Source organism: Pseudomonas sp. B3(2017) (genome assembly GCF_002113595.1).
Classification (GTDB): Bacteria; Pseudomonadota; Gammaproteobacteria; order Pseudomonadales; family Pseudomonadaceae; genus Aquipseudomonas; species Aquipseudomonas ekonensis.
This window is the reverse complement of sequence record NZ_NEIU01000009.1, coordinates 115,343-172,777: the sequence shown is the minus strand read 5'-3', so window position 1 is coordinate 172,777 and position 57,435 is coordinate 115,343. Positions and strand designations below refer to the sequence as shown.

General features: G+C 66.9%; 49 protein-coding genes (2 of these 49 only partly in view). 28 read left to right on the top strand and 21 right to left on the bottom strand.

The window, feature by feature from the left end; genetic code table 11:
* From CAG33_RS15480 to CAG33_RS15470, 3 genes are all read left to right on the top strand, one after another.
* On the top strand, window positions 1–330 hold the final stretch of the coding sequence (locus CAG33_RS15480; protein ID WP_085585702.1) for an aldehyde dehydrogenase family protein. The gene continues 1,128 nt to the left of window position 1, outside the view; 330 of the gene's 1,458 nt are visible here — the last part of the coding sequence; its start codon lies off the left edge, out of view; it ends in the stop codon at window positions 328–330.
* 110 nt (window positions 331–440) lie between these two features.
* On the top strand, window positions 441–1,370 hold the full coding sequence (locus CAG33_RS15475; protein WP_256575736.1) for a catalase family peroxidase: 930 nt from the start codon (window positions 441–443) through the stop codon (window positions 1,368–1,370).
* The gene (locus CAG33_RS15470; protein WP_085632970.1) at window positions 1,367–1,594 is read left to right on the top strand and encodes a hypothetical protein; all 228 of its coding nucleotides are present in this window, start codon (window positions 1,367–1,369) and stop codon (window positions 1,592–1,594) included. Before CAG33_RS15475 ends, CAG33_RS15470 begins: the two co-directional genes overlap by 4 nt.
* A gap of 45 nt (window positions 1,595–1,639) precedes the next feature.
* Here the strand turns inward: CAG33_RS15470 and CAG33_RS15465 are convergent, their stop codons facing one another.
* From CAG33_RS15465 to CAG33_RS15440, 6 genes are all read right to left on the bottom strand, one after another.
* Window positions 1,640–3,307: an MFS transporter gene (locus CAG33_RS15465; RefSeq protein WP_085639174.1), complete on the bottom strand. Its 1,668-nt coding sequence runs from the start codon at window positions 3,305–3,307 to the stop codon at window positions 1,640–1,642.
* 203 nt (window positions 3,308–3,510) lie between these two features.
* Window positions 3,511–4,278 carry a phosphonate ABC transporter, permease protein PhnE gene (gene phnE, locus CAG33_RS15460; RefSeq protein ID WP_085639171.1) on the bottom strand — a complete coding sequence of 256 codons (768 nt, stop codon included), beginning with the start codon at window positions 4,276–4,278 and terminating at the stop codon, window positions 3,511–3,513.
* Window positions 4,275–5,102, bottom strand: a complete 828-nt coding sequence (locus tag CAG33_RS15455) for an ABC transporter permease (RefSeq protein ID WP_085585712.1) — start codon at window positions 5,100–5,102, stop codon at window positions 4,275–4,277. Before CAG33_RS15455 ends, phnE begins: the two co-directional genes overlap by 4 nt.
* On the bottom strand, window positions 5,096–5,893 hold the full coding sequence (locus CAG33_RS15450; RefSeq protein ID WP_085632978.1) for a phosphonate ABC transporter ATP-binding protein: 798 nt from the start codon (window positions 5,891–5,893) through the stop codon (window positions 5,096–5,098). The genes CAG33_RS15455 and CAG33_RS15450 overlap by 7 nt, the downstream gene beginning before the upstream one ends.
* Window positions 5,890–6,750, bottom strand: a complete 861-nt coding sequence (locus tag CAG33_RS15445; protein ID WP_085585716.1) for a putative selenate ABC transporter substrate-binding protein — start codon at window positions 6,748–6,750, stop codon at window positions 5,890–5,892. Before CAG33_RS15445 ends, CAG33_RS15450 begins: the two co-directional genes overlap by 4 nt.
* A 198-nt stretch (window positions 6,751–6,948) precedes the next feature.
* On the bottom strand, window positions 6,949–7,896 hold the full coding sequence (locus tag CAG33_RS15440; RefSeq protein ID WP_085585718.1) for a transporter: 948 nt from the start codon (window positions 7,894–7,896) through the stop codon (window positions 6,949–6,951).
* A 210-nt stretch (window positions 7,897–8,106) separates the two neighbouring features.
* On the opposite strand from CAG33_RS15440, the gene CAG33_RS15435 reads away from it, so the two are divergent.
* The 8 genes from CAG33_RS15435 to CAG33_RS15400 all read left to right on the top strand — a co-directional run bounded on the left by CAG33_RS15435 (window position 8,107) and on the right by CAG33_RS15400 (window position 15,565).
* Complete coding sequence (locus CAG33_RS15435; RefSeq protein ID WP_085585720.1) at window positions 8,107–9,147, top strand: AraC family transcriptional regulator; 1,041 nt, start codon at window positions 8,107–8,109, stop codon at window positions 9,145–9,147.
* 69 nt (window positions 9,148–9,216) lie between these two features.
* On the top strand, window positions 9,217–10,104 hold the full coding sequence (locus tag CAG33_RS15430) for a Dyp-type peroxidase (RefSeq protein ID WP_085585722.1): 888 nt from the start codon (window positions 9,217–9,219) through the stop codon (window positions 10,102–10,104).
* Between the two features lie 9 nt (window positions 10,105–10,113).
* Entirely contained in the window at window positions 10,114–11,082 is a 969-nt protein-coding gene (locus CAG33_RS15425; protein ID WP_085639168.1) for a Gfo/Idh/MocA family protein, read from the top strand.
* Between the two features lie 257 nt (window positions 11,083–11,339).
* Window positions 11,340–12,092, top strand: a complete 753-nt coding sequence (locus CAG33_RS15420; protein ID WP_085639165.1) for a GntR family transcriptional regulator — start codon at window positions 11,340–11,342, stop codon at window positions 12,090–12,092.
* A complete protein-coding gene (locus CAG33_RS15415; RefSeq protein ID WP_085639162.1) occupies window positions 12,089–13,828 on the top strand; it encodes a fumarate reductase/succinate dehydrogenase flavoprotein subunit in 1,740 nt (579 codons plus the stop codon). Before CAG33_RS15420 ends, CAG33_RS15415 begins: the two co-directional genes overlap by 4 nt.
* Before the next feature lie 25 nt (window positions 13,829–13,853).
* On the top strand, window positions 13,854–14,099 hold the full coding sequence (locus tag CAG33_RS15410) for a ferredoxin family protein (RefSeq protein ID WP_085639159.1): 246 nt from the start codon (window positions 13,854–13,856) through the stop codon (window positions 14,097–14,099).
* A 228-nt stretch (window positions 14,100–14,327) separates the two neighbouring features.
* Entirely contained in the window at window positions 14,328–15,290 is a 963-nt protein-coding gene (locus CAG33_RS15405) for a HEAT repeat domain-containing protein (protein ID WP_085585732.1), read from the top strand.
* Window positions 15,287–15,565, top strand: a complete 279-nt coding sequence (locus tag CAG33_RS15400; RefSeq protein ID WP_085585734.1) for a DUF971 domain-containing protein — start codon at window positions 15,287–15,289, stop codon at window positions 15,563–15,565. Before CAG33_RS15405 ends, CAG33_RS15400 begins: the two co-directional genes overlap by 4 nt.
* Window positions 15,566–15,719: 154 nt before the next feature.
* Here the strand turns inward: CAG33_RS15400 and CAG33_RS15395 are convergent, their stop codons facing one another.
* Window positions 15,720–17,378, bottom strand: a complete 1,659-nt coding sequence (locus CAG33_RS15395; protein ID WP_085585736.1) for a phosphoethanolamine transferase — start codon at window positions 17,376–17,378, stop codon at window positions 15,720–15,722.
* Between the two features lie 769 nt (window positions 17,379–18,147).
* Here CAG33_RS15395 and lexA point away from each other — a divergent pair.
* The 4 genes from lexA to CAG33_RS15375 are packed head-to-tail and all read left to right on the top strand — an operon-like array spanning window position 18,148 to window position 23,879.
* Window positions 18,148–18,765 (top strand): transcriptional repressor LexA, encoded by a 618-nt coding sequence (gene lexA / locus CAG33_RS15390; RefSeq protein ID WP_085639156.1) that lies wholly within the window; start codon window positions 18,148–18,150, stop codon window positions 18,763–18,765.
* A complete protein-coding gene (gene imuA / locus CAG33_RS15385; RefSeq protein WP_085639153.1) occupies window positions 18,765–19,382 on the top strand; it encodes a translesion DNA synthesis-associated protein ImuA in 618 nt (205 codons plus the stop codon). Before lexA ends, imuA begins: the two co-directional genes overlap by 1 nt.
* 7 nt (window positions 19,383–19,389) lie before the next feature.
* The gene (locus CAG33_RS15380; RefSeq protein WP_085585742.1) at window positions 19,390–20,805 is read left to right on the top strand and encodes a DNA polymerase Y family protein; all 1,416 of its coding nucleotides are present in this window, start codon (window positions 19,390–19,392) and stop codon (window positions 20,803–20,805) included.
* Window positions 20,802–23,879 (top strand): error-prone DNA polymerase, encoded by a 3,078-nt coding sequence (locus CAG33_RS15375; RefSeq protein ID WP_085639150.1) that lies wholly within the window; start codon window positions 20,802–20,804, stop codon window positions 23,877–23,879. Before CAG33_RS15380 ends, CAG33_RS15375 begins: the two co-directional genes overlap by 4 nt.
* A gap of 619 nt (window positions 23,880–24,498) precedes the next feature.
* On the opposite strand, the gene CAG33_RS15370 is transcribed toward CAG33_RS15375, so the two are convergent.
* The 7 genes from CAG33_RS15370 to CAG33_RS15340 form a co-directional block, all read right to left on the bottom strand.
* The gene (locus CAG33_RS15370; protein WP_085632997.1) at window positions 24,499–25,161 is read right to left on the bottom strand and encodes a flavin reductase family protein; all 663 of its coding nucleotides are present in this window, start codon (window positions 25,159–25,161) and stop codon (window positions 24,499–24,501) included.
* Between the two features lie 11 nt (window positions 25,162–25,172).
* Window positions 25,173–26,660, bottom strand: a complete 1,488-nt coding sequence (locus CAG33_RS15365; RefSeq protein ID WP_085639147.1) for an amidohydrolase family protein — start codon at window positions 26,658–26,660, stop codon at window positions 25,173–25,175.
* Window positions 26,657–27,853: an amidohydrolase family protein gene (locus tag CAG33_RS15360; RefSeq protein WP_085639144.1), complete on the bottom strand. Its 1,197-nt coding sequence runs from the start codon at window positions 27,851–27,853 to the stop codon at window positions 26,657–26,659. Before CAG33_RS15360 ends, CAG33_RS15365 begins: the two co-directional genes overlap by 4 nt.
* Before the next feature lie 188 nt (window positions 27,854–28,041).
* Window positions 28,042–29,094, bottom strand: a complete 1,053-nt coding sequence (locus CAG33_RS15355) for an extracellular solute-binding protein (RefSeq protein WP_085585752.1) — start codon at window positions 29,092–29,094, stop codon at window positions 28,042–28,044.
* Window positions 29,095–29,114: 20 nt separating this feature from the next.
* Window positions 29,115–29,903, bottom strand: coding sequence for an ABC transporter permease (locus tag CAG33_RS15350; protein ID WP_085585754.1), 789 nt, complete (start codon window positions 29,901–29,903; stop codon window positions 29,115–29,117).
* Entirely contained in the window at window positions 29,900–30,817 is a 918-nt protein-coding gene (locus tag CAG33_RS15345) for an ABC transporter permease (RefSeq protein ID WP_085585756.1), read from the bottom strand. The genes CAG33_RS15350 and CAG33_RS15345 overlap by 4 nt, the downstream gene beginning before the upstream one ends.
* A 1-nt stretch (window position 30,818) precedes the next feature.
* Complete coding sequence (locus tag CAG33_RS15340) at window positions 30,819–31,904, bottom strand: ABC transporter ATP-binding protein (protein WP_085585758.1); 1,086 nt, start codon at window positions 31,902–31,904, stop codon at window positions 30,819–30,821.
* Between the two features lie 151 nt (window positions 31,905–32,055).
* Here CAG33_RS15340 and CAG33_RS15335 point away from each other — a divergent pair, with 151 nt between their 5' ends.
* A complete protein-coding gene (locus tag CAG33_RS15335) occupies window positions 32,056–32,745 on the top strand; it encodes a GntR family transcriptional regulator (RefSeq protein ID WP_085585760.1) in 690 nt (229 codons plus the stop codon).
* A gap of 131 nt (window positions 32,746–32,876) precedes the next feature.
* Window positions 32,877–34,988, top strand: a complete 2,112-nt coding sequence (locus tag CAG33_RS15330) for a PAS domain-containing sensor histidine kinase (protein WP_085639141.1) — start codon at window positions 32,877–32,879, stop codon at window positions 34,986–34,988.
* A 15-nt stretch (window positions 34,989–35,003) separates the two neighbouring features.
* Here the strand turns inward: CAG33_RS15330 and CAG33_RS15325 are convergent, their stop codons facing one another.
* Window positions 35,004–35,525, bottom strand: coding sequence for a DUF4142 domain-containing protein (locus CAG33_RS15325; RefSeq protein WP_085639138.1), 522 nt, complete (start codon window positions 35,523–35,525; stop codon window positions 35,004–35,006).
* Between the two features lie 202 nt (window positions 35,526–35,727).
* On the opposite strand from CAG33_RS15325, the gene CAG33_RS15320 reads away from it, so the two are divergent.
* Entirely contained in the window at window positions 35,728–35,970 is a 243-nt protein-coding gene (locus CAG33_RS15320) for a DUF465 domain-containing protein (RefSeq protein ID WP_085639135.1), read from the top strand.
* A 108-nt stretch (window positions 35,971–36,078) separates the two neighbouring features.
* Window positions 36,079–36,252 carry a hypothetical protein gene (locus CAG33_RS28515; protein ID WP_170930010.1) on the top strand — a complete coding sequence of 58 codons (174 nt, stop codon included), beginning with the start codon at window positions 36,079–36,081 and terminating at the stop codon, window positions 36,250–36,252.
* A gap of 219 nt (window positions 36,253–36,471) precedes the next feature.
* On the opposite strand, the gene CAG33_RS15310 is transcribed toward CAG33_RS28515, so the two are convergent.
* The 4 genes from CAG33_RS15310 to CAG33_RS15295 all read right to left on the bottom strand — a co-directional run bounded on the left by CAG33_RS15310 (window position 36,472) and on the right by CAG33_RS15295 (window position 41,736).
* Complete coding sequence (locus CAG33_RS15310; RefSeq protein ID WP_085633009.1) at window positions 36,472–37,548, bottom strand: SMP-30/gluconolactonase/LRE family protein; 1,077 nt, start codon at window positions 37,546–37,548, stop codon at window positions 36,472–36,474.
* Window positions 37,545–38,690: an SRPBCC family protein gene (locus CAG33_RS15305; RefSeq protein WP_085639132.1), complete on the bottom strand. Its 1,146-nt coding sequence runs from the start codon at window positions 38,688–38,690 to the stop codon at window positions 37,545–37,547. The genes CAG33_RS15310 and CAG33_RS15305 overlap by 4 nt, the downstream gene beginning before the upstream one ends.
* Before the next feature lie 115 nt (window positions 38,691–38,805).
* Entirely contained in the window at window positions 38,806–39,669 is an 864-nt protein-coding gene (locus CAG33_RS15300; protein ID WP_085585775.1) for a LysR family transcriptional regulator, read from the bottom strand.
* 348 nt (window positions 39,670–40,017) lie between these two features.
* Entirely contained in the window at window positions 40,018–41,736 is a 1,719-nt protein-coding gene (locus tag CAG33_RS15295) for a hydrogenase maturation protein (RefSeq protein ID WP_085639129.1), read from the bottom strand.
* A gap of 298 nt (window positions 41,737–42,034) precedes the next feature.
* Between CAG33_RS15295 and CAG33_RS15290 the strand changes: the two genes are divergently transcribed.
* The 8 genes from CAG33_RS15290 to CAG33_RS15255 all read left to right on the top strand — a co-directional run bounded on the left by CAG33_RS15290 (window position 42,035) and on the right by CAG33_RS15255 (window position 55,347).
* Entirely contained in the window at window positions 42,035–42,544 is a 510-nt protein-coding gene (locus tag CAG33_RS15290; RefSeq protein ID WP_085639126.1) for a sigma-70 family RNA polymerase sigma factor, read from the top strand.
* Window positions 42,541–43,488, top strand: a complete 948-nt coding sequence (locus CAG33_RS15285) for a FecR domain-containing protein (RefSeq protein WP_085639123.1) — start codon at window positions 42,541–42,543, stop codon at window positions 43,486–43,488. Before CAG33_RS15290 ends, CAG33_RS15285 begins: the two co-directional genes overlap by 4 nt.
* Before the next feature lie 90 nt (window positions 43,489–43,578).
* Entirely contained in the window at window positions 43,579–46,500 is a 2,922-nt protein-coding gene (locus tag CAG33_RS15280) for a TonB-dependent receptor (RefSeq protein WP_085639120.1), read from the top strand.
* 438 nt (window positions 46,501–46,938) lie between these two features.
* Window positions 46,939–49,593: a TonB-dependent receptor gene (locus tag CAG33_RS15275; protein ID WP_085639117.1), complete on the top strand. Its 2,655-nt coding sequence runs from the start codon at window positions 46,939–46,941 to the stop codon at window positions 49,591–49,593.
* Between the two features lie 244 nt (window positions 49,594–49,837).
* Window positions 49,838–51,688, top strand: a complete 1,851-nt coding sequence (locus CAG33_RS15270) for an extracellular solute-binding protein (protein WP_085639114.1) — start codon at window positions 49,838–49,840, stop codon at window positions 51,686–51,688.
* Window positions 51,675–52,739: a microcin C ABC transporter permease YejB gene (locus tag CAG33_RS15265; RefSeq protein ID WP_085586188.1), complete on the top strand. Its 1,065-nt coding sequence runs from the start codon at window positions 51,675–51,677 to the stop codon at window positions 52,737–52,739. The genes CAG33_RS15270 and CAG33_RS15265 overlap by 14 nt, the downstream gene beginning before the upstream one ends.
* Window positions 52,739–53,761 (top strand): ABC transporter permease, encoded by a 1,023-nt coding sequence (locus tag CAG33_RS15260; RefSeq protein WP_085633110.1) that lies wholly within the window; start codon window positions 52,739–52,741, stop codon window positions 53,759–53,761. Before CAG33_RS15265 ends, CAG33_RS15260 begins: the two co-directional genes overlap by 1 nt.
* Window positions 53,762–53,775: 14 nt before the next feature.
* Window positions 53,776–55,347, top strand: a complete 1,572-nt coding sequence (locus tag CAG33_RS15255) for an ABC transporter ATP-binding protein (protein WP_085633112.1) — start codon at window positions 53,776–53,778, stop codon at window positions 55,345–55,347.
* Between the two features lie 78 nt (window positions 55,348–55,425).
* On the opposite strand, the gene CAG33_RS15250 is transcribed toward CAG33_RS15255, so the two are convergent.
* A complete protein-coding gene (locus tag CAG33_RS15250; protein ID WP_045198572.1) occupies window positions 55,426–55,743 on the bottom strand; it encodes an SCP2 sterol-binding domain-containing protein in 318 nt (105 codons plus the stop codon).
* A gap of 57 nt (window positions 55,744–55,800) precedes the next feature.
* Complete coding sequence (locus CAG33_RS15245) at window positions 55,801–56,511, bottom strand: histidine phosphatase family protein (protein WP_085639111.1); 711 nt, start codon at window positions 56,509–56,511, stop codon at window positions 55,801–55,803.
* Window positions 56,512–56,720: 209 nt separating this feature from the next.
* Here CAG33_RS15245 and sohB point away from each other — a divergent pair, with 209 nt between their 5' ends.
* On the top strand, window positions 56,721–57,435 hold the 5' portion of the coding sequence (sohB, locus tag CAG33_RS15240) for a protease SohB (RefSeq protein ID WP_085586180.1). 308 nt of this gene lie beyond the right edge of the window; 715 of the gene's 1,023 nt are visible here — the first part of the coding sequence; it begins with the start codon at window positions 56,721–56,723; the stop codon falls past the right edge of the window.

Below are 57,435 nucleotides of genomic sequence, written 5' to 3'. Positions count from 1 at the left end.
GACCTGGCCATCGTCCGGCAGGAGACCTTCGGCCCGGTGCTGACCTTGCAGGTGTTCGACAGCGAGGCCGAGGCCGTCGAACTGGCCAACCGTAGCGAGTTCGGCCTGGCGGCCAGTGTCTGGACGCGGGATGGCGACCGCTCCCTGCGGGTGGCCCGTGAACTGGAGGCCGGCACCGTGTGGGTCAACGACTGGGCGGTGGTCTACGACGAGTTCGAGGAGGGCGGCTTCAAGCAGTCGGGGCAGGGGCGGCTGAACGGTGTGGCGGCGCTGGACGATTTCGTCGAGTACAAGCACATCGCCCTCAACCCTGGCCGGCGTGAGGCGTGAGCCCGATGCGAGCGACCCGACCCGTTGTTGTCGCGCTGCTGGCGGGGGCGCTGGCCGCGTCCCCGACCTTCGCCGCCGACCTGTCCCCGTCCCCCACAAGGAGCGCTTCCGTGCCTGAGGACACACTCTATGACGCCTTGCTCGATGCGCTGCAGGCGACCTTCGGCCACCATCCCGGCTTTCGCGCGACCCACGCCAAAGGTGTGCTGGTGACCGGCACTTTCGTTGCCTCGGCGGCTGCGGCGGGCCTGAGCCGCGCTGAACATTGGCAGGGCCAGGCGGTGCCGGTGGTGCTGCGGTTCTCCAACTTCAGCGGCGTGCCGGCGACGGCGGACGGCGATCCGCTGGCCAGCCCGCGCGGGTTGGCGGTGCGCTTCAGCCTTTCAGACGGGACGTTCACGGACATCGTGACCCACTCGTTCGACGGCTTCCCGGTGGCCACGCCCGAAGACTTCCTGGGGTTCTTGCAGGGCATCGCCGCCAACGTCGCCGCCCCGGCGGATCCGGCACCGCTGCAAGCCTTTCTGGCGGGCCGCCCGAGGGCCCGGCAGTTTCTGGAGGCGCCTAAGCCTGCACCGTCCAGTTTCGTAGGCATCGACTACTTCGGCGTCAACGCGCTGGTGTTCAGCGACCGTCAGGGCAAGGAGCAGGCCGTTCGTTACCGCATCGAACCGCTGGCGCCGGAACCGACCTTGAGCGAGGCCGAAGCCGCCGCAAGACCGGCGGACTACTTGCAGGAGGAACTGGCGGCGCGGCTGGCCAAGGGGCCGGTGACGCTGCGCCTGATCGCGCAATTGGCGGCGCCGGGGGATGCCGTGGCCGACGGTTCGCTGCCCTGGCCCAGGAACCGCCGTGAGGTCGAGCTGGGCCGTTTCACCCTCGATGCGCTGCTGCCCGCCGGCGAGCAGCAAGCGGCCCAGCAGCGTCTGGACTTCAGCCCCGGGCGCTTGACGGACGGCATTGCGGCCAGCGCCGATCCGATGATCGTGGCGCGCGACCGGATCTACCGGCGCGCCGTGCTGCGCCGGCAGCAGCCATGAGCGTGGAGGCGGCGCGCTGGAAGCAATGGCTGCTGTCGTGGCTGATCGTGTGGCCGCTGTCGGTGTCCATGCCCTGGGCGCTGGCGGCGGTCTTGGAGATGGGGGATCTGCGGGTGCCGGAGTGGCTGTTCAAGGCCCTCGTCGCCGGGCTGATTTCCTTCAACATGGTCTATTGGCTGGTGCCCCGCAGCCACCGGTTGATGGCCCGCTGGCTACTGCGCTAGGCGCGGCGCCTGCCCGTTCCCGGCGGGAGCGGGCAGGCGTCGGGCTCAGCTGTGATGGATCTCGCGGTCCTTGGTTTCCGGCATGAAGAAGATGCCGAGGACGGCGGTCATCACCGCGATCACGATCGGGTACCACAGGCCGTAGTAGATGTCGCCCGTGGCCGCGACCATGGCGAACGCCACCGTCGGCAGGAAACCGCCGAACCAGCCGTTGCCGATGTGGTAGGGCAGCGACATCGAGGTGTAGCGGATCCGCGCCGGGAACAGCTCCACCAGCCACGCGGCGATGGGGCCGTAGACCATGGTCACGTAGATCACCAGGACCGTCAGCAGGAGCAGCACCATCGGGTAGTGGGTCTTGGCCGGGTCGGCTTTCTCCGGGTAGCCGGCGTCCTTGAGCGCGGCGCCGAGGCTGGCGGTGAAGGCGTCGTTCTGGGTCTTGAAGTCGGCGGCGGGCAGGTTGCCGCCTTCGAAGCTCTGGATGACCTTGTCGCCGATCTTCACCTGGGCCACGGTGCCCGGTTCGGCCTTCTCGTTGTTGTACGGAATCGCCCGTTTGGCCAGCACGGTCTTGGCCAGGTCGCAGGAGCTGGTGAAGCGCGCCTTGCCCACCGGGTCGAACTGGAACGAGCACTGGCCGGGGGCGGCGACCACCGTCACCGGGTTCTTCGCCTGGGCGGCGAAGACGTCCGGGTTACCGTACTGGGTCAGCGCGTGGAAGATCGGGAAATAGGTCAGCGCCGCCAGGATGCAGCCGGCCATGATGATGCCCTTGCGGCCGATGCGGTCGGACAGGCTGCCGAAGATCACGAAGAACGGCGTGCCGATCAGCAGCGAACCGGCGATCAGCAGGTTGGCGGTCTGCGGGTCGATCTTGAGCGTCTGCAACAGGAAGAACAGCGCGTAGAACTGCCCGGTGTACCAGACCACCGCTTGCCCGGCGGTGCCGCCGAGCAGGGACATGATCACCACCTTGAGGTTTTCCCAGCGGGCGAAGGATTCGGTCAGCGGCGCCTTCGACGCCTTGCCTTCGGCCTTCATCTTCTGGAACACCGGCGACTCGCTCAGTTGCAGGCGGATGTACACCGAGATGATCAGCAGCAGGATCGACAGCAGGAACGGGATCCGCCAGCCCCACGCCTCGAAGGCTTCGGTGCCCAAGGCGGTGCGGCAGGCGAGGATCACCAGCAGCGAGAGGAACAGGCCCAGGGTCGCGGTGGTCTGGATCCACGAGGTGAAGAAGCCGCGCTTGCCTTTCGGCGCATGTTCGGCCACGTAGGTGGCCGCGCCGCCGTACTCGCCGCCCAGCGCCAGGCCTTGCAGCAGGCGCAGGCTGATCAGGATGACCGGCGCCGCCACGCCGATGGAGGCGTAGCCCGGCAGCAGGCCCACCACGGCCGTGGAGACGCCCATGATCACGATGGTGATCAGGAACGTGTGCTTGCGGCCGATCATGTCGCCCAACCGGCCGAACACGATGGCGCCGAAGGGGCGCACGGCGAAGCCGGCGGCGAACGCGAGGAGGGCAAAGATGAACGCGGTGGTCTCGTTGACGCCGGCGAAGAAGTGCTTGGCGATGATCGCGGCCAATGAGCCGTAGAGGTAAAAGTCGTACCACTCGAACACCGTGCCCAGGGACGAGGCGAAGATGACCTTGCGCTCCTCCTTGGTGATGCCCTGCCGCGTTGTGCTGCTGTCGTCGATTGCCGCCATGGGTCTTCTCCGTCGTGCTTTTTGTTGTCAGGCCGGAGCACCTCTTCAACGTTTTCGTACCCGGGCCCTGGGGCTTGAATCGGATAAGCGCTTGCATGCTGCGTGGACAGGTGGAAAGCCTCGCGTCGCGGCGAGGTTTCCTTGAGCATAATCAGCTTCGCGCAGATATCCACTCGCCATCACGGGAAGGCGTGGCCCGGGCGCTACGCCTTGACCCAGCGCTGGCGGCTCCAGGCGCTCAGCGAGTCCACGGCGAACACCAGCGCCAGCATCGCCAGGATCACCGTGCTGGCCTGGACTTCCTGGAACAGGCTGAGGCTCACGTACAGCATCTGCCCCAGGCCGCCGGCGCCGACGAAGCCCAGCACGCTGGCCATGCGGATGTTGTTTTCCCAGCGGTACAGGCAGTAGGCGATCAGCTGCGGCGCCAGGTTCGGCAAGGTGCCGTAGCAGAAGGCGAGCACCGGGTTGGCGCCTTGCCGGCGCAGGGCTTCGGCCGGTTCCGGCGGGGTGTTCTCCAGCGCTTCGGCGAACAGCCGGCCGAGCACGCCGGTGGTGTGCAGGGCGAGGGCGAGGGTGCCGGCGTTGGGGCCGAGGCCGGCGGCCAGCACCATCAGCGCCGCCCAGACCAGCTCGGGAATCGCCCGCAGGGCATTGAGCAGCAGGCGCGCGGCGCTTTGCCCCGGCCAGCCGAAACGTCCGGCGGCGGGCAGCGCCAGCACCAGCCCCAGGCCGGTGGCGAGCAGGGTGCCCAGGGCCGACATGGCCAGGGTCTCCAGCGCGCCGTGGAAAATCGCGGACAGGTAACCGGCGCTCAGGTCGGGGCTGAGGAAACGCTGCACATAGGCGCCCATCTGCTTCAGGCTGGCGGCGCTGCCCAGTTCCGCCAGGTCCAGTTCCAGATAGGCGAACGAGGCGACCACCGCCCAGCCGATGGCAAGGATCAGCAATGCGTTGACCAGGCGCCTCATGCCAGCCTCCCGCGCAGCAGGCGGCTCAGCTGGTCGGCGCCCAGCACCAGCAGCAGGAAGGTCAGCAGCATGCTGGCGACTTCGCCGCCGGCGAACATGCGGATCGACAGGTCGATCTGCTGGCCGAGCCCGCCGGCGCCGACGAAGCCCATCACCACCGAGGCGCGGATCGCGCATTCCCAGCGGTAGACCGTGTACGACAGCAGCTCCGACGCCACGTTGGGCAGGATGCCGTAGGCGAACGCGCCCAGGCGACCGCTGCCGGCCTGCATGAGGGCGTGGGCCGGGCGCTGGTCGGTGGACTCGAAGATTTCCGCGTAGACCTTGCCGAGCATCCCGGCGTAGGTGATCGCGATGGCCAGTACGCCCGCCGCCGGCCCGAGCCCGACGGCCCGGACGAACAGCAGGGCCCAGACGATCTCCGGCACGCTGCGCAGGAAGATCAGCAGGCCGCGCACCGGCCAGCGCAACAGGCGCCCGCAACGCCCGGGGCGCCCGCCGCGCGAAGCGGCGGACAGCGACAGGGCGCGGCTGGCCAGCAGGCTGGCGGGCGCCGCCAACAGCAGCGCGAGCGTCATGCCGGCGGTGGCGATGGCCAGGGTCTGCAGGGTGGCCTTGAGCAGCAGTTGCATGAACGCGTCGTCGTGGGCCGGCGGCCAGAAGCCGGCCACGAAACGGCCCATCTCGCTTTGGCTGTCGGCGCGCAGCAGCACACCGGGATCCAGTTCGCTGAGCTGCACGCCCGGCCACAGCAGGGCGACGGCCAGCAGCGTCAGCAGCAGGCGCGGCCAGGCGGCGGGGTCGCGGGAATCGGCGCTCAGCATCGGGGGATCTGCACGGTCAGGGGCGGCACGACCGTCGGCGGGGATTGCAGCTGTTCATTGGCGTAGAGCGCGTCGAGCCGCTCGCGGTCCACCTCGGCGGCGGGGCAGTCGAACAGGATCCGGCCTTCGCGCAGGCCGATGATCCGCGGGAAGTGCGCCAGCGCCAGCTCCACCGCGTGCAGGCTCGCCACCAGCGTGACCCGGTGCTCGCGGGCATGGCGCGAGAGCACCGACAGGGTATGCCCGGCCAGCACCGGATCCATCGCCGACACCGGCTCGTCGGCCAGCAGCACTTCCGGCGCCTGGTACAGCACCCGGGCGATGCCGACCCGTTGCAGTTGGCCGCCGGACAGTTGCTGGCACTGGCTGAACAGTTTGTCGCTCAGATCCAGTTTCGCCAGCGCCGCCCGGGCGCCGGCCACGTCCAGCGGATGCAGCAGGCTGACCAGGCTGCGTAACAGGCTCCACTGGCCGAGCTTGCCGGCCAGCACCGCCGTCACCACCCGTTGCCGGGGCGGCAGGGGCGGCGCCTGGTGCACCAGGCCGATGCGGGCGCGCAGGCGCTGGCGCTGACCGGCGGACAGCTGCCAGGCGCGCTGGCCGAGCACGTCGAGTTCGCCGCCGCTGGGCTGCACGGCGGTGGCCAGCACGTTGAGCAGGCTCGACTTGCCGGCCCCGGACGGGCCGATGATCGCCACCTGCTCGCCGGCGCCGATGTTCAGGTCCACGCCTTGCAGGGCGTGGACGCCGTTGTCGTGGTGCAGGCGTCCCTGGGTCAGGCGCAGGGTCATTTCAGCAGTTCGGCGGCGCGGGCGGCTTCCTCGATGCCTTTGTAGTTGTCCGGGCTGGTCTCGATGAAACGGCTGGCGGCCTGCAGGTCGAGGATCTTCTTCTGCTCGGGGTTGGCCGGGTCGAGGGCGAGGAAGGCCTTCTTGATCTTCGCCGCCAGGGCCGGGTCGAGGGTGCCGCGCACGGTCCAGTTGTAGTCGAAGTAGGCCGGGGTGGTGGCGAAGACCTTCACTTTGGCGGTGTCGACCTTGCCGGCGTCCACCAGCTTCTGCCAGACGCTGGCGTTCAGCACGCCGGCATCGACCTTGCCGGCCTGCACCCAGGCGACGGTGGCGTCATGGGCGCCGGAGTAGCCGACGCGACTGAAGTAGGTTTCAGGCTTGATGCCGTCCTTGAGCATGAAATAGCGCGGCATCAGGCTGCCGGAGGTGGACGACACCGAACCGAAGGCGAAGGTCTTGCCCTTGAGGTCGGTCAGGCTCTTGACGTTGGGGTCGGCGGTGATGAACTTGCTGGTGAACTGCGCATCCTGCTCGCGCTGCACCAGCGGGATCACCGGGGTGGTGGCGTCGGTCTTCAGGCGGGCCTGGACGAAGGTGAAACCGCCGAGCCAGGCCATGTCGAGGCGGTCGGTGGCCAGTGCCTCGACCACCGCCGGGTAGTCCGCCACGGGGACGAACTTCACTTTCATGCCCAATTGCTGTTCCAGGTACTTGCCCAGCGGCTCGAACTTGCGCAGCAGTTCGGTGGGGGCTTCATCGGGGATCGCGCTGACTCGCAGCACCTCGGCGGCGTTCGCCAGCAGCGAGGAAAAGGTCAGGGCCAGGCCAGCGGTCAGTGCCAGGGTACGTTTGAGCATGGAATTCTCCGTTTCATGAGCGTCGCAATCGAAGCGCCCGCGAAGAAGCCGGGCGCAACGTCAGGTTAGACGAAACGGGCGGTGTTATACGCACTCATGCCGGCGTTGGCGAGTCTGCCGAAGGTGTCGGTGGCCGGCATGTGTGGCGATTTGTTGCGCCTGCTGCCGACACCTTGTCCGTAAGCCGGGCCGCGTGCCTCAGAACGCGTAGGGAATGCTGATCTTGGCCCAGAGCATTTCGCCCTCGGGGCGGTTTTCCACGTCGAACTCCTTGGCCCAGCGGATCTCCGCGCTGGCGTACTTGAGAAAGGTGAAATACAGGGCAGGACCTATGGCGAACACCTTGCCGCGCACGCCGTCGTTCACGTCTTCGCCGGCGAACTGCACGGTGTGGCCGAACTGCTTGTCGTCGGTGGTCTGCTTGAGGAAGTAGCCGTTGACGCCCAGGCGCAGGTTGTCGGTGACGCGGTAGCTGGCCGAATAATCGAAATGGAAGATCTGCCCGGACTTGTAGTCGGTGTCCTTGTTCTTTTCGTTGAAGCTGTAGGTGGTCTTCATCGACAGCTCGGTGCGCTCGGTCGGCAGCCAGGTGAACGAGAACAGCGGCTTGTACGTCCAGAAGTTGTTGCTGGTGTTGGCCAGGCGTTCGGCGTCGTACTCGCCGGTGGGCGCGGTGATCTCCACGGCGGCGCCGAGGGTGAGGTTCTTGCCCATGTCCCACAGGATGATCGGGGCGAACGTGGTGTCGCCCATGCTCTCGCGGGTGTCGCTGAGGCCGAACGCCGCCACTTCCTGCTTCATCCACGGCTGGGCGACGTAACCGGCGAGCCGCCCGCCGAGCACCCGCACCGGGCTCAGGTAATCGAGGCGCGGCACCACGGCGGTGGACTCGATCTCGACGTTCGGCACCTTGCCGCCCAGGGAACTGATGTTGAGCTTGGTCGCCTTGTAGTGGTTGTAGTAGAGGTTGAACGCGACCATGTTTTCCGGAAGGTTGTCGACGTCCAGCGGCAGGACGAAGAAACCGTCGGTGCCGGGGCCGATGTTGTCGACGCCGGATTCGGTGGCCAAGGCGGGCAAGGGGAGTGCGCCGACCGTCAGCATCAGGGCCAACGGGAAGGGACGTGTCGCGCGGTTCGGGCTCATGGTTGTCCTCGTTATTATTGTGATGGGGACGCGGCGCGGCCGCACGGGGCGCCGGCAGCCTAGGATCAAGCCTTTGGCGCACGCCGGGGCAGGGTATTGGCGGACACGCAGGGGGGCATCTGCGGACAGGCCGCCGGCCCTGTGCTAACTTCTTGTGACATAACCGGTTACAAAAATAACAACTCAGCACGATCCGGAATGTCCAGCCCCATGAACGTCAAAGTCCAAGACCCCACCTACGAACTGGCGCTGGTGTCGCCGTTCCTGCTGCAGACCCTGGCCGAAGTCGCGCAACTCAAGGGCATCCAGCCGCAAACCCTGTGCCGTGGCCTGGGTTTCACCCTCGACGACCTGCAGGACCCGGCGCAGCGCATCTCCTACCGCCAGGCCGTGGCCATGATCCAGCGCGCGCTCAAGGCCTTGCCCAACCAGGGGCTGGGCCTGTGGGTCGGGGCGCAGAACGTGCTGGGCACGCTGGGCCTGCTGGGCCACGTGCTGTCGCTGTGCAAGACCCTGCGCGACGCCTTCGCCCTGGGCATCCGCCATCAGCACACCTCCGGCGGGATCGTGGTGTCCAGCGTGGACGTGGTGGGGGAGCAGGTGTTCGTCAACGCCGAATGCCGCCTACCGTTCGCCGAAGTGCAGATGTTCGCGGTGGAGGAGTTCTTCGCCAGCCTGCTGGTCTACGGGCGGGCTTTGGTGGGGGAGGACTTCAAGGCCATCGCGGTGGAGTTCGTCCACGCCGCGCCGGACTACCTCGACGAATACCGGCGCCTGCTGGGGCCGGACGTGCGCTTCGGCTGCCTGCACAACCGCATGCTGCTCGACGTGCGCTGGCTGGACGTGAACCTGCCCAACCACCATTCGCTGGCCTTGCGTCAGGCGGTCAAGCTGCTGGAACTGGAGGCGGCGCAGGTGCACCAGAAACTGGACCTGATCCAGGCCGTGGAGCGGGCGATCGCGCGGGACCTGAGCCGGGGCAGCCACATCGAGAAGATCGCCGGCGACCTGAACATGAGCAGCCGCACCCTGCGCCGACGCCTGACCGAGCACGCGCTGACCTTCGAAGCATTGCTGGAGCAAGTGCGCCAGGCCCGCACCATGAGCCTGTTGGCCAACCCGCAGATGCCCATCGAACGCATCACCGAGGAAGTCGGCTACAGCGACGTGCGCAGCTTCCGCCGGGCGTTCAAGCGCTGGACGGGGATGAGCCCCAGCGCGTGGCGCCATGACGGCGGCGCTCACGAATAACCTCTGTTCTGAACCCACACAAACCCTCCGGCTACAGTTAAACTCCGCGCTCTTTCCCAAGGAGTTCACATGAGTCACTACCAGCCGGGCATCCTCGCCACCCCCGTTCCGCCGCAGGCACGTCACCTGTTTTTCGCCCTTGAATCGCTTGAGGCGCTGCCGCAGGCGATCGACAACCTGCTGAACCTGGTGGACGGCAAATCGGCGGTGGTCGGTTTCGGCGAGTCCCTGGCCAAGGCGCTCAAGGTGGACATCGACGGCCTGCGCAGCTTCCCGGCGCTGACCGGCGTGGGCGTGGAGAACCCGTCGACCCAGCATGCGCTGTGGGTCTGGCTGCACGGCACCGACCGTGGCGAACTGCTCAACCGCAGCCACGCGTTCGAGGCGGCGCTGGCCCCGGCCCTGCGCCTGGTGCAGAAGCAGGAAGCCTTCCGCCACATGGGCGGCCACGACCTCACCGGTTACGAGGACGGCACCGAAAACCCCCACGACGAAGCCGCCGTGGCCGCCGCGCTGGTGAGCGAGGGCGCGCAGGGCCTGGTCGGCGGCAGCTTCGCCGCGATCCAGCAATGGCAGCATGACCTCAAGGGGTTCCATGCGCTGTCCGCCGAAGACAAGGACAACATCATGGGCCGTCGCCTGAGCGACAACGAAGAGATCGACGACGCGCCGGTCTCCGCCCACGTCAAACGCACCGCCCAGGAAAGCTTCGCGCCCGAAGCGTTCGTGGTGCGCCGTTCGATGCCGTGGATCGAAGGCGACCGCGCCGGCCTGATGTTCCTCGCGTTCGGCTTCTCCCTCGACGCCTTCGAAGCGCAGCTGCGGCGCATGAGCGGCCTGGAGGACGGCATCACCGACGGTCTGTACCGCATCAGCCGGCCGATCACCGGCGGCTATTACTGGTGCCCGCCGCTCCAGGACGGTCGCCTCGACCTGCGCGCACTGCGCATCGGCTGAGGGCTCGGCATGGACGTGGTGCGGTGGGGCATGATCGGCTGCGGCAGCGTCACTGAACGCAAGAGCGGCCCGGCGCTGCGCAAGGCGCCAGGTTCGGCGTTGGTGGCGGTGATGGGGCGACGGCTCGACGCCGTCAGCGACTACGCCGCCCGCCACGGCGTCAGGCGGTTCTACACCGACGCCGACGCCCTGATCAACGACCCCGAGGTGGACGCGGTGTACATCGCCACGCCTCCCGACAGCCATCACGCCTACAGCCTCAAGGTCGCCGCCGCCGGCAAGCATTGCTGCGTGGAAAAGCCCATGGCGCTCAACGCCGGGCAAAGCCGCGAGATGCACCAGGCGTTCGCCGATGCCGGCCTGCACCTGTTCGTGTCCTATTACCGCCGTTCCCTGCCGCGCTTCCGGCAGGTGCGGCAATGGCTGGACGAAGGGCGGATCGGCGAGGTCCGGCTGCTGAGCTGGACGCTGACCAAGGCGCCGTCGACGACCGACCTTGAGGGCGGCGACAACTGGCGCACCGACCCGGCGGTGGCCGGCGGCGGCTATTTCGCCGACCTGGCCAGCCATGGCCTGGATCTGTTCCAGTACCTGCTCGGCGATATCGTCGACGTGGCCGGCTTCACCGCACGCCAGGCCGGGCTGTACGCGGCCGAAGATGCCGTCGGCGCCAGTTGGCGGTTCGCCGGCGGCGCCCTGGGCATGGGCTGCTGGAGCTTTGCCGCGGATCGGCGCGAGGACCGGGTCGAGATCGTCGGCAGCCGCGGGCGGATCGGTTTTTCCGTGTTCGACGAACAACCCGTCGAACTGCACGCCGATGAATACGTCAGCCTGCACATCCCCCATCACGAACACATCCAGTGGCATCACGTCCTGGGCATGAACGCCCACATCCGCGGCCAGGCGCAGCACCCGGCGGTGGCCGCCGAGGCCCTGAAGACCGATTGGGTGATGGACCGGATCCTCAAGCGCGGGTGACGCCCTGCGGCGTCCGGACTGACGCCATCGCCAGCAGGCTGGCTCCCACAAGGGATCTCGGTCGGCTGCAAGGTTGGCGATCACTGCAGAACAATGTGGGAGCCAGCCTGCTGGCGATGACGCCAGTGAGCGCACCGCAGGGCAAGACAGCCGCTCCCGCAGCCACCGCATCTAAGGTTATGCCCAAACAATATTTCTCAAGCCTGACACCGCTTCCCTAAGATCACGTCATAACTCGTTATGACAAGTGATCGCCGATGACCGACAACCTCCTTTCCCTGGGCGGCGTCCCGTTGCACACCCAACTGCGCGATGTGCTGCGCACGCGCATCCTCGACGGCCAATACCCGCAAGACAGCCAGATGCCCTCCGAAAGCGAGTTGGGCGCGATGTTCAAGGTCAGCCGCATCACCGTGCGCCAGGCGCTGGGCGATCTGCAGAAGGAAGGGCTGATCTTCAAGATCCACGGCAAGGGCACGTTCGTCGCCAAGCCCAAGACTTTCCAGAACGTCAGCACCCTGCAAGGCCTGGCCGAATCCCTGGCCGGCCGCGGCTACGAGGTGATCAACCGCCTGCGCAGCTTCAGGTTCATCGCCGCCGACGCGCGCATCGCCGAACGCCTGCAAGTGGCCGAAGGCGACACCGTGGCGCAGATCAAACGCGTGCGGCTGATCAACCGCGAGCCGGTCTCGCTGGAGATCACCTATCTGCCCAAGCACCTGGGCGAGCGCCTGGAGAAGGCCGACCTGGTGACCCGCGACATCTTCCTGATCCTGGAGAACGACTGCGGCCTGGCGCTGGGGCATGCGGACCTGGCCATCGACGCGGTGCTGGCCGACGACGACCTGACCCAGGCGCTGGGCGTCGAGGCCGGCTCGCCGATCATGCGCATCGAGCGCCTGACCCACGATGCCGAAGGCAAGCCTCTGGATTTCGAACACCTTTACTACCGCGGCGATGCGTTCCAGTACCGCCTGCGGATCGACCGGCAAAAAGGGGAGCGCACATGACGCAGGATTCGACGGCAGGCACCACTATCGAACAGGAATACGACATCGTCGTGATCGGCGGCGGCACCGCCGGCCCCATGGCGGCGATCAAGGCCAAGGAGCACAACCGCGACTTGCGCGTGCTGCTGGTGGACAAGGCCAACGTCAAGCGCAGCGGCGCGATCAGCATGGGCATGGACGGCCTGAACAACGCGGTCATTCCCGGCCATTCGACGCCTGAGCAGTACACCAAGGAAATCACCGTCGCCAACGACGGCATCGTCAACCAGGCGGCGGTGTACGCCTACGCCACCCACAGCTTCCAGACCATCGAGCAACTCGACCGCTGGGGCGTGAAGTTCGAGAAGGACGAAACCGGCGACTACGCCGTGAAGAAAGTCCACCACATGGGCGCCTACGTGCTGCCGATGCCGGAAGGGCACGACATCAAGAAAGTCCTCTACCGCCAATTGAAGCGGGCGCGGGTGAGCATCACCAACCGTCTGGTCTGCACCCGCCTGCTGACGGACGAAGAGGGCACGGTCAACGGCGTGATGGGTTTCGACTGCCGCACCGCCGACTTCCATGTGATCAAGGCCAAGGCGGTGATCCTGGCCTGCGGCGCCGCCGGGCGCCTGGGCCTGCCGTCCTCCGGCTACCTGATGGGCACCTACGAGAACCCGACCAACGCCGGCGACGGCTATGCCATGGCCTACCACGCCGGGGCCGAACTGGCGAACCTGGAATGCTTCCAGATCAACCCGCTGATCAAGGACTACAACGGCCCGGCCTGCGCCTACGTCACCGGCCCCCTGGGCGGCTACACCGCCAACAACAAGGGCGAGCGCTTCATCGAATGCGACTACTGGAGCGGGCAGATGATGCGCGAGTTCCACCAGGAACTGGAAAGCGGCAACGGGCCGGTGTTCCTCAAGCTCGATCACCTGGCCGAAGAAACCATCCAGGACATCGAACAGATCCTGCACAGCAACGAACGCCCGAGCCGCGGCCAGTTCCACGCCAACCGCGGCACCGACTACCGCACGCAGATGGTCGAGATGCACATCTCGGAGATCGGCTTCTGCAGCGGCCATTCGGCGTCCGGGGTGTGGGTCAACGAGCGGGCCGAGACCTCGGTCAAGGGCCTGTATTCGGCCGGTGACATGGCGGCGGTGCCGCACAACTACATGCTCGGCGCGTTCACCTATGGCGGGTTCGCCGGGCAGAACGCGGCGCAGTTCGTGGAAGGGCGCGGGTTCACCGCACTGGATGCCGAACAGATCGAGCGGGAGCGGGCGCGGGTGTTCGCGCCGCTTGCGCGCGAGCACGGCCTGCCGCCGGCCCAGGTCGAGTACAAGCTGCGGCGCTTCGTCAACGACTACCTGCAACCGCCGAAGGTGACCAAGAAGATGGAGATCGGCCTGCAACGCTTCAGCGACATCGAGCGCGACCTCGACCGGCTCAAGGCCCACAACGCCCACGAACTGATGCGCGCCATGGAAGTCAGCGTGATCCGCGACTGCGCCGAAATGGCCGCCCGCGCCTCGCTGTTCCGCACCGAAAGCCGCTGGGGCCTGTACCACTACCGGGTCGACCACCCCGAGCGCAACGACCGCGAATGGTTCTGCCATTGCCACCTGAAGAAAGGCGAGGACGGGCGCATGACCAGCTTCAAGAAGCCCGTCGAGCCTTACATCATTCCCCTGGACGCCGTTGAAATGCAGGCCTACGACCGCCTGCGGGTCGGCGCCGCCTGAACCGCACCCAGAGAGAGCCCCGACCATGGCCCATCAAGCCCAGGATATCTTTTTCCGCTCCAACGCCCCCGTCACCGTGGACGAGGACAAATGCATCGCCGACAAGGGCTGCACCGTATGCGTCGACGTCTGCCCGATGGATCTGCTGGCGATCAGCCCGGCCACGCAGAAGGCCTACATGGCCTTCGACGAGTGCTGGTACTGCATGCCCTGCGAAAAGGACTGCCCGACCGGGGCGGTGAAAGTGGAGATCCCGTACCTGCTGCGCTGATCCGTGGCGCGCTCACTGACGCCATCGCCAGCAGGGCTGGCTCCCACCGTTTTCTATCTGCCCCACAAGCCACCGTGCGGGAGCCAGCCTGCTGGCGATGAGGCCGCCACCGACAACGCAAGACGCCATCCGGCCACCCCGGACGCCAAGACAAGAACATCCCGCGTTTCCCACCGCCCACCGACAGCGGCGCAAACGCACCGTCCGAACCTAAGCCGTGGTGAGCCCATGACCTCTTTTTTTGCTGTGACCGACAACGCCGACATCCTCGCCCTGCAACCGCGCCTGACCGCCGAGGATCCGGGCGTGCGCCGCATCGCCCTGATCGACCTGGCCGACCTCGAAGAGCCCGACGGCCTGCTGTGGCTGGTGGGCCGGCTGACGGACGATCCCGCCGAAGACGTGCGCGCCGAAGCGGCGCGCCTGCTGGAGGCCTGGGAAGACGCGCCGGTGGTCGAGGCCTTGTGCCGGGCCCTGACCGATCCGTCGCCGGCGGTGCAGGCCGCCGCGGCGCAAAGCCTGAGCCTGCTCAAGAGCGAAGCCGCAGGCCGGGTGATCCTGCCGTGGACGGCGCACGCCGCAACCTGTGTGCGCACGGCGGCCTGGCGGGCCCTGCGAGAACTGCGCCTGGCCGAAGCGGCACCGGCAGCGGTGGCGGCGCTCGACGACGCCGAGGCGGGCGTGCGCCGCGAAGCGGTGGGGGTGCTCGGCTGGCTCAAACAGCTCGATGCGCTACCGGCGCTGGCACGGCTGGCCAGCACCGACCCGGACAGCGAAGTGCGCCGCGCCGCCACCGGCGCCCTTGGGCTGGCGTCCGGCGCCGATGTGCTGCCCGCCCTGCAACGGGCGTTGCAGGACGCGGCCTGGCCCGTGCGCGAAGAAGCCGCCACGACCCTGGGCAAGGTCGGCCACCCCGACGCCGGCCCGGCCCTGATCCAGGCCCTGAGCGACGACTACTGGCAAGTGCGCCTGCGCGCCGCCCGCAGCCTCGGTCGCCTGCGCCATGTCGCCGCGTTGGATGCGTTGATCGAGACCCTGGGCCACCGCATCAGCAACCTGCGCAAGGAGGCGGCGTTGGCCCTGGGCGAACTCAACGACCGCGGCGCGGTGGCCGCGTTGCAGGCCGCCCAGGACGACGGCGACCCGGAAGTGCGCAAGGCCGTGCGCATTGCCTTGAGTCAGTTGCAATGAGCCCGTTGGCCATCGGCAATGCCTCGGCCGGGCAGACATTGCGCTTGAACTGGCCGGACGGGCGCGAACAGCGCCTGGGGCACGCGGAGTTGCGCCGCCGCTGCCCGTGCTCGCAGTGCCGGGCCTTGCGCCTGCGGGGCATGACACCGCAGGTCGATGAGCGAGTCCGGATCATCGAACTCAACCCCCAGGGCTATGGCCTGCAACTGGTGTTCAGCGACGGCCATCAGCGCGGGATCTACCCGTGGCAGTACCTGGCGCAACTCACCTGCTGACCTGCCGCAATTCCAACTGTGGGAGCCAGCCTGCTGGCGATGGCGGTGGATCAGCCTCGACAGGTGCGGGATGTGCCGGCGTCATCGCTTGCAGGCAAGCGCCTACAGGTTTTGCGGGGGCAGCAAATCCTGCATTCATCCGCCCCCGCATGGCTCACTGCGCAGCCGTCATCGCCGGCCGGCAGCCGCGGAAGATGTCCAGCCCCGGCTGGTACAGCGAGGTCTTGACTTCGAACAGCCCCAGCACCGAGTGGAACAGGTTGTCGTGGCTCAGGTCCGGCTGGCCGCTTTTGCCTTGCAGGCAGCCACGGTCGATGCCCATTTGCGCCAAGGTATTGTTGCCGAACCACATCACCATCGGCACATGGGTCTGCGCCTCGGGAGCCAGGGCGTAAGGCGCGGCGTGCAGGTACAGGCCGTTCTCGCCCAGGGATTCGCCGTGGTCGGAAACGTACAGCATCGACGTGTCGAGGGTGTCCTGGTTGCGCTTGAGCAGCTCGATCACCTTGGCCAGGAAGTGGTCGGTGTACAGGATCGTGTTGTCGTACACGTTAACCAGTTCCTCGCGGCTGCAACTGCCCAACTGGTTGGTGTGGCAGATCGGCTTGAAGCGTTCCTGCTCCTTCGGATAGCGCTCGTAGTATTCCGGGCCGTGGCTGCCGTCGGCGTGCAGGACGATGATCGCGTGACCCTTGAGGCTGTCGATGTAGCCCTGCAGGTCCGCCAGCAGCGCCTCGTCCAGGCAGTTGTTGCCGTCGCAGAACGGCCCCGGCTGGTTCTTGGCGATATCGCGGTGCGGCACCCGCAGGCAGGTGCCCTTGCAGTCGCTGTTGTTGTCCAGCCACAGCACCTGCACGCCGGCGCGCTGGAGGATGTCGAGCAGGCCTTCGTAGGTCTTGCCTTTCTTGTCGCTGTAGTCCTCGCGGGGGAACATCGAGAACATGCACGGCACCGACACCGCCGTGGACGTGCCGCAGGAGTGCACCTGGGTGAAGTTGAGGATGTCCAGCTTGCTCAGCTCGGGGTTGGTCTCGCGCTCATAGCCGTTGAGCGAGAAGTGGTCGGCCCGGGCGGTTTCGCCGACCACGAACACCATCAGCGACTTCTTCCCGCGGGCGGTGGCCTTGGCGCTCATCACCGCGTCTTCGCCGACGGCCTGCACCACGAAGTGCTTTTTGATCCCCAGCCGCTGCTTGGCGTACTTGCTGATCGCGTAGATGTAGTTGGTCGGGTTGATGAAGTGGGTGAGCTTGTCTTCCTCGCGGAAGATCGGCGCGTAGGTCGAGTAGAACGCACCCACCGACGCGCCGATCACCAGCACGCAGGCCACCATCACCAGCACCTTGTTCAGCAGCCCGCGAAAGAACGGCCGGTACGCCACCGGCCAGCGCCAGATCAGCGCCGCCGGCACCACGCCGAGCACCAGCACATAGGCCAGCAGCTTGCCGCTGAACAGCGCGGAGGCTTCTTCCGGGTTGGTTTCGAACACGTTCTGGATCATCACCGTGTCGATGGTGATGCCGTACTCGTTCATGAAATAGGCGGCGCAGGCCGAGAGCAGGGCGACCAGGGTCAGCGCCGGCTTCAGCGTCCAGCGGAACGACACCAGGGTCAGCAGCAGGGTGATGGCGGCCCACAGGAACAGGCCGAATGAGGCGAAGAACGCCAGCTTGTGTGCGCCCTGCAAGGTGATCAGCGTGCCCAGCGCCTTCCATGTCGCCAGGTTGTACAGCGCCACCAGCGCCAGGGAAAACAGCAGTACCAGACGGGTGGGGGTGATGGACGGTAAACGCAGTCCTTTGCCTGCAGCCATTGGGTTTTTTCCTCTACTCGAATAGAAAACACACGCGGTTCGCGTGCAACTGTAGAAGATCGTTGGTCAAAATTTCGTAAACATCCTGTAATAAACCTTCGGTGATGGTCAGGGTTCATGCGCCAGGACGATGGATGACCAGGATCCTTGTGGGCACAGAACTGCGGCCGCTGCTGAATTCTGTGGGAGCCAGCCTGCTGGCGATGGCGGTGTGCATGGATCCTGCGGACACCGGTGATACCTGTGGGAGCTGGCTTGCCGGCGATGGCGGGGGGCCAGTCACCGCAGATGTCGGCAGTGCCGGCCTCATCGCTGGCAAGCCAGCTCCCACAGGTTTTTGCGGTGGGCACAGAACTGCGGCCGCTGCTGAATTCTGTGGGAGCCAGCCTGCTGGCGATGGCGGTGTGCATGGATCCTGCGGACACCGGTGATACCTGTGGGAGCTGGCTTGCCGGCGATGGCGGGGGGCCAGTCACCGCAGATGTCGGCAGTGCCGGCCTCATCGCTGGCAAGCCAGCTCCCACAGGTTTTTGCGGTGGGCACAGAACTGCGGCCGCTGCTGAATTCTGTGGGAGCCAGCCTGCTGGCGATGGCGGTGTGCATGGATCCTGCGGACACCGGTGATACCTGTGGGAGCCGGCTTGCCGGCGATGGCGGGGGGTCAGGCAACAGAGATGTCGGCAGTGCCGGCCTCATCGCTTGCAGGCAAGCTCCTACAGGTTTTGGCCTGACTGACGGTCGTTGCCAGAAAAACCCCGGTGGAGTACAAATGTACTCCATGACGACCCTGACTCCCCGCCGTACCGCCATCCTGACCTTCATCCGCGAACGCATCGCCGAACACGGTCAGCCCCCGAGCCTCGCTGAAATCAGCGAGGCTTTTGGTTTCGCCTCCCGCAGCGTGGCGCGCAAGCATGTGCTGGCGCTCACCGAAGCCGGGTTCATCGAGGTCAATCCGCATCAGGCCCGGGGCATCCGCCTGCTCAACCAGCCGCCGCGTCCGGAGCTGCTGGACGTGCCGGTGCTGGGCCGGGTGGCAGCGGGTGCGCCTATCGGCGCCGACGCCGAGGTCCACAACCGCCTGATGCTCGACCCGGCGCTGTTCGCCCGCGCACCGGACTACCTGCTGCGGGTGCAGGGCGACTCGATGATCGAGGACGGCATCCTCGACGGCGACCTGGTGGGCGTGCGGCGCAACCCCGAGGCGCTCAACGGCCAGATCGTGGTGGCGCGCCTCGACGGCGAGGTCACCATCAAGCGTTTCGAGCGGGTCGGCGATGAAGTCCGCCTGCTGCCGCGCAACCCCGCGTACCGGCCCATCGTGGTGCGGGCCGACCAGGACCTGGCCATCGAAGGGGTGTTCTGCGGCCTGGTGAGGCAAGGCTGATGGGCGCCGTCGTTGCGTTGGACACGCTGTTCAATGGCGGCCAGGTCTGGAAGGGCCGGCCCGCAGCCCCGGCCGCCAGCCCACAGCCCACCGGCCACCCTGCGCTGGATGCGGCGCTGCCCGGCGGCGGCTGGCCGGAGTCGGCGTTGAGCGAAATCCTGTTCGCAGGCCCCGGCGTCGGCGAGCTGCAACTGGTGTGGCCGACCCTGGCGCGGCTGTCGACGGCGGGCGAGCGCATCGTGCTGGTGGCGCCGCCGTTCGTGCCGTACCCCCAGGCCTGGGCCAATGCCGGCGTCGATCTGCGCCAGTTGTCGGTGATCCGGGCCGGCGAGCGCGAGGCCCTGTGGGCGGCGGAGCAATGCCTGCGCTCGGGCAGTTGCGGCGCGGTGCTGTGCTGGCCGCACAAGGCCGATGACCGGGCGCTGCGGCGCTTGCAGGTGGCGGCGGAAACCGGCCAGACCCTGGCGTTCGCCTGGCGCCCGTTGAGCGAAGCGGCCAACCCGTCGCCGGCGGCGCTGCGGATCGCCGTCGACGCCCGGCCGGCGCAGCTGCGGGTGCTCAAGTGCCGTGGCGGGCTGGCCCGCACGGCGCCGATCGCCTTTGCCGTGGGGCACTGAGGCCGCCATGCGCTGGGTCTGCATCCTGTTTCCGCAATTGGCGCTCGACGCGGTGCTGCGTCAACGCCCCGATCCCGACCAACCGTTGGCGCTGCTCAGCGGCCCGGCCCAGCGCCGTGTGCTGCAGGCCGTGAACGACGCGGCCAGGGCCCAGGGCCTGCGCCCCGGCCAGTCGATGACCGCCGCCCAGGCCCTGACCCGGGATTTCGCCAGCGCCGAGTACGACATGGCCGAGGTCGAACACTGGCAATGCTTTCTCGCCGCCTGGGCCTACCGCTTCAGCGCGCAGGTCAGCGTGCATTACCCGCGCACCGTGGTGTTCGAGATCGAGTCCAGCCTCGGCCTGTTCGGTTCCTGGGCACAGTTCGAGGCGCTGCTGCGCTCGGAGCTGACGGCGCTGGGCTTTCGCCACCGTATCGTCGCCGCGCCCAACCCGGCGGCGGCGCGGGTGCTGGCCAACGTCGGCGACGGTCTGGTGGTGCCCGACGGCGAAGCCTTGCGCCATCATCTGGGACGGCTGCCCGTCGACCGGGTCGGGCTGGCGCCGAACGTGGCCACGGCGCTGGAGCGCATGGGCCTGCGCCACCTCGGCCAGGTGCAGGCCTTGCCGCGTCAGGCCCTGGCAAGGCGTTTCGAGGCGCAGGTGCTCAAGCACCTGGACACCCTGTTCGGCGCACGGCCGCTGGCGCTGGCGTTCTATCAGCCGCCGGACCGCTTCGACGTACGCATCGAGCTCAATTTCGACGTGCAGTCCCATCAGGCGCTGCTGTTCCCGTTGCGCCGCCTGACCGCCGACCTGGCGGCGTTCCTCTGCGGCCGCGACAGCGGTGTGCAGCGGTTCGACCTGCACCTTGAGCATGCCGGCCTGCCGGACACGTTGATCAAGGTCGGCCTGCTCAGCGCCGAGCGCGATCCGGCGATGCTGTTCGAACTGGCCCGCGGGCGCCTGGAACAGGTGCAGGTCGAGGCGCCGGTTCGCGGGTTTCGCCTGTGCGCCGAGGACCTGCCCGACTTCGTGCCCCAGCATCAGGAGCTGTTCGACGAGCGTCCCCAGCAGACCTTGCCCTGGGAACAGCTGCGCGAACGCCTGCGCGCCCGGCTGGGGGACGACGCGGTGCAGGGCCTGCGTTTCCAGGCCGATCACCGCCCCGAATGCGCATGGCAAACCGGTGTCGACAAACTGCCTTGCGCGCCGCTGCCGGGCGTGCACCGTCCGGGCTGGTTGCTGGACGAGCCGCAGGCGGTGCCCGAGGGGGCGGCGCGGATCCTCATGGGCCCGGAGCGCATCGAATCCGGCTGGTGGGACGGTGACGACGTGCGCCGCGACTACTACCTGATCCAGAACCGCGCCGGGCAGCAGGGCTGGGCCTACCGGACGGTGGGCGAGGGCGGTCCGCTGTGGCTGCAGGGCTGGTTCGCATGAGCGACGGCTACGCCGAACTGCACTGCCTGTCGAACTTCAGTTTCCAGCGCGGTGCCTCCAGTGCGCTGGAGCTGTTCCAACGGGCGAAGCAGCAGGGCTACCAGGCCCTGGCGATCACTGACGAATGCACCTTGGCCGGGATCGTCCGGGCCTGGCAGGCGGCCAAGTCCGTGGAGCTGCCGCTGATCATCGGCAGCGAGGTGCGCATCGACCAGGGTCCGAAACTGGTGCTGCTGGTGGAGACCCTCGAAGGCTATCAGGCCCTGTGCGGCCTGATCACCCGTGCCCGGCGGCGCACGCAGAAAGGCTGCTATCAGGTGCTGCGCGAGGACTTCAGCGAGCCGCTGCCGGGGTTGCAGGCGCTGTGGGTACCGGACGCCACCGATGACATCGAAGAAGGCCGCTGGCTGCGGCAGGCCTTCGGCGAGCGCCTGTGGCTGGCGGTGCAGCTGCATTGCGGGCAGGACGACCGCCAACGGCTGGCGGCGTTGCTGGAACTGGCCGACGGGCTGGGCATCCCGGCGCTGGCCAGCGGCGACGTGCACATGCACGCCCGTGGCCGCCGGGCGTTGCAGGACACCATGACCGCGATCCGCCACCACGTCCCGGTGGCCGAGGCCGGGCTGCGCTTGCACCCCAACGGCGAGCGGCACCTGCGCAGCCTCGACGCGCTGCGCGGGCTCTATCCGCCGGCCCTGCTGCAAGCCTCGGTGGATCTGGCTCGGCGCTGCACCTTCGACCTGGGGCAGTTGCAGTACCGATACCCGCAAGAGCTGGTGCCCGACGGGCACACCGGCCGTTCCTGGCTGCGGCGACTGACCAAGGACGGCATCGCCTGGCGCTGGAAAAAAGGGGCGCCCTACAAGGTGCTGAGGCAGATCAACAAGGAACTGAAACTGATCGCCGAGCTGGGTTACGAAAGCTACTTCCTCACCGTCCACGACGTCGTGAGGTTCGCCCGCGATCAGCGCATCCTCTGCCAGGGCCGCGGCTCGGCGGCCAACTCGGCGGTGTGCTTTGCCCTGGGCATCACCGAGATCGACCCGGACCGCACCACGCTGCTGTTCGAGCGTTTCATGTCCAAGGAGCGCAACGAGCCGCCGGACATCGACGTGGACTTCGAGCACGAACGCCGCGAAGAGGTCCTGCAGTATGTGTTCCGCCGTTACGGCCGCAGCCGCGCCGCATTGACGGCGGTGGTCAGCACCTACCACGCCGCCGGCGCCGTGCGCGACGTGGCCAAGGCCCTGGGCCTGCCGCCGGATCAGGTCAACGCGCTGGCCGACTGCTGCGGCCACTGGAGCGACGACGTGCCGCCGGTCGAGCGTTTGCGCGAAGGCGGGTTCGACCCGGACAGCCCGATCCTGCGCCGGGTGCTGAGCCTGACCGGGCAACTGATCGGCTTCCCCCGGCACTTGTCGCAGCACCCCGGCGGGTTCGTGATTTCCCAAGAGCCGCTGGACACCCTGGTGCCGGTGGAGAACGCCGCCATGGCCGACCGCACGGTCATCCAGTGGGACAAGGACGACCTCGACGCGGTCGGGCTGCTCAAGGTCGACATCCTCGCCCTCGGCATGCTCAGCGCGATCCGCCGTTGCTTCGACCTGCTGCGCCGCCACCGCAACAGGGACCTGAGCCTGGCGACGATTCCGGCCGATGACCGGCCGACCTACGACATGATCAGCCGCGCCGACACCATCGGCGTGTTCCAGATCGAGTCGCGGGCGCAGATGTCGATGCTGCCCCGGTTGCGGCCGCAGAACTTCTACGACCTGGTGATCGAGGTGGCCATCGTCCGCCCGGGGCCGATCCAGGGCGGGATGGTGCATCCGTACCTGCGCCGCCGGAACAAGGAGGAAAAGGAAACCTATCCGTCACCGGAACTGGAGACGGTGCTCAAGCGCACCCTCGGCGTGCCGCTGTTCCAGGAGCAGGTGATGCAGATCGCCATCGTCGCGGCCGACTACAGCCCCGGCGAGGCCGACCAGCTGCGCCGCTCCATGGCCGCGTGGAAGCGTCATGGCGGGCTGGAGCCGCACAAGGAACGGCTGGCCGCCGGCATGAAGAAGAACGGCTACTCGCCGGAGTTCGCCGCGCAGATCTTCGAACAGATCAAGGGTTTCGGCAGCTACGGGTTTCCCGAGTCCCATGCCGCCAGCTTCGCCTTGCTCACCTATGCCAGTTGCTGGCTCAAGTGCCACGAGCCGGCGGCGTTCGCCTGTGCGCTGATCAACAGTTGGCCGATGGGGTTCTACAGCCCGGACCAGATCCTCCAGGACGCCCGACGGCATCATTTGCAGATCCGCCCGGTGGACGTGCGCGCCAGCGACTGGGATTGCGGCCTGGAACCCATGGCCGGCGGGCAGCCGGCGATCCGCATGGGGTTGCGCCTGGTCAAGGGCTTTCGCGAAGAGGACGCCCGGCGCATCGAGGCGGCGCGGGAGCGGGGCGCCTTCGCCGACCTCACCGACCTGGGCGGACGGGCAGGGCTCGACAGCCGGGCCCTGGCGTTGCTGGCGGACTGCGGGGCGTTGCGCGGGCTGGCGGGCCACCGCCACCGGGCGCGCTGGGAAGTGGCCGGGGTGCAGGCGCAGCTTGGGCTGTTCGCCGGGTTGCTGGGGCAGGATGAACCGGAAGTCGTGCTGCCCAAGCCCAGCGTCGGCGAAGACCTGCACGCCGATTACGCCACCCTCGGCACCACCTTGGGGCCGCATCCGCTGGCGTTGCTGCGCGATGAGCTGAGGGCGCGGCGGTGCCGCAGTTCGCGGGAGTTGCAGGAGGTCGAGCACGGCCGGCCGGTCAGCATCGCCGGGCTGGTGACCGGACGCCAACGGCCGGGCACCGCCAGCGGCGTGACCTTCGTCACCCTCGAGGACGAGTTCGGCAACGTCAACGTGGTGGTCTGGCGCGACCTGGCCGACCGCCAGCGCCGGGTGCTGGTGGGCTCGCAACTGCTCAAGGTCGATGGCCGCTGGGAGCGCGAGGGCGAGGTGCGCCACCTGATCGCCGGACGGCTGAGCGACCTGAGCCCGCTGCTCAACGGCATCCGCGTGCAGAGCCGCGACTTCCACTGAGCCGGCCCAAAAAACTGTGGGAGCTGCGGTGCCCGCAACATTCAGGTTCACCCCAAAACCTGTAGGAGCTTGCCTGCAAGCGATGAGGCCGGCACAGCCGACATCCCTGTTGCCTGACCCACCGCCATCGCCAGCAGGCTGGCTCCCACAAGGGATCTCGGGTGTCCGCAGGATCATGTTCACCCCAAAACCTGTAGGAGCTTGCCTGCAAGCGATGAGGCCGGCACAGCCGACATCCCTGTTGCCTGACCCACCGCCATCGCCAGCAGGCTGGCTCCCACAAGGGATCTCGGGTGTCCGCAGGATTCATGTTCACCCCAAAACCTGTAGGAGCTTGCCTGCAAGCGATGAGGCCGGCACAGCCGACATCCCTGTTGCCTGACCCACCGCCATCGCCAGCAGGCTGGCTCCCACAAGGGATCTCGGGTGTCTGCAAGATCCAGGCACACCACAAAACCTGTGGGAGCTGGCTTGCCAGCGATGAGGCCGGCACAGCCGACATCTCTGTTGCCTGACCCATCGCTATCGCCAGCAGGCTGGCTCCCACAAAGGATCAGTCCATGTACACCACCAACCTTGTGGGAGCTGACAAGCCCGTTCCCACAAGGCACGGCGGCGGTCATTCGGCCGAAGGCCAAAGCCTTTCGCCGCCGCCCGGCGCTTCGGTCCAGGCCTGCAGCGAGCGGGTCGGCAGGTCGAAGTAGTCGCGGGTGCGGGCGTAGCCGTGGCCGCCCATGCGGCCGATGGCGTCCAGGCCCAGTTGGTCGATATACAGGGTCTTGGGGTCGATCAGTTCGTCGCGCACATGGGCCATCAGCACTTCGCCCAGGATGATTTCCCGGGACTGGCCGATGGACAGCGCCATCATCCGCCGGCATTCCAGCGCCACCGGCGCCTCGCCGATGCGCGGGCATTTGACCGTGGTGCCGGCGATGGCGGTCAGGCCGGCGGCGGTCAGTTCGTCGAAGCCCGGCGCGAAGGGCACGGCGCAGACGTTCATGGCCTCCACCAGGGCATCGCTGACGATGTTCACGGTGAACTCTTGATTCAGCTGGATGTTGCGGGTGGTGTCCTTGGGGCTCTGATCCTGATAGTTCTCCACGCCCAGGGCCAGGATCGGCGGGTCCGCCGACAGCGCATTGAAGAAGCTGAACGGCGCGGCGTTGACCCGGCCTTCGCCGTCCACGGTGGTGACCAGCGCAATCGGCCGGGGCACCACGCTGCCGATGAGGATCTTGTACTTTTCCCGCGGGCTGAGTCGGCTGAAATCGAAGCTGTGCATGGCAGAAATCTCTAAGGAAGGGGATCGATGGCGCTCAAGGGCGCGTCGGCGCTGTAGTCGTCGGCGAACGGGATGGCCGGGCGGAACAGGGTTTTCCAGTCCGGTCGGCCGAAGGCCCGGTCGCTGTGGCTGCGCATCAGTTTTTCGTATTGGCGCTGGGCCTGGCGCTGCAGGGACGGGTAGTCCACGCCAATGACCTGGCCGTCGCGCATCACGCAGCGACCGTCGATGTAGCTGGCGATGCAGTCGTCGCCGCGTCCGGCCAGCAGCAGGTTCTTCAGCGGGTCGAACAGTGGCCCCAGGTGCATCCCGCGCAGGCTGAACACGGTGATGTCGGCCTTGGCGCCCGGCGCGAGCCGGCCGAGGTCGTCGCGGCCCAGCGCCTGGGCGCCGCCGAGGGTGGCGGCGTTGTACAGGTCCAGGCCGCAGGTCAGCGAGGGGCCGCCCTCCATCAGCCGGGCGATGTTCAGGCCGTGGCGCATGTTCGACAGCAAGTCCGCCGGCCAGGTGTCGGTGCCGAGGGCGAAGTTGACGCCTCGGGCCCGGTGGCGCCCGAACGAGTCCAGCGCTTCGCCGTCCCGGACGAACACCAGCGGGCAATGCACCAGGCTCGCGCCGCCGTCGATCAGCCGTTGCAGGTCGTCGTCGCCACGGGTGTAGATGCCGTGGGGCAGCAGGCTGCGCGGGGTCAGCAGGCCGAGCCGTTGCAGCCAGCCCAGCGGCGAGGTGCCGTGCAAGCGCTCGACCATCGCCACTTCCCCGGGCGCCTGACAGCAGTGCAGGCGCACCGGCGCGTTCAGTTCGCGGCTCAGTGCGGCGGTGCGTTGCAGCAGTGCCGGGGTGCAGGTCTGGATGCGATCGGGCAGCAGGGCGCCGCGGATCAGCCCGTCATGGGCGCCGTCGAAATCCTTGAAGAACCGCTCGGCGTCATCGAGCCCGGCCAGGCCCCGGCCTTCGTCCCAGTGATGGGCGAGGGTGCCGTCGGCGCGCCAGTAACTCATGCCGCTCATGTAGCAGGGGCCCAGGTAGGTGCGCAGGCCCAGTTCGGCGGCGACGCCTGTGACCGCCGCAAACTCGTCGTAGCGCTCCGCCCATTCGCGGTAGTACATCGAGGTGATCGGCATCGCCGTGGTGATGCCGTTGCGGATCAGTTGGGTGAAGGCGTAGCGGTACTTGAAGACCTCTTCGTCGGCGCTGAACGACTCCCGCGGACCGGCCGCCAGGTAGTCCGCCGACCACATGCGGCCCATGGCGCGCTCGTCGCCGTTGTCGAGGGTCAGCACCGTGGAGTCGAGGTCGCCGAGGGCGTCGAGGTCGATGAAGCCGGGACCGATCAGGGCATTGCCGTAATCGGTCCAGCTGTCCACCGGCCCCGGATAACCGCGCCCGACGAACACGATGCGAGAGCCTTCGAACACCACCTCGCCGTCGCGCCACAGCACATGCCGCGTGCCGTCGAAGCCGACCACGCAAGCGGCCTTCAGGCCCGAGCGCTTCACAAGCGGCTGCCCAGCAGGCGGCCGCCGTCGGCGATCAGTTCGCCGCCCCGGTAGACTTGCCGCACCGGCCGCGCCACCACCGCCTCGCCGAGGGTCTCCACCGGCATCAGCAGAAAGTCGGCCGCCCGGCCGATGCCGAAGCCATGCCCCTCGACGCCCAAGGCGCGGGCCCCGTTGACCGTGGCTGCGTCGAACGCCGCGGCCAGTTCCTCGTCCTTGTTCAGGTCGAACCGGAACGCCAGCAGCATCGCCCGTTCCAGCATGTCGCCGTTGCCCATCGGCGACCACGCGTCGCGGATGCCGTCCGAGCCCAGGCACACGTTGACCCCGACCTCACGCAGGGCCAGGAACGGCGGCACCGGGCAATCGGCCGGCGCCGAGCTCATCAGCGAAATCCCCAGCGCCGCCAGCCGTTCGGCCACCGGCCGGACCTGGCTCCACGGCAGCATGCCCAGGCAATAGGCGTGGCTGATCATCACACCGCCCTGCAGGCCGAAGCGTTCGGTGAAGTCGGCGATCCGGGCGATCTGCCACAGGCCCAGCTCGCCCTTGTCGTGCAGGTGAATGTCGACGCCGCGCCCGAATTCGGCGGCCAACGAAAACACGAAGTCCAGTTGCGCGATGGGGTCGTTGTCGATGCCGCAGGGGTCGAGGCCGCCGACGTTCTCCACGCCCAGGGCCATGGCTTCGCGCATCAGGTCGGCGGTGCCGGGGCGGCTGATCAGGCCGGTCTGCGGGAACACCACCAGTTGCAGGTCGATCAGGTCGTTGTAGCGTTCGCGCAGTTGCAGCATGGCTTCGACATGGCGCAGGCCGAATTCCGGGTCGATGTCGACGTGGCAGCGCATCGTCAGCGAACCGCGGGCGATGCAGTTCTCCAGCAGGGCCCCGGCGCGTACGGCGATCGGCGCGCGAACCTCGCGCAGCACCCGGCGTTCGTTGGCGATGTAGTCCTTGAGGGTCGGGCCTGCGCTGTTCGGGCGCCAGGGCTGGCCGTAGAGGGTCTTGTCCAGGTGGACGTGGCTTTCCACCAGGCTAGCGGTCAGCAGGCGGTGCTTGCCGTCGATGTCGGTGGCGGCCAGGGGCGCCGGGGACGCTGCGCGGCGCTGGGTGAAGCGGCCGTCCTCGATCAGCAGGTCTTCGGCGGGGGCGCCGTAGGGGCGTACGTTTCTGAGCCAGCGGGGGTGGGACATTTCATACCTCTATTTCGATGTTGTCGGGGCGGGCCTCATCGCTCGCAAGTCGAGTCGTCGCACCGCAGCTCCAGGCCTGTGGTGCCTGGACTGACGCCATCGCCAGCAAGCCGGCTCCCACAGGGGAATGTGCGCAAACCCAGGCTCCTGTGGGAGCGAGCCTGCCCGCGATGGCCGCGATGCGGTCTTCAGCCCTTGAGCTTGGACCAGATGCGGTCCTGCAGCTCCCGCGCCTTGTTGCTGCATTCCTTTTCCGGGCGCAGGCGCGAGGCGTATTCGTCGGGCATGTTGATGGCGTCCATGACCTTCCATTTCGCGTCGAGCAACTGATCGCTCTGGATGCCGTTGGCGTAGGCGATGGCGTTGGACACGGCGGCGGCGTTTTCCGGTTTCATCATCCAGTCGATGAAGATCTTCGCGTTGCCCGGGTGCGGCGCGCTCCTGGGCACGGCGAAGTTGTCCTGGAACATCGCCAGGCCTTCGCGGGGGTACACGTAGCGGATGGTGCTCTTCTGCAAGGTGGCGCGGGCGGTGGAGCCGTTCCAGTTCTGCATCATGATCACTTCGCCGGAGGCCATGCGGTCGACGGTGTTGTCGGAGCTGTACATCTTCAGGAACGGCTTCTGCTTCTGCAGCAGCTCCAGGATGCGCTTGGCGTCCTGCGGGTTTTCCGTGCACTCGTCGACGTTCAGGTAATGGCTGGCGGCGTTGATCACGCTGCTGGAGGTGTCGAGGGCGGCGAGCTGGCCTTGCAGTTCCTTGCGCGGTTCGAAGAACTCCTTCCACGAGTCGTCCAGCTTGCCGCCCGGCACCCGCGCGCTGTCGTAGGAGAACCCGGTGGTGCCCCACAGGTACGGCGCCGAGTATTTGCGGCCGGGGTCGAAGCTCGGGTCACGGAACGGCCCTTTGACGTACTGGAAGTTGCTCAGGCCCGGCGCGTCGATCTCCAGCAGCAGGTTCTGCTGGATCAGCGTCTGCATGATCGACTGCGACGGCACGATCACGTCGTACGCCGCGCCGCCGGCCTGCAGTTTGGCCAGCAGGGTCTCGTTGCTGTCGTAGCCGTCCATGGTGACCTTGATGCCGGTTTCTTTCTCGAACTTGGCCAGCAGATCCACCGGGTAGTAGTCGGTCCAGTTGTAGAAGAACAGCTCCTTGGGCTCGGCGGCGTGGGCGCCGAACGCGGTGAGACAACTCAGGGCCAAACCGGATACCGCCAGACGCATGCCTTTGGTTTTCATGAGAGCGCTCCAGGTTTTCTTCATTGTTGTTTGCCGCGCTGGCCCAGCCAGAAGGCCAGCACCACCAGCACGATGGAAATCACCAGCATCAGGGTCGAGATCGCGTTGATCTCCGGGGTCACGCCGGCCTTGATCGCCGAGAAGATGTACACCGGCAGCGTGGTGGAACCGGGGCCCGCGACGAAGAAGGTCATGATGAAATCGTCGAGGCTGACCACGAACGCCAGCACGGCGCCGGACAGCACCGCCGGCCACAGCAGCGGCAGGGTCACGCGGCGGAACACCTGCCACGGGTTGGCGTACAGGTCATTGGCCGCCTCCAGCAGGCTCCGGTCCAGATCGTTGAGGCGCGCGCGGATCGGCAGGTAGGCGAACGGGATGCAGAAGCCGATGTGCGCCACGATCACCGTCAGCAGGCCGAGCTTGATCCCCAGCGACATGAACAGCAGCAAGGTCGCCACGGCGGTGACGATCTCCGGCAGGATCAGCGGCAGGTTGATCCCGCCCTCGACCATCTTCTGCCCGTAGAACGGCCGGCAGGTGGCCAGCGCCGCCAGCAGCGCGATGGCCGTGGCGCATACCGTGGCGATGGCCGCGACGATCACCGAGTTCAGCGCCGCCGTCTGGATCGACGGGTTGGCCAGGATCCGCCCGTACCAGGCGAAGGAGAACTCGGTCCACACCGTCGCCGAACGGTTGGCGTTGAAGCTGTAGACGATCAGCACCAGGATCGGCAGATACAGGTAGGCCAGGATCAGCAGGCTGATCTCCCGGGTGGCGGGCAGTTTCTTCAGGTGCAGGGCGATCATGGGCGGGCTCCCCGGTGGAGGTTCTTGGCCGCGTTGCGGCTGTAGAGGGCGTACAGCACCAGCGACAGCAACAGGATCCCCAGCAGCAGGAACGACAGCGAACTGCCCAGGGGCCAGTTGCGTGCGGTGCCGAACTGCTGCTGGATCAGGTTGCCGATCATCAGCGTCTTGCCGCCGCCCAGGATCGCCGGGGTGATGAACGCCCCCAGGCTCGGCACGAACACCAGCAGGGCGCCGGCGATCACGCCGGGCATCGACAGCGGCAGGATGATCCGGCGCAGCGCGTGCCAGCGGTTGGCGCCCAGGTCGTAGGCGGCCTCCACCAGGCGCCAATCGAGTTTCTCCAGGGTCGAGTAGATCGGCAGGATCATGAACGGCAGGAAGCTGTAGACCAGCCCGACGCTGACCGCGAAGTCGTTGTAGAGCAGGGTGATGCCGCCGGCCTGGGGCAACAGCGCGTTGAGGCTCTGGGCGACCCAGCCCTGCTCGCGCAGGATGATCAGCCAGGCGTAGTTGCGGATCAGCAGGTTGGTCCAGAACGGAATGGTGATGAGCAACACCATCAGGTTGCGCCGGCGCGGGGTCAGGCTCGACATCCACAGCGCCACCGGAAAGCCGAACAGGAAGCACAGCACCGTGGTGCCGCCGGCCTGGAACACTGAGCGCAGCAGGGCCTGGGCGTACACCCAGTTCAGTTCGAGACCGCCGTCGAAGCCTTCCTGGAAAAACAGCTGCACGTAGCTTTGCAGTTGCCAGTCGGCTTGCCAGTCGACGCCGCCGTAGAGGTTGCGCGGCAACAGGCTGATATAGCCCATGATCCCCAGCGGAATGGCGATCAGGGCAAGCAGGGTCAACACCACCGGGCTGAGCAGCAGCGCGCGGTTGAGGGTCGGGGACGTGCCGGTGACGCTCATCTCAGGCCTCCATCAGCAGGCAGGCCTGGGGCGGCAGGTGCACCGCCACGCGCTCGCCGACGCCGCGGCCCTGGTGCAGGCCTTCGTTGTTCTCGCGCAGCATGACCTTGATGTCGTTGTTCAACCGGCACTGGTACAGCGTGGCGGTGCCGACGTACAGCACCGCCTCGATCACCCCGCCCAGGTGATGGGGCTCGTGGGGTGCGACCAGCCGCGAGCGCTCCGGGCGGAACGCCAACTGCACGCTGGCGCCGTCGACGCCCTGGGGCGGGCAGGGAATCTCCACCGGCATGCCGTCGGGCACGAACAGGTTCTCGTTGCGCTCGCCGCGCTTGAGCCGGCCGGGGAGGAAGTTGATGTCGCCGATGAACTGGGCGACGAAACGGTGCTGCGGGCGTTCGTAGATCTCAGTGGGCGTGCCGATCTGCAGGATCTTGCCGGCCGACATCACCGCGATGCGGTCGGACAGGGTCAGGGCCTCTTCCTGGTCGTGGGTGACGAAGATGAAGGTGATGCCGGCTTCCTGCTGCACGCGCTTGAGCTCGACCTGCATTTCCTTGCGCAGCTTCAGGTCCAGCGCCGACAGCGGCTCGTCCAGCAGCAGGACTTTCGGCTTGGGCGCCAGGGCCCGGGCCAGGGCCACGCGCTGCTGCTGGCCGCCGGACAGCTGCGCCGGCTTGCGCCCGGCCAGGTGCTGCATCTGCACCAGCGCGAGCATCTCTTCGACGCGGTCGGGGATCAGCTTGCGCTCAAGGCCCTGCATCTCGAGGCCGAAGGCGATATTCTGCGCAACACTCATGTGCGGAAACAGCGCGTAGCTCTGGAACACCGTGTTGACCCGGCGCTTGAACGGCGGCAAGTCGTTGACCGGCTCGCCGGCCAGGCGGATCTGGCCTTCGCTGACGTGCTCGAACCCGGCGATGGTGCGCAGCAGGGTGGTCTTGCCGCAGCCGGACGGACCGAGGAGGGTGAAGAATTCGTTGTCGGCGATGTTCACCGACACATTGTCGAGAGCCGGCGCCAGGCCGGGGTCTTCGGAGTACCGCTTGGAGACGTTGCGCACTTCAATTGCTATTGGTTGACCCATAATGGTGCAATCCTCTAATTATTGTATGCAATATCTGAATGCAATTTAGAAATACCCGGATTAATCTGGCTGTGCAACCCCCTTTTTCCGCGGCTGCGCTTTTTGGCAAGCAGCGCCGACGGACCGTTGCCGGCACTGAAGGAGCTTTGCAATGACCGAGAAAAAACCGGAAACCTTGGTCGACCGCGTCTACCAAGGGGTTTACGAGGCGATCAGCAAGCGCTCGCTGCGCCCCGGCATGAAGCTGGGCGAGGCGTCGCTGGCGGAACTGTTCAATGTCAGCCGCACGTCGGTTCGTGCGGCGCTCAAACAACTGGAGGCCGACGGCCTGGTCACCACCGAGCCCAATAAAGGTGCGTCGGTGTCGCTGCCCAGCGACGAAGAGATCCGTTCCCTGTTCGAAACCCGGCGGCTGGTGGAGATCGGCATCGTCACCGAGCTGTGCCGGCGCAAGGACACGGCGGCGATGCAGGACCTGCGCGACCACCTGCTGCTGGAGGACGAAGCCCATCAGGCCGGCGACCACGAGCGGTTGATCCACCTGCTCGGCGAGTTCCACATCAAGTTGGCCCGCAGCCTGAACAACCCGGTGCTGCTGGACTGGTTCCAGAAACTGATCTCCCGCGCCTCGCTGTACGCGGCCGCCCTGGACGACGACAGCCACGAAGCCTGCCGCGACGACGAGCACCTGCGGTTGATCGAGTACATCGAGGCCGGCAACCAGAGCGCCGCCGTCGAACTGACCTGCATGCACCTCAACGGCATCCAGAAGGCCATCCTCGACGTGGCGGCCCGGATCAAGACCGGCTATCACCCGCTCAAGCACTTGATCGAAGTCTGAAGGCCGGGGCGGGGGAAATCGGCTATACCTCTTATGCAACCATTTGCGGCGCGGGAGGTTCGAAACACAGGGGCGTGGCGTCACCGGGCGTTGCGATTGATCGGACTCACCACAGAGTGTTGAATCGGGCGATGCAGTTTCTATCCGACAACCATGGATGCGATGGCTGGAAAGGTGAAATGGCCGGGCGCATCCGTGCCTTTGACTGGGGCCGAACCGGTCTGGGCTCCCTCGAGACCTGGCCGGCCAGCCTGTGCAGCACGGTGCGGCTGATGCTCGCCTCGCCGTTGCCGATGGTCATGCTCTGGGGCCGTGACGGCTACATGATCTACAACGATGCCTATTCGCGGTTCGCCGGCGGACGCCACCCGTACCTGCTGGGTACGCCCGTGGAACTGGGCTGGCCGGAAGTCGCCGACTTCAACCGCCACGTGGTCGACACCTGTCTGGCCGGCGGCACCCTGGAATACCGCAACAAGGATCTGGTGCTGTTGCGCGACGGCGTGCCCGAAGACGTCTGGCTCGACCTCTACTACAGCCCGGTGGCCGACGACCGGGGCGCGCCGGCGGGGGTGATGGCGATGGTGGTCGAGACCACCGAGCTGGTGCTGTCCGAGCGCCTGCGCCAGGCCGCCGAGGACGCCTACCGCGCCGACAACGAACGGGTGCGCCTGGCGCTCAACGCCGGGGCGCTGCTGGGCTCCTTCGTGTGGGACGTGAAGAACGACGTGCTGTCGGCCGACGAGCGTTTCGCCCGCACTTTCTCCTATCCGTCGGGCCAGGACCTGACCAACCTGCCGCAGCACATCGCCGAAGCCCACATCCATCCCGACGACCGCGTCTGGGTCGCCGAGTGCGTCGAGCAGGCAGTGCTCACCGGCGAACCCTACAACGCCGAGTACCGGGTGCTGCGCGCCGACGGCAGCTTCCTGTGGGTGCTGGCCAGCGGCGCCTGCGAATTCAACGAACGGGGCGAGGCGTTCCGCTTCCCCGGCGTGCTGATCGATATCCATGAGCGCAAGACCGCCGAAGAGTCCTTGCTCAAGTTCACCCGCAACCTCGAGCAGCGGGTGGCCGCCGAAGTCGAGGCGCGGCTGGCGGCCGAGGAGCAGTTGCGCCAGTCGCAGAAGCTGGAGGCCATCGGCGGGCTGACCGGCGGCGTGGCCCACGACTTCAACAACCTGCTGCAAGTGATCGCCGGCAACCTCAACCTGCTGGCCCGGCACGAGCGCGACAACCCCAACGTACAGCGTCGGGTCAACGCCTCGCTGGCGGCGGTGGAGCGCGGCGCCAAGCTGTCGTCGCAATTGCTGGCCTTCGCCCGGCGCCAGCCGCTGACGCCGGCGGTGTGCAACCTGGCGGACATCTTCGACGGCCTCGGCGAACTGCTGCAGCGGGCATTGGGCGAGACCATCCGGATCGACGTGCACTTGCCGCACAAGCCCTGGCGGATCAACGTCGACCGCAACCAACTGGAAAACGCCGTGCTCAACCTGGCGATCAACGCCCGGGACGCCATGAAGGGCGAGGGCACGATCACCCTCAGCGCGGACAACCTCACCCTGGATCAGTCGTTCTGCGCCGGCAAGGGCATCCTGCCGGGGGATTTCGTGCGGATGTCGGTGGGCGACAGCGGCGTCGGGATTGCTGCGAACCTGCTGGAGCAGGTGTTCGAGCCTTTCTTCACCACCAAGGCCGACGGCCAGGGCACCGGGCTCGGGCTGAGCATGGTGTTCGGGTTCGTCAAACAGAGCGGCGGCCATGTGGAGATCGACAGCCGAGTGGGCGAGGGCACGCGGGTGCAATTGTTTTTCCCGCGCAGCCTGCAGCCGCTGCGGGACGAATCGCCGGACGCCGGCCGCCAGCAGCAGGGCGGCCACGAGACCCTGTTGGTAGTCGAGGACAATGACGCGGTGCGCGGCTCCACCGTGGAGCTGCTGCGCGAGGAAGGCTACCGGGTGCTGACCGCCGGCAACGGCGACGCGGCGATGCAGTTGCTGCTCGACGGCGCCTCGGTGCAGCTGATCTTCACCGACGTGGTCATGCCCGGCCTGATCAAGAGCGCCGAGCTGGCCGCCTGGGCCAAGGTGCAGTCGCCGCCGGTGGCAGTGCTGTTCACCTCCGGCTACACCCGCGACATCATCTCGCGCAACCACCAGCTCAGCCCCGACACCCACCTGCTCGGCAAGCCCTACAGCCCCCAGGCGCTGCTGCGGATGATCCGCACGGTGCTCAGCGCCTGAGGCCCGGGGCGCACGTCACTTGCTCGGGTGCTTGGCCTGCAGATCCTTGGCCTGGGCCAGGTGCTTCTCCAGGGCCGGCAGCATCTTCTGGGCGAAGGCCTTGAGCTCGGGGCCGCCCTTGACCTTGTCGTCGGTCACGGTATTGGCTTCTTTCTTGAACAGCTCGATGGCTTCTTCGTGGGCCTTCACCTGATTGTTGGCGTAGGCCGCATCGAAGGATTCGTCGCGCAGTTCGAGGATCTTTTCCTTGGCCTGCTTGGTCAGGGTGGTCTCGTCGGGCACTTCGATGCCGTGGGCCTTGGCGATGGTGGCCAGTTCGTCGTTGGCGTTGCCGTGGTCGGTGATCATCATCGTCGCGAAGGCCTTGATGTCGGCCGAGGCGCTTTTCTCCAGGGCCAGGCGGCTCGCTTCGATCTCCGCGATGCCGCCGGCGGCGGCGTTGTCGACGAAGGTGTTGGAGGTGGCGGCGAAGGCACTGCCCATGCCGGTGCACAGGGCGACGGCCAGGGCCAGGTGACGCAGGTTGAATCCGTCCATTGGTCATTCTCCACGCATTGGTTGTGAGCGTTATTCAGTGGAGGGAGATGGGCCGGCAAAGGTTTGGTCCGGTTGGCGCCAGGGCGACGAACGGTCGTTTGCCGCCTGGCCGGCAGTCGACAGAACCCGCAACCGAGGCCATCCTGATAGCTGGCGAACGCAATAGGGCGTGTTGGCCGCGATCAATTGACGGAGGTGTTCCATGCCGGTTAAGCATGACCTGCTTGCGGATTTGAAGATTACCAAGGAAGCGTTCCAGCAATTACGCACCCAAAGGCCGCATCTGGATTCATTGGCCAGCCAGTATCTGGACATGGACGACGTCGTGGTCAAGGCTGAGAACGCCACCTCGGATGCCCCCAGCGATGACACCTTGAAGAAGCTCAAGGAAAAGCGCTTGCAGATCAAGGACAAGATTGTCCAGGAACTGCAGCGACAGGCCTGAGCCTGGCCGATCCGCCGACCATCGGCGGCGGATCGGCCGGAACGTTGAACCCGCCCGGCACCTCGAATGTTCAGAGCCCGCATGCAGCGGCTCCCGGCGAGGTGCCCCATGAACCGTCCCACCCCCTCCCAAGACAAGTTCCCCAGCGAAGAGCAGGGAACCTACGACCCCGTGCCGACCCACCCTGAACCCAACAGCCCGGCGCACACCTACCGGCATCCGAAACGGGAGCCGGCGGCGGATGAGACCGAGCCGGACAAGCCTCAGACGCCCGGCGCCTGACCGGCCGCCATCGCCAGCAGGCTGGCTCCCACAGGGGATTTCGGGTGTTTGCAGGATCCAGGTACACCACAAAACCTGTGGTAGCAGACCCAACGCCATCGCTGGCAAGCCAGCTCCCACAGTTTTTGTGGTGTGCTTAGATTCTGCAAACACCCGGGATCCCTGTGGGAGCTGGCTTGCCAGCGATGAGGCCGGTGAACCCGGCACGCCTCTGGAGGCTTACTTGAGGGCCGCCCCCAACGGCATCCGCGTCATGTGCGAAGCCTTCAGCGAACCGAAATACAGCCAATCCCCGTACTCCCGCGCCGTGGTGATCGGCGAGTAGTTGCCGGCGCTGGCGTCCTGCAGATTGGCGATGACCTTGCCGTCCAGGTCCAGCCCCAGCACGAACGCGCGTTTTTCCAGGGGCTTGGGCAGCACGGTGAGCGCCCGGACAATCACCTTGCGCACGAACGGATGTTCGGCGGTGCGGTCCAGCAGCGGATTGCGCGGCGCGTACAGCGCCACCCAGAAGCGGTCGCGGCCGTTGAAGGCGAGGTTGTCCGGCAACCCCGGCAGGTTGTCGATGAACAGGTCGTGGGTGCCGGCGTTGGGGCCGGTCAGCCAATAGCGGCTGATGCGGTAGGCGCCGGTTTCGTTGACCAGCACATAGGCGTCGTCCGGCCCCAGGGTGACGCCGTTGGCGAATTCCAGCCGATCCAGCAGGACGCTGGTCTTGCCGGTCTGGAAGTCGTAGCGCAGCAGACGCCCGTCGCCGCCGTGCTCGATGATCGCCTCGCCGTCGTGGCCGTAGCCCCAGCGGCTGGAGGCATCGCTGAAGTAGGCGTAGTGCCCGGATTTGTCGATGGCCACGTCGTCGGTGAAGCCGAAGGGCAAGCCGTTGGCTTCGGTGGTCAACGCCACCAGCCGGCCCTGGGCGTCGAGTGACAGCAGGCCCTTGTCCGCATCGGCAATCACCAGCAGGCCGTTGGGATGCCGCGCCAGCCCCAAGGGACGGCCGCCGGTGTCGGTGAGCACCTTGCGCTGATGGCCGTCGAGGCTGGTGCGGATCACGCGGCCGTCGTGCAGGCCGGTGATCAGCTTGTCGTCCTCAAGCAGCAGCGCCTCCGGCCCTTCGATGCCGCTCGGGCCGACCTGGCGCAAGCCGCGCAGGCGCTGGTTGTCGGCGTAGGGCCCTTCGGTCATGGACGGTGCCGGCGGCGGTGTCCAGGCCACCGGTTCGACGCGGGTCGGCATCAGCAGCAGAAACGCCAGCACGATGACGATCAGCAGCAGGATCAGATGGCGCAGTTTCACGCGTCGGCTCCTGCGCGGGACACGTGCTGAGCGGCCCGGTCGCGCAGGGCCAGCATCGAGGCGGCAGACTCGCGCTCGATGCGCCGCTTGAGCAGCAGAAGGTTGGCCAGGCGCATGCCCAGTCCGTCGAAGCGATAGTCCAGGGTACGCACGAACCGCGTGCGCCCTCCGACCTCCGCACACTCATAAACCAGCGACAACGACAGGCCGTGGTCGCCCCGCGCCCGTGCGCACCAGCGCCGCCCCGGCAGGTACTCGTCCACTTCCCAGATCAGGTGACCGTCGCGCCCGCCGGCGCGGATGTCCTCCTCGAACCGTGCGCCGGCATGCAAGGGGCCGGCGGGGCCGTGAATCTTCAGCGACGAGGGGTGCCACTGCGGCCAAAGGCTGACGTCTGCGGCGTAGGCGAGCACGGCGTAGGGCTCGCCGTCGATGTCGATCCCGTGCTGCTGGCGGGTCATGGGCGTCCTCGGTTCGTTCGTGTGGGCGGGTTCCGGCTCCCAGTACAGGGTGCCGAACAGGTAATCCATCAGCGGCAGGACGATGTTGAAGTTGCGCTCCTGCATGCGTTCGCGGCGGTGATGCAGTTCATGCAGGCGGTGCATCTGGCGGATCCACGGCAGGCGGGCCAACGGGTGGCGCGGCGGCAGGTGCTCGCAGGCGTGGAACACCTCGTAGGTCAGGTAGCCCAGCACCATGCAGCCGCCGAACAGCCCGGCCACGTTGGCGTTGAGCTGCGCGAACAGCCACCACAGCGGCAGGGCCACGAGCAGCGTGTGCACCACGATCAGCCAGGCGGGAAACAGGATCACCCGCCAGTCCCGGGCGCTGTCCCAGGTCATGTGGCCGGGGGTGAAGAAACTGTGGTGGTCGCCGGCGTGGCGGGCGTAGAACATTTTCGCGAAGCTTTTCTTGTGGTGCCCCAGGTGCCGGTGCACCACGTACACGCCGAAGTTGAAGAACAGCAGGGTCAGCGGCACCGTCAGCCACTCCAGGGGCTGCACCTGCCGCACGCCGCTCCAGAACGCGCCGATGGCCAGCACGCCGAACAGCAGCACGAAGGCGCCGTGCAGCCACGGGTTGTACAGCGGATGGATCGCCGCCCGGTAGCGGCTGCGGAATGCTTCGGTGGTTTGCCTCACTGCGGTCACCTGCGGATATTGTTGTTGTATCCGGCAGATTAGCTGATCCCTCGGCCTGCGCAGGCTCGGGGGCGAGGTCACAAGTGACAGGTTCCGGTACGCAGCGCCGTGGGCTTCAGCTCAACGGGTTCCAGCGCTGCGACCAGTCGTCGTCGGCCTTGATCACGGCGCGCAGCAGGTCGAAGGCGTGCTGCAAGGTGGCCGAGTCGCGGTCGCGGGAGTAGACGAGGTAGGTCGGATAGCCGAATTCCGGGGCCTTGGTCACAGCCTCCAGGGCGCCGCTTTCCAGGTAGGTGCGCACCACCCGCGTGCGGAAATAGCCGCTGCCGCCGTTCTCCAGGATGTACTGCAAGGCCAGCGGGCCGAGGTTGAAGCTCAGGGCGGCCTTGGCCTTTTCCGGCAGGGCGGCGTCGTGCTGGCGGCGGAAGTCCGGGCCCCAGTCGATGTAGACGTAAGGGGCGGGGCGGTCGGGGGTGTGCACCAGGATGAGTTTTTCCTCCAGCACCTGCTCGACCTGCAGGCCCGGCCAGTATTCCGGCTGGTAGACGAGCGCGGCGTCGAGCACGCCGAGTTCGAGCTGGCGCAGCAGGTTTTCGCCGTCGCGGATCTCCATGCGCAGGGCATGGCTGGGGATGTGCTCGCGCAGTTCGGCGGCCCAGCTGAGCATCAGCGGGTTGCACAGGCTGACCTCGCCGCCGATGTGCAGCACGTTGTCGTAGCCTTCGGGCAGCGGCAGGTCGCGGCGGGCGGCTTCCCAGGTCTGCACCAGCTGGTTGGCGTACACCACGAACGCCTCGCCGTTGGGCGTCAGGCGCGCCCCGGCCCGATTGCGCACGAACAGGGTGCTGCCCAACTGGCTTTCGAGCTTCTGCACGCGGGCGGTGATGGCCGTCTGCGTGACGAACAGTTTCTCCGCCGCCGCGGCGAGACTGCCGTGGCGGACGATTTCCAGGAAGGTACGGGCGAGGTCGATGTCCATGGGCGGGCCGGCGTCTGAGGTGCCGGCATGATAAGCCGCGGTGCCTGAGGGAGCCAGCTTGCTGGCGATGGCGGTGGGTCAGGCAACAGGGATGTTGTCTGTGCTGGCCTCATCGCTTGCAGGCAAGCTCCCACAGGGTTCTTGGGTGTTCGCCGGTCCGGCGGGCAGCCGCAGTACCTGTGGGAGCCAGCTTGCTGGCGATGGCGGTGGGTCAATCACCACAGATGCCGGCTGTGCTGGCCTCATCGCTAGCAAGCTAGCTCCCACAGGTTTTGTGGTGTGCAGGGATCCTGCGTCCAGCCGGGATCCCCTGTGGGAGCCAGCCTGCTGGCGATGGGGCCCGATGGGTCAGCCGGCCAGTTCGGCCTCGCGCACCCGTGCCCAGTCCTCCACCAGCCGGGCCGGGGTGCAGCAGGTCTTGCGCTTGAGCACGAAGTTGCGGCATTTCTCGGCGAACTGGTTGCGGTTGTACAGCATGTCTTCCTGCATCTCTTGCAGCTCGGCCTCGCGGCAGCGGCGGATCAGTTCATGGTCGGTGCGCAGCTTGCGCTCGCGCACGGCGGCGTAGGTCGGGTCGGTCAGGGCGCCGTGGGCCCGTTGCAGCAGCCACAGGCCGAACTCGTCCGGGCAGCGCGGGCCGATCTCCTGCACCATGCCCAGTTGCTGGGCCTGGACGGCGCTGACCGGCAGGCAGGCCTGGGTCAGTCGCTCGGCCATGGCCGGGCCGACGGCGCGGGGCAGGCTGTAGGTCCAGTATTCCGAGCCGTACAGGCCCATGCTCTTGTAGTGCGGGTTGAGCACGATGTCGGCGCGGGCGAACACGATGTCGGCGGCCAGCGCCAGCATCACACCGCCGGCGCCGGCGTTGCCGGTCACACCGCTGACCACCAGTTGCCGCGCATCGAGCAGTTCGGCGCAGACGTCGTCGATGGCCTGGATGTTCGCCCAGGCTTCGGCCCCCGGATCCTGCGCGGCCTGGATCACGTTCAGGTGCACGCCGTTGGAGAAACTGCCGCGACCGCCCCTGATCAGCAACACCTGGGTGTCGCGGGACTTGGCCCAGCGCAGCGCCTGGACCATGCGCCCGCACTGTTCGGTGCTCATGGCGCCGTTGTAGAACTCGAACGTCAGTTCGCCGACCTTGCCGGACTCGCGGTAGCGGATCGGTTGGTACGCCTCGTCGCTGAACGGCGCGTCGGCGATCGACCAGTCGAGCACCGGCACCTTCGCCAGTTGCCCCGCCAGCACATGCCGCGCCGGCCGCTTGAAGGTCTCCTCGCCCGGTTGCGGCTTGAGCCGCAGCGAGCCGATCCACAGGCTCTGGTCGCCGGTGGCCACCAGCACGGCGTCGTCATGCACCGCCAGAATCTCGCCGGGGCGGCCGGTGCGGCTGTCCAGGTGGGCGTCGTACACGTAGTACTGACCGCCGGCCAGGCTGGCCAGCACGCCGGGCTGACCGTCGGCGGCATCGATGCAGCGTTTGATGAACCGTGCGCAGTCGTGCCAGCTGAACGTGCGGTCGGCCTGTTTCATGTTCGGTTGCAGGCTGCCGCGCACTTTGGGGTCGTTGTAGTCCAGCGGCACCGGCTCGAACCCGGCGATGAACTTCTCCACCACCTCGCGGATGCAGCGGATCGCCGCATCGCTGACCCGGCCGTTGTACAGCTCGGACTTGCGCAGGCCCGCCGGCAGGTTGAATTCGCAGGTGGCCCAGACGGGACCGGCGTCCATTTCCTCCACCGCTTGCAGGGCGGTGACGCCCCAGGTCTGCAGCTCATTGGTGATGGCCCAATCCAGGGCACTGGCGCCGCGGTCGCCGACGATGCCGGGGTGGATGATCACCACGGGGCGTTGCGCATCGCTCCACAGCGACTGCGGCACGCGGTCTTTCAGGAACGGGCAGATCACCAGGTCCGCGCCGCTGTTTTCGATCTGTTCGCACACGGAGGCTTCGTCGGTGAACAGCACCACGCTCGGCGAATGGCCGGCCTGGCGCAGTTCCAGCCAGGCCCGTTGGGTCAGGCCGTTGAACGCCGACGACAGCAGAATGATGTTGAGTGATCGCATGGTTGCTCTTCCTTGAATGGGTCGGCCGCGGGCTCCCGATGAGCCGTCCGTGGCTGTCGATGGAGGCGCAAGGTTAGAGACTGGCGTGGCGGGCGCCAGTGACCGAAGTCAACGTTCTGTGAGGGGAGGTTTCCGTGGCGACGAACTGCCTTATTCTCAATAGTTTTAGGATCCTGATTTTTTATTACTTCAAATGTCTCCAGCGCTATTGCACAGTCGCTCCCCTGATCACCGCCGGACGATGCCGGCAGAACCAAGGATTTTCGCAGCGGGTGGAGCCCGTTTCAGGGAGCAAGGCATGGGTGGCAGTCTCAACCCGCATCACCAGGCCGTGGGCCGGATGTTCCAACAGGATTACCGCTGGCTGTGCACGGCGGTGGGCCGCACCCTCGGTTGCCCGCACAGTGCGCAGGACATCGCTTCGGAAACCTTCCTGCGGGTGCTGGCGCTGCCCGACCCGCTGGCCATCCGCGAGCCCCGCGCGCTGCTGACCACCATCGCCAGGCGGCTGGTGTATGACGGCTGGCGTCGACAGGATCTGGAGCGCGCCTACCTGCAAAGCCTGGCGCTGGCGCCGGAGCCGGTGCACCCGTCGCCGGAGGAGCGGGCACTGGTCATTGAGGCGCTGCTGGCGGTGGACCGCTTGCTCAACGGCCTGTCCGCCAAGGCCAAGGCGGCGTTTCTCTACCATCAGCTCGACGGCCTGACGTACGGCCAGATCGGCGAACGGCTGGGCGTGTCCACCAGCCGTGTGCAGCAATACATGGTCGAGGCGTTCAAGCGCTGCTATCAGGCGATGCAGGCATGAGGCCCGACGAGACCCTGATCGACGAGGCGGCGCAGTGGATGGCGCTGCTGCAGTCGGGCGACGTGAGCCTGCAGGAGCGTGCCGCCTTCGAGGCTTGGCATGCGGCCGACCCCCGGCACGGTCAGATCATCGAACAGATGGGCGGCGGCCTGAACCTGCTGCGCAACCCCAACCTGCGCGGCATGCCCCGCGACAGCCTGCTGCACAGCCTCAATGCGCCGTCCAGCCGCCGACGGTTCGTCAGCGGCAGCCTGAGCGTGTTGGGCGTTGCGCTGCTGGCCGGGCTGTTGGGCCGGCGCTACGGCTGGCTGCCCGAAGCCGGGGAACTGGCGACCGGCACCGGTGAGCGGCGCGGGTTCACCCTCGCCGACGGCAGTGCACTGACCCTCAATGCCCGCAGCCGCGCGGTGCCGCGGTTCGACGCGGCCGAGCGCCGGCTGGCCCTGCGCAGCGGTGAGTTGCTGGTGGAGGTGGCCGCCCGCCAACCCCGGCCCTTTGTGGTCGAGACCGAGCACGGCCGCATGCGCGCCCTAGGCACGTCGTTCATGGTGCAGCGCACCGAGGAGGCGACGCGGCTGGTGATGCTGCATTCCCAGGTCGAAGTGGTCACCGCCGGCGGCGTCCGGCAGGGGGTGGAGGCGGGCGAGAACCTGCTGTTCAACGACCGGGAAATCCTCGCCCTGGAGCGCAGCAAAGGCTATGAAACCGCCTGGGTGCAAGGCCGGCTGGAAGTGCGCGACCGTCCCTTGAGCGAGGTCATCGACAGCCTGCGCGGCTACCGGCGCGGCGTCCTGAGCCTGAGTCCGGAGGTGGCCGGGCTGCGCCTCAGCGGCCTGTACCCGCTGGACGACAGCGACCGCACCCTGCAGTTGCTCGAACGTTCCCTGCCGATCCGCGTGACCTGGCACAACCCGTACTGGGTCAGCATCGGCGCGCGGTTATAGCGTCATAACTTCCCGGTCTACCCAGCCCCTATAAAAACCGCCGGCCCGCTGCTCATTCCCTGCAGATGCCTTCAACAGGGAAGCCCTTCGATGTACTCATTCACACAACAATTGCCTCGACTGACGCTGGCCGCCGCCTTGGCGATGGGGATCGCGCCGTTGCCGGCCGTGTCCGCGGAAGCGGCCGCCCAGGTGTTCACCTTCGACATCGCCGCCGGCCCGCTCGATGAGGTGCTGCTGGACATCTCGCGCCAGTCCGGCGTGCCGATTTCCTTCAGCCAGAACCTGGTGCAGGGCAAGCGCAGCGGCGTCGTGCGCGGTGCGTTGGGCGGCCGTCAGGCCGTCGAGAAAGCGCTGCTGGGCAGCGGCCTGCAAGTGGAGCAGAGCGCGCAGGGACTGACGGTGCGAGAAGCCGACGGGCCGGTCGCCGCACCGGTCAAGGCAGTCTCTGCGGCGCCTGCCGCCAGCGCCGACTACCGCCTGGAGAAGGTCACGGTCACCGGCTCGCGGATCGCCCGGGCGCAGTCCGACGGCGCCACGCCGGTCAACGTCATCACCCACCAAGAGATGGAAGCGCGGGGCTACAAGAATGTCTACGACGCCCTGGCGACCCAGACGCAGAACACCGGCATGACCCAGGGCGAGGATTACGGCAACACCTGGCAACCGGCGGCCAGCGCCCTCAACCTGCGGGGCCTTGGGCCCAACCACACGTTGGTGCTGATCAACGGCCGGCGGGTGGCCGACTACCCCACGCCGTACGACGGCAAGGTCAACTTCACCAACCTTGCGAACATTCCGTCGGCGGTGATCGAACGCATCGAGATCCTCAGCAGCGGCGCGTCGGCGATCTACGGTTCCGATGCGATCGCCGGAGTGGTGAACATCATCCTCAAGGACAAGATCGACGGCGTCGACGTCAACCTCAAGGGCGGCACCAGCGAGCGCGGCGGCGGCGACAACCAACGCCTGCAGATCAGCGGCGGCGGCAGCTGGGGCGACTTCGACGGGCTGTTCGGCCTTGAGCTGACCAACCGCGACCCGATCTGGGCCGACGACCGCGGCTTCATGCAGAGCGGGCCGCTGACGGATGTCGGCTATCGGCGCGACCTGGGCAGCGGCCGTTACCTGGGGCCGGGCTGCGGCGCCTATCAGGGCGTGTTCGACAACAAGCTGCTCAACAACGCCGGCCGTTGCCGCACCGACCAGATGTACAACGACTACTGGACGATCCAGACCCAAAAGGAAAACTACGACGGTTACACCCGCGGCACCTGGCATTTCAGCGACAGCGGCCAGGTGTACGCCGACCTGATGTACGGGCTCGACCACATCCAGAACAACACCCGGGGCCCGACCTTCACCTCGCCGGACTTCATCAACCAGAACACCGGCAACCTGGAGCGCTGGTTCCGGCGCTTCGGCGAGGAGGAGATCGGCGGGCGCACCAGCAACAACAGCAAATGGCGCGACACGTCCTGGACCGGCACCCTGGGCCTGTCGGACAAGATCGCCGACACCGGCTGGAACTATGAGCTGGCCGCCAACCGTTCCGAATACAAGAGCGTGCGCACCACCCGCTACACGCCGCGCGCGTCGATCCAGGACTTCTACCTGGGCCCGCAATTGGGCACCCAGGGTGGCTACCCGGTGTTCGCGCCGGACGCCTCGCGGCTCGACCGGCCGCTGACGCCCCAGGAATGGGAGCAGTTTCGCGGCAACCTGACCCAGAGCAGCAAGTCGGTGTCGACCAGCTACAACGCGTCGGTCAACGGCGAGCTGTTCGACCTGCCCGCCGGCCCCGTGGGGTTCGCCGGCGTGCTGGAGGCGGGCAAGCAGGAATACCGCATCGACCCGGACGACAGCCTCAACGACGGCAGCTTCTACAACACCACCCCGAGCCAGAGTTCCGGCGGCTCGCGCAAGCGCTATGCGGCGGGCGGCGAGTTCAGCATCCCGGTCACCGATACGGTGCTGGCGACGGCAGCGGGGCGCTGGGACCAATACAAGTTCAGCGGCCGCACCGAGCAGCAGAAGACCTACAACCTGGGGCTTGAGTGGCGCCCGGTCACCAGCCTGTTGCTGCGCGGCAGCTACGGCACCAGTTTCCGCGCGCCGGACCTGAACTACATCTACCAGTCCGACAGCAACGGCTACTACCCGGCGCAGATCGACTACTACGGGTGCAGCCAGGGCGTGGAGGGCGCCTGCGACCGCGGACGGGTCGACTACACCCAGAGCGGCACGGCGGACCTGGCGTCCGAGCGCGGCAAGTCGTGGACCTACGGGTTCGTCTGGTCGCCGTCGCGCAACTTCGATTTCTCCACGGACTTCTGGCGGGTTGAGATCGACGACCTGCTGACCACGGTGGACGAGAACCGTCTGCTGCAGGAAGAGAACGAATGCCGCAACGGCACCCAGGACATCAACTCGGCCAACTGCCAATCGACGTTGGCGCGGATCGACCGCAATCCGGGCAATGCGGCCGTCGACCCCAACCAGTTGAAGCGGGTGAGGGTGAACGCGATCAACGCCGCCAGCGAACGGGTCAGCGGCCTGGACTTCAAGAGCAACATCCGCTGGGGCGCGGGGCAGTACGGCGCGTTCAGCTCGGCGCTGGGCTACACCCTGGTGCTGTCGCACTACTACAAGGAATCGGACGAGGCCCCGACCCAGGACTGGCGCACCTCGCGCACCAACTACGACTGGCGCAGCAAGGTCAACGCCAGTCTGACCTGGGACTACCAAAAGGCTACGGCGACGCTGATGGGCATCCGCTACGGCTCGGTCACGAACGGCGCGGGCGACGGCCGACTCTCGCCCTGGACCGTGTTCAACGCCAGCGCCCGCTACCGGCTCAACGACCGGGCGAGCGTGGGGCTGACCGTGAACAACCTGCTCAACCAGGTCAAGCACGACGACTCGGCGGGCTGGCCGTACTACCCGACCGGCAACTATGACCCGTATGGGCGGCAGTGGTGGCTGGATGTGAGTTATCACTTCGGTAGTTGACGGTGCTGAGGCAGGTGCTGGTGATGTCGGCAGTGCCGGCCTCATCGCTGGCAAGCCAGCTCCCACAGGTATTTCAGGTGTTTAAAGGATCCAGGTACACCACAAAAACCTGTGGGAGCCCAGGTGTTTACAGGATCTAGGTACACCACAAAACCTGTGGGAGCTGGCTTGCCAGCGATGACGGTGGATCAGGCAATAAAGATGTCGGCAGTGCTGGCCTCATCGCTTACAGGCAAGCTCCTACAGGTTTTTGTGGTGTACCTGGATTTTGCGGGCACCGGGGATCCCCTGTGGGAGCCAGCCTGCTGGCAATGGCGGTGGATCAGGCGCCATCGAAACCGGCATAACCTCATCACCCATCGGTCTAACCCGTCCCCTATAAAACCCCGCCGCCCATCACACATCCCTGCATAAACCAAAACGCAGGGATGGCTGTTCATGATCCAGTTTTCACCCGTCAAATCCCCTTTGAGCCTGGCCTTGCTGCTGGCGATCCACACGTTGCCGGCGGTGGCCGCCGACAGCGCGGAATCCGCACCGACACCGGTACTGCAACGGGTCGAAGTCACCGGCACGGCGATCCGCCGGGTCGATGCCGAAACCGCCGTGCCGGTCACGGTCCTGCGGGCCGAAACGTTGCGCGAGCAGGGCGTCACCACCACCGAGGAGCTGGTCAACCGCATCTCCGCCAACCAATCCTCGGTCGGCTCCGGACGTTCGGTGGGCTCCAGCAGCGGCGGGGCGTCCTATGCGGACTTGCGCGGCATCGGCCCGAACAAGACGCTGGTGCTGCTCAACGGCCGGCGCCTGAGCAACAACGCCACCAGTTCGATCAACGGTTCCGGCGTCGACCTCAACACGATTCCGTTCGCCGCCATCGACCGGGTGGAAGTGCTGCGCGACGGCGCGTCGGCGCTGTACGGCACCGACGCCATCGGCGGGGTGATCAACTTCATCACCAAGAGCAGCCTCACCGAAGGCCAGATCAGCACCAGCTACGAAACCCCCACCCACGCCGGCGGCGGAGAGAGCCGCAACGTCAGCGGCAGTTGGGGCTTCGGCGACCTGCAGGAAGACCGCTTCAACGTCTTCGGCGTGGTCAGCCACGACAAGCAGGAGCGCCTGGCCGCCAAGGACCGTAGCTACACCTACAACTACCAACCTGGCCGGGGACTCGATTACACCTCCGGCACCGCCTCGCCGGCCAACTGGAGCCAGGGCAGCAACGCCACCAACCCGTTGGCCGGTTCCGGCTGCAACGCGCCGGGGCTGCTGGCGCGCAACGGCATCTGCCGCCAAAGCCTGTGGAGCTACCTGGACCTGGTGCCGGAGACCGAAAAGACCTCGGCCTTCGCCAAGGCCACCGGCAAGCTGGCGGACGAGCACAACGTCAGCCTCGAATACTTCTGGGCGCGCAACGAGAACCGCACGCAGATCGGCCCCGGCACGCTGATGGGCAACCAGGTCAACCCCGGCACCGCGTTCTATCCGGGCAACGGCATCACGCCGGGGCCCACAGGCTTCGCCCTCGACCCGACCCAGGCGGTGGACGTCAACTGGCGCGAGACCGCCGTCGGTGCCCGCCGGCACGAGGACGACAACACCGGCCAGCGCCTGCTGCTGAGCTTCGACGGCAGCGTGGCCGGCTGGGACTACAACCTCGGCGCCTCGTACAACCAGAACAAGGTGGTCAACACCATCCGCAGCGGTTATGTGAACGACCGCGCCGTGAGCCAGGGCATCGCCGACGGCGTGATCAACCCGTTCGGCCCGCAGACCGCCGCCGGTGCCGCGTTGCTGGCGGCCAACGCGGTGGACGGCGACTACGGCACCGCCGTGGGACGGGTGAAGGCCATCGACGGGCGGGTCAGCCGCGAGATCGGCGACTGGTTCGGCGCAGGCCCCTCGGCGTTGGCCCTGGGCGGCGAGTACCGCAAGGAAGACTTCCACCAGGACTTCGCCCCGTTCGCCGGCGACGTGCAGAGCCTGGGCGTCGACCCGAACGGCAGCGTGGCGGGCGACCGCAGCGTTTCGGCGCAGTACGCCGAGGTCAACGTGCCGGTGCTCGACAGCCTGGAACTGTCCGCCGCCGTGCGGCACGACAAGTACAGCGACTTCGGCAGCACCACCAACCCCAAGTATTCGTTCCGTTTCCAGCCGTTCAAGCAACTGGTGGTGCGCGGCGCCTACAGCGAAGGGTTCCGCGCGCCGTCGCTGTATGAGCTGTACAACCCGACCTTCACCTCGTTCACCAACGCCAATTACAACGACCCGCGCCTGTGCGCCGGCGGCACGCCGAGCAACGGCGGGATCGCCAACCGCGACTGCGCCCAGCAGTTCTTCCGCAGCTCCGGCGGCAACACCGAGCTGAACCCGGAAACCGCGCGCAACGTCACCCTGGGCTTCGTCTACCAGCCGCTCGACCGCCTGACCACGGGGCTGGACTTCTGGTGGATCGACATCGCCAACCAGATCGCCGAATTCCCGGAATCGGCCGTGTTCGAGAACCCGGAACTGTACCCGGACCGTTTGATCCGCAAGCCCGACGGCTCCATCGACCACGTCGTCACGGGCCTGGCCAACCTCGGCAAGATCAAGACCAACGGCGTCGACGTCAGCTTCGACTACCGCCTGCCGAGCACCCCGTTCGGCGAGTTCGGCATCGGGCTGCAAGGCACCTACGTCAGCCGCTACGACTACCAGCAGCAGCTCAAGGGCGACTACATCGACAAGCTCGGCGACTTTCGCGGCGGCGATTTCGCCTCGGCCGGCGCCGTGGCCCGCTGGCGCCACAGCCTGACCGGCACGTGGAACTACGGCCCGTTCGGCGCCAGCCTGACCAACCGCTACACCAGCGGCTACCACGACTCGGACCGCGAGGCCCACGACTACGTCGGTTCGTACAACGTGTGGGACCTGGCCGGCACCTACACCTGGCGCAAGACCCTGGGCGTGACTCTGGGGGTGAAGAACCTGTTCGACCGCGAGCCGCCGTTCAGCAACCAGACCTACACGTTCCAGAGCGGGTACGACCCCAAGTACGGCGACCCGTTCGGGCGCACGCTGTACACGCGGCTCAGCTACAGGTTTTGAGAATGACAGGAGAGGGCGGGTTTTAGTGACGATTCGATCTAAGGCCTGCCCTATAAAAAATGCCTGCCTGTTGCACATCACAGGCAGGTGGGATTTGCGGTGGCTGTTCGGGCCCCATCGCGGGCAAGCCCGCTCCCACAGTGTTTTGTGATGACCAAAGATTCAGTCGTCACCCGATACCTGTGGAAGCGGGCTTGCCCGCGATGGGGCCGGGACAGCCGACCCGCCGACAAGGATCTGCCCCATGCTTTCCAGACACCGCCTCCTGGCGTTCGGCCTGCTGCTGAGTCCCGTGACCTGGGCCGCCCCGCAGCACGCCCTCACGGTCTACGGCGAACCGCCCAAGTACGCACCGGACTTCCAGCACCTGGCCTACGCCAACCCCGACGCGCCCAAGGGCGGCTCGTTGCGCCGCTCTTCGCTGGAGAGCGGTCCGTTCGACCACCTCGTGCCCTATGTCGACAAGGGCACCGGCGTCGCCGACATCGACGGCTGGCTGTACGCGCCGCTGGCCTACCGCAGCAAGGACGAACCCTACAGCGTCTACGGCCTGGTGGCGCAGCGCATGGAGCTGGACGCCGACCGCCGCTGGCTGCGCTTCTACCTCAACCCCAAGGCCCGTTTCGACGACGGCAGCCCGATCACCGCCGAGGACGTGCGCTACACCTACGAGCTGTTCACCACCCAGGGCAGCCTCAAGTACCGCCAGCAGTTCCGTGACGTCGCCGAGGTCGTGGTCGAGTCCCCGACCCAGGTGCGGTTCGTGTTCCGCAACAACGAAAGCCGCACCTTGCCGCTGGATCTGGCGACGTTGCCGGTGCTGCCGGAGCACTGGTGGCGCACCCGCGACTTCGCCGACGGCGGCGGTTTCGAGATTCCGCCGGGCAGCGGCCCGTACCGGGTCAGCGCGGTGGATGCCGGGCGCAGCGTGACGTTCGAGCGGGTCAAGGATTGGTGGGGCCAGGACTTGCCGATCACCCGCGGGCTCTACAATTTCGACCGGCTGAGCGTGGAGTTCTTCGCCGACACCGACGTGTCGCGCCAGGTGCTCAAGGCCGGCGGCTTCGACTACAACCGCGAGTTCTCGGCCACCAGCTACACCATCGGCTATGCCGGCGCTGCGCTGGATCAGGGCAGGCTGTTGCGCGAACACTTGGCGCCGGGCGCCGCCCAAGGCACCCAGGGTTTTGTGTTCAACCTGCAGAAGCCGGTGTTCCAGGATCGCCGCGTGCGCCAGGCCATCGCCATGCTCTGGGACTTCGAATGGAGCAACCGGCAGATGATGCGCAGCCTGTACCTGCGTCAGCGCAGTTTCTTTTCCCACAGCGCCTTGTCGGCCACGGAGCTGCCGGACGCCGAAGAGCTGAGGCTCCTCGAACCCTGGCGCGGCAAGATCCCCGACGAGGTCTTCACCCAGGTGTTCCAGGCCCCGCGCACCGACGGCAGCGGCAACGTCCGCGCCCAGCAGTTGCAGGCCCTGAAACTGCTGGAGGCCGCCGGTTGGGCACCCCGCGGCGACCAACTGGTGAACGCCGCCGGCGAACCGCTGCGCTTCACCTTCCTCAACGGCCAGAAGGGCTTCGAGCGGCTGCTGCTGCCGTTCAAGCGCAACCTGGCGCAGATCGGCATCGGCTTCGACATCCGCCAGGTGGACACCGCGCAATACACCAACCGCGTGCGCAGCCGCGACTACGACATGATCGTCGCCGGCTACCCGGTGAGCCAGGCGCCGGGCCGGGAGATGTTCAACTACTTCGGCTCCGACGGCGCCGACGACCCCGGCTCCAACAACTACATGGTGCTGCGCGACCCGGCGGTGGATGCGCTGCTCGAAGGCGTGGTGCAGGCCGACAGCCGCGCCAGCCTGCTGCGTCACGCCCATGCGCTGGACCGGGTGCTGCAGTGGGGCTACTACTGGATCCCCAACTATTACCCGCCGGGGATCTCCACGGTGTGGTGGAACCGTTTCGGCCGCCCGGCGGTGGCGCCGCTGTACGACGCCGGCCTCGACACCTGGTGGGAAATCAGCCCGACCGCGCTGACCGCCGCGCAAATGCAGCAACAGCAAAAGGAGTACGCCCATGTGGGGTTATAGCCTACGGCGCCTGCTGCTGATCGTGCCGACCTTGCTGGCGATCCTGCTGGTCAACTTCGTCATCGTGCAGGCCGCGCCCGGCGGCCCGGTGGAGCAGGCCATCGCCCGCTTGCAGGGGATCGGCGCAGGCAACGCGGTGGGGGGCGGCCATGTGGAGACCGTCGGCGGCGAATCCCGCGCCACCCGTGGGCTCGACCCGAAACTGGTGGCGGACATCGAGCGCCAGTACGGTTTCGACAAGCCCGCCGGCGAACGCCTGTGGCTGATGCTCAAAAGCTACGCGCAGCTGGATTTCGGCAAGAGTTTCTTCCGTGGCGCGACGGTGACGGAGCTGATCCGGCAGAAGTTGCCGGTGACCCTTTCCCTTGGCCTGTGGGCGACGCTGATCACCTACCTGGTCTCGATCCCGCTGGGCATCCGTAAGGCCGTGCACAACGGTTCGGCGTTCGATGCCTGGAGCAGCGTGGCGATCATCGTCGGCTATGCGATGCCGGGGTTCCTGTTTGCCCTGCTGCTGATCGTGGTGTTCGCCGGCGGCACGGCGCTGGACTGGTTCCCGGTGCGCGGGCTGGTCTCGGACAACTTCGCCGGGTTGACGCCGTGGGGCAAGGTCGCCGACTACTTCTGGCATCTGGTGCTGCCGGTGACGGCCCTGGTGATCGGCGGCTTCGCCACGCTGACGATCCTGACCAAGAACAGCTTCCTCAACGAAATCTCACGGCTGTACGTGGTCACCGCACGCGCCAAGGGCCTGAGCGAGCGCCAAGTGCTGTACGGCCATGTGTTTCGCAATGCGATGCTGCTGGTGGTGGCCGGGCTGCCCCAGGCGCTGGTGACGGTGTTCTTCGGCGGTTCGCTGCTGATCGAGGTGATCTTCTCCCTCGACGGGCTTGGGCGCCTGAGCTACGAAGCGGCGGTGTCCAGGGACTATCCGGTGGTGTTCGGTTCGCTGTTCATCTTCACCCTGTTCGGCCTGCTGATAAAACTGGCGGGCGACCTATGCTACACGCTGGTCGACCCACGCATCGACTTCAACGCGAGGGCCGCCTGATGCTGACGCTATCTCCCATCGGACAGCGCCGCTGGGCGCGGTTCAAGGCCCACCGGCGCGGCTGGTGGTCGCTGTGGCTGTTTCTGGCGCTGTTCGGCCTGAGCCTGGGCGGCGAGCTGATCGCCAACGACAAGCCGCTGGCGGTGTCGTTTCAGGGGCGCTGGTTTTTCCCCGCGTTCGAGCGCTACACCGAACAGGACTTCGGCGGCGAGCTGCCGTTCCAACCCGACTACCGCAGCGCCCAGGTGCGCAGCCTGATCGAGGGGCAGGGCGGGCGCCTGTGGTTTGCGCCGATCCCGTTCGGTTTCGACACGGTCAACTACGACCTCACCGAACCTGCGCCGAGCCCGCCGACCACGGACAACTGGCTGGGCACCGACGACCAGGCGCGGGACGTGCTGGCCCGGGTGATCTTCGGCACGCGGGTTTCGCTGCTGTTCGCGTTGGCGCTGACGGCGGCCAGCGCGCTGATCGGCATCGCCGCCGGCGCCCTGCAGGGCTACTACGGCGGCTGGACCGACCTGTTCGGGCAGCGGCTGCTGGAGGTCTGGTCGGGGCTGCCGGTGCTGTACCTGCTGATCATCCTGTCCGGGTTCGTCGAGCCGAACTTCTGGTGGCTGCTGGGGATCATGGCGCTGTTCTCCTGGCTCAGCCTGGTGGACGTGGTGCGCGCCGAGTTCCTGCGCAGCCGGGGGCTGGAATACGTGAAGGCGGCGCGGGCGCTGGGCGTGGGCGACGGCCAGGTGATGCTGCGGCACATCCTGCCCAACGCCATGAGCGCGACCCTGACCTACCTGCCGTTCATCCTCACCGGGGCCGTCGCCACCTTGTCGGCGCTGGATTTCCTCGGTTTCGGCATGCCGGCCGGCAGCGCGTCGCTGGGCGAGCTGATCGGGCAAGGCAAAAACAACCTGCAGGCGCCCTGGCTGGGGCTGACGGCGTTCTTCGCGTTGGCCCTGATCCTGTCGCTGCTGGTGTTCATCGGCGAGGCCTGCCGCGATGCGTTCGACCCGCGATCATGAATCAAGGAGCTGACATGGGTGACAACCTGATTGAAATGCGCGGCCTGCGGGTGGCGTTCAACGGCCAGGAGGTGGTGCACGGCATCGACCTCGACATCCGTCCGGGGGAGTGCCTGGCGCTGGTGGGCGAGTCGGGTTCCGGCAAGTCGGTGACCGCCCACAGCATCCTGCAATTGCTGGATCCGGCGGCCACACAGGTGCGCGGCAGCATCCGCTATCAAGGCGAAGAACTGCTCGGCGTTCATGAGCGCTATCTGCGCCAGTTGCGCGGCAATCGCATCGCCATGATCTTCCAGGAGCCGATGAGCTCGCTCAATCCGCTGCACACCGTCGAGCGGCAACTGGGCGAGAGCCTGGCGCTGCACAAGGGGCTGGCGGGGGCGGCGGCGCGGCGGCGGATCGTGGAGTTGCTGGAACTGGTGGGCATCCAGCACCCGCGTGAACGCTTGAAGGCCTATCCGCACCAACTGTCCGGCGGGCAGCGGCAACGGGTGATGATCGCCATGGCGCTGGCCTGCGAGCCGCAGTTGCTGATCGCCGACGAGCCGACCACCGCCCTGGATGTCACCGTGCAGCGCAAGATCCTCCTGCTGCTCAAGGCGCTGCAAAAGCGGTTGGGCATGGCGCTGCTGATCATCAGCCACGACCTGAACCTGGTGCGCAACCTGGCCCAACGGGTGGCGGTGATGCGCAGCGGCGTGATCGTCGAGCAGGCTCTCTGCGAGCAGTTGTTCCGGACGCCGCAGCATCCCTACAGCGTCGAACTGCTCAACGCCGAACCCGGCGGCGCGGCGCTGTGCCGGGACTCGACGGAGGACCTGCTGCAGGTACGGGGCCTGAACGTGCGTTTCAGGCTCGGCGGCGGGTGGCTGCGGCCCACGTCGTACCTGCACGCGGTCAACGGCATCGATCTGCGCCTGCAACGGGGCAAGACCCTGGGCATCGTCGGCGAATCCGGCTCGGGCAAATCCACCCTGGGCCAGGCGATCCTGCGCCTGATCGACGCCGAGGGCACCATCCGTTTCGAGGGCGAGGCCTTGGAGGCCTTGAGCGGCAAACGGCTGCGGCCCTTGCGCAAGCGCCTGCAAGTGGTGTTTCAGGATCCGTTCGGCAGCCTCAGCCCGCGCCTGTGCGTGGCGCAGATCATCGCCGAGGGCCTGTCGGTGCACACCGCCATGAACGCGCGCGAGCGCGAGCGGGCGGTGATCGAGGTGCTGCGGGAAGTCGGTCTGGACCCGGCCGTGCGTCATCGCTATCCTCACGAGTTCTCCGGCGGGCAGCGCCAGCGCATCGCGATCGCCAGGGCGCTGGTGCTCAAGCCGGACCTGATCCTGCTGGACGAACCGACCTCGGCGCTGGACCGCACGGTGCAGAAGCAGATCGTCACGCTGCTGCGGCGCTTGCAGGAGGAACATGGGCTGACCTACCTGTTCATCAGCCACGACCTGGCGGTGGTGCGGGCGCTGGCCCATGACCTGATCGTGATGAAGGACGGCAAGGTGGTGGAGCGGGGGGAGACCGCCGAGCTGTTTCGCTCGGCGCGGCATGCGTATACGCAGGAATTGCTGGCGGCGTCGTTTGCCTGAGCCCGAAAGCACGAATCCCGCCACAGGGGCGGGATTCGAGGGTCGTCCGACAGGTTCCGCGCTTGCGGAACCACGGTCTTACGCCGGGAACAGCTCGGACAGTTTCATCGACAGCATCATGTCGCCTTCAACGCGCAGCTTGCCGCCCATGAAGGCCTGCATGCCGTCGGTCTCGCCGGAAACGATGCCTTTGAGGGTGTCGCTGTCCAGCACCAGGGTGCAGTTGGCGTCGGCGTTTTCGCCTTCCTGGATTTCGCAGGTGCCATCCTTGACGATCAGCGCGTAGTGCTTGTCTTCGTCAGTGATGTTGAAACCGAAGACCAGATCCAGACCGGCGGCAGCGGCTGGGTTGAACTTGGCTTTCATTGCTTCGACAGCTTTTGCTACATCGCTCATGGTGTGTTCCTTGATCAAGTGATTTCAGTGACCGCGCAGGTCACGACGAACCGGCGCTCATCGGAAGGTGATGAGATCCGGAGCCTTCAACAGTTGCAGGTGCGCATGGTTGTTGAAGGAAGCCAACGCCAACTCTCGACCGCGGAACTTCAGCTGGTTGAGCGAGGTGTTGACGATTTGCCAGTTCAACTCAAAGGCCTGTTTCGCAGGCATTTGCGTAATGAGGTGGAGCAGGGCGGTGATGGTGCCGCCGGAGGTGAACACGGCGATCTTCTGCGTGCTGTCCGCCTGTTCGAGGATCCGCTGCAGGCCGGCCTGTACCCGGTCGACGAACGCCAGCCAGCTTTCCAGGCCCGGGGTGTCGTAGGTGCCGGTCAGCCAGCGTTCGATGATCAGCGCGAAGATGCGCTGGAACTCGCCGCGGTTCTGCGCGGCGTTGCGCAGGATGTCCAACGCCTCGGGCTCCTCCGGCAGCATGGCCGGGAGCAGGGCGCGGATCACCGCGTCGGCGTCGAATTCGTTGAAGGCGGGGTCGATTTCCAGCGTCGGCACCGGCAGGCCGACGGCGGCGAACTGTTCCAGCGCGCTGTTGGCCGTGTGCTGCTGGCGGCGCAGGTCGCCGGACAGGCAGCGGTCGAAACTGACGCCCAGCCCGGCGAGGTGCCGGCCGAGGATTTCTGCCTGGCGCACACCGGTCGGCGACAGGACGTCGTAGTCGTCTGCGCCGAAGGAGGCCTGGCCATGTCGAATCAGATAGATGCTGCCCACGTCCGCTGTCATCCCGGCACGTTGAAGGTTGTGGCGAGGTTATGAGGATGATCGGGTGCTGTCAATGAAAAAACATACGCTTGTTTGAAATGCCCGTTACAGCCCTGTTGCCAGAGGTTTCACCGCTGGCTGTCAGGGCGGTGCATGGGTATGCTGAAGCCATCCCGCGCGCGTCCGTTTGAAGCCGCGCCTTGTTTTAAGGAGCCTCCGTGGAGTTTTTCACCGAATACGCCAGCTTCCTGGCCAAGACCGTGACCCTGGTGGTCGCCATTCTGGTGGTGCTGGCCAGTTTCGCCGCATTGCGCAGCAAGGGGCGGCGCAAGTCGGCCGGCCAGCTGCAGGTCAGCAAGCTCAATGATTTCTATAAAGGGCTGCGCGAGCGCCTGGAGCAGACCCTGCTCGACAAGGATCAGCTCAAGGCCCTGCGCAAGGGCCAGGCCAAGGCCGAGAAGAAGCGGAAGAAGCAGCACGAGACCAAGCCCCGGGTGTTCGTGCTGGACTTCGACGGTGACATCAAGGCGTCGGCCACCGAGAGCCTGCGTCACGAAATCACCGCGTTGCTGACCCTGGCCACGCCGAAGGACGAAGTGGTGCTGCGCCTTGAGAGCGGCGGCGGCATGGTGCACAGCTACGGGCTGGCGTCGTCGCAGCTGGCGCGCATCCGCGAGGCCGGCATTCCGCTGACGGTGTGCATCGACAAGGTCGCCGCCAGCGGCGGCTACATGATGGCGTGCATTGGCCAGAAGGTGATCAGCGCGCCGTTCGCGATCCTCGGCTCCATCGGTGTGGTCGCGCAGTTGCCGAACGTCAACCGCCTGCTGAAGAAGCACGATATCGACTTCGAGGTGCTGACCGCCGGCGAGTACAAGCGCACGCTGACGGTGTTCGGCGAAAACACCGAGAAAGGCCGGGAGAAGTTCCAGC

Coding starts and splice junctions, on each gene's coding strand:
- CAG33_RS15470 (WP_085632970.1), top strand. CDS start 1,367: ATGAGCGTGGAGGCGGCGCGCTGGAAGCAATGGCTGCTGTCGTGGCTG.
- CAG33_RS15465 (WP_085639174.1), bottom strand. CDS start 3,307: ATGGCGGCAATCGACGACAGCAGCACAACGCGGCAGGGCATCACCAAG.
- phnE (WP_085639171.1), bottom strand. CDS start 4,278: ATGAGGCGCCTGGTCAACGCATTGCTGATCCTTGCCATCGGCTGGGCG.
- CAG33_RS15455 (WP_085585712.1), bottom strand. CDS start 5,102: ATGCTGAGCGCCGATTCCCGCGACCCCGCCGCCTGGCCGCGCCTGCTG.
- CAG33_RS15450 (WP_085632978.1), bottom strand. CDS start 5,893: ATGACCCTGCGCCTGACCCAGGGACGCCTGCACCACGACAACGGCGTC.
- CAG33_RS15445 (WP_085585716.1), bottom strand. CDS start 6,750: ATGCTCAAACGTACCCTGGCACTGACCGCTGGCCTGGCCCTGACCTTT.
- CAG33_RS15440 (WP_085585718.1), bottom strand. CDS start 7,896: ATGAGCCCGAACCGCGCGACACGTCCCTTCCCGTTGGCCCTGATGCTG.
- CAG33_RS15435 (WP_085585720.1), top strand. CDS start 8,107: ATGAACGTCAAAGTCCAAGACCCCACCTACGAACTGGCGCTGGTGTCG.
- CAG33_RS15430 (WP_085585722.1), top strand. CDS start 9,217: ATGAGTCACTACCAGCCGGGCATCCTCGCCACCCCCGTTCCGCCGCAG.
- CAG33_RS15425 (WP_085639168.1), top strand. CDS start 10,114: ATGGACGTGGTGCGGTGGGGCATGATCGGCTGCGGCAGCGTCACTGAA.
- CAG33_RS15420 (WP_085639165.1), top strand. CDS start 11,340: ATGACCGACAACCTCCTTTCCCTGGGCGGCGTCCCGTTGCACACCCAA.
- CAG33_RS15415 (WP_085639162.1), top strand. CDS start 12,089: ATGACGCAGGATTCGACGGCAGGCACCACTATCGAACAGGAATACGAC.
- CAG33_RS15410 (WP_085639159.1), top strand. CDS start 13,854: ATGGCCCATCAAGCCCAGGATATCTTTTTCCGCTCCAACGCCCCCGTC.
- CAG33_RS15405 (WP_085585732.1), top strand. CDS start 14,328: ATGACCTCTTTTTTTGCTGTGACCGACAACGCCGACATCCTCGCCCTG.
- CAG33_RS15400 (WP_085585734.1), top strand. CDS start 15,287: ATGAGCCCGTTGGCCATCGGCAATGCCTCGGCCGGGCAGACATTGCGC.
- CAG33_RS15395 (WP_085585736.1), bottom strand. CDS start 17,378: ATGGCTGCAGGCAAAGGACTGCGTTTACCGTCCATCACCCCCACCCGT.
- lexA (WP_085639156.1), top strand. CDS start 18,148: ATGTACTCCATGACGACCCTGACTCCCCGCCGTACCGCCATCCTGACC.
- imuA (WP_085639153.1), top strand. CDS start 18,765: ATGGGCGCCGTCGTTGCGTTGGACACGCTGTTCAATGGCGGCCAGGTC.
- CAG33_RS15380 (WP_085585742.1), top strand. CDS start 19,390: ATGCGCTGGGTCTGCATCCTGTTTCCGCAATTGGCGCTCGACGCGGTG.
- CAG33_RS15375 (WP_085639150.1), top strand. CDS start 20,802: ATGAGCGACGGCTACGCCGAACTGCACTGCCTGTCGAACTTCAGTTTC.
- CAG33_RS15370 (WP_085632997.1), bottom strand. CDS start 25,161: ATGCACAGCTTCGATTTCAGCCGACTCAGCCCGCGGGAAAAGTACAAG.
- CAG33_RS15360 (WP_085639144.1), bottom strand. CDS start 27,853: ATGTCCCACCCCCGCTGGCTCAGAAACGTACGCCCCTACGGCGCCCCC.
- CAG33_RS15355 (WP_085585752.1), bottom strand. CDS start 29,094: ATGAAAACCAAAGGCATGCGTCTGGCGGTATCCGGTTTGGCCCTGAGT.
- CAG33_RS15350 (WP_085585754.1), bottom strand. CDS start 29,903: ATGATCGCCCTGCACCTGAAGAAACTGCCCGCCACCCGGGAGATCAGC.
- CAG33_RS15345 (WP_085585756.1), bottom strand. CDS start 30,817: ATGAGCGTCACCGGCACGTCCCCGACCCTCAACCGCGCGCTGCTGCTC.
- CAG33_RS15340 (WP_085585758.1), bottom strand. CDS start 31,904: ATGGGTCAACCAATAGCAATTGAAGTGCGCAACGTCTCCAAGCGGTAC.
- CAG33_RS15335 (WP_085585760.1), top strand. CDS start 32,056: ATGACCGAGAAAAAACCGGAAACCTTGGTCGACCGCGTCTACCAAGGG.
- CAG33_RS15330 (WP_085639141.1), top strand. CDS start 32,877: ATGCAGTTTCTATCCGACAACCATGGATGCGATGGCTGGAAAGGTGAA.
- CAG33_RS15325 (WP_085639138.1), bottom strand. CDS start 35,525: ATGGACGGATTCAACCTGCGTCACCTGGCCCTGGCCGTCGCCCTGTGC.
- CAG33_RS15320 (WP_085639135.1), top strand. CDS start 35,728: ATGCCGGTTAAGCATGACCTGCTTGCGGATTTGAAGATTACCAAGGAA.
- CAG33_RS28515 (WP_170930010.1), top strand. CDS start 36,079: ATGAACCGTCCCACCCCCTCCCAAGACAAGTTCCCCAGCGAAGAGCAG.
- CAG33_RS15300 (WP_085585775.1), bottom strand. CDS start 39,669: ATGGACATCGACCTCGCCCGTACCTTCCTGGAAATCGTCCGCCACGGC.
- CAG33_RS15295 (WP_085639129.1), bottom strand. CDS start 41,736: ATGCGATCACTCAACATCATTCTGCTGTCGTCGGCGTTCAACGGCCTG.
- CAG33_RS15290 (WP_085639126.1), top strand. CDS start 42,035: ATGGGTGGCAGTCTCAACCCGCATCACCAGGCCGTGGGCCGGATGTTC.
- CAG33_RS15285 (WP_085639123.1), top strand. CDS start 42,541: ATGAGGCCCGACGAGACCCTGATCGACGAGGCGGCGCAGTGGATGGCG.
- CAG33_RS15280 (WP_085639120.1), top strand. CDS start 43,579: ATGTACTCATTCACACAACAATTGCCTCGACTGACGCTGGCCGCCGCC.
- CAG33_RS15275 (WP_085639117.1), top strand. CDS start 46,939: ATGATCCAGTTTTCACCCGTCAAATCCCCTTTGAGCCTGGCCTTGCTG.
- CAG33_RS15270 (WP_085639114.1), top strand. CDS start 49,838: ATGCTTTCCAGACACCGCCTCCTGGCGTTCGGCCTGCTGCTGAGTCCC.
- CAG33_RS15265 (WP_085586188.1), top strand. CDS start 51,675: ATGTGGGGTTATAGCCTACGGCGCCTGCTGCTGATCGTGCCGACCTTG.
- CAG33_RS15260 (WP_085633110.1), top strand. CDS start 52,739: ATGCTGACGCTATCTCCCATCGGACAGCGCCGCTGGGCGCGGTTCAAG.
- CAG33_RS15255 (WP_085633112.1), top strand. CDS start 53,776: ATGGGTGACAACCTGATTGAAATGCGCGGCCTGCGGGTGGCGTTCAAC.
- CAG33_RS15250 (WP_045198572.1), bottom strand. CDS start 55,743: ATGAGCGATGTAGCAAAAGCTGTCGAAGCAATGAAAGCCAAGTTCAAC.